The sequence below is a fragment of the Thermoactinomyces mirandus genome (assembly GCF_013868055.1).
In the GTDB taxonomy this organism is placed as follows: domain Bacteria; phylum Bacillota; class Bacilli; order Thermoactinomycetales; family Thermoactinomycetaceae; genus Thermoactinomyces; species Thermoactinomyces mirandus.
In genome coordinates this window covers 1-56,226 of the sequence record NZ_JACEOL010000034.1, presented here as the reverse complement: position 1 = coordinate 56,226, position 56,226 = coordinate 1, and the positions used below count along the sequence as shown (strand labels likewise).

Sequence of the window (56,226 nt, the reverse complement as noted above, 5' to 3'; positions counted from 1 at the left end):
GTAGTCGACATAGTTTCCGGTAATCAGGTAAGTCAAACCACCATAATTTGTGTTTTGTACAGTTGTGTCTTTGTTGCCGACAAACGCATCGTAAGTATCCGTGGTCCCTTGAATCGTTAAGGACGGGTCAATCACCACCGGGTAAGCGCGCTGTGGATCTTGGAGCCATTTCTCGTTCGCTTTCAGATCGAGGTAGGTTTCTTTTCCATCAGTGCGCAGTTCCAATTTGGCATTATGAGATATCCTGTCCTTGGCGTCTACCATCAGTGGTCGGGGGATGGTAAATAAGGTGTTCCCTTTGCTGTCAACAAACTGGATGGAACCGTCTTTTTGCGGGACCGGCTTAGCGTTCTGCACATTCATGCCCATTGTAAAGGTGGATTTACCACTGTATTTGTGGAGAATCCATTCTTTCTTTCACACCGGAGTTATCTGTTTGATAAACCAGATCGGTATCCGGATAGACGCCTTCGTAAGAGACTTTATTATTCTTTGTTTGGGCAGGTACGTTTGCACCGTCGATCTGGCGGAAATCCACTTTGGCTTTTCCCATTTGAAATCGGACCAATTTTTCCGATTTTGATTGTTTTGCGAATCCGATGCAGAACTTGTTTGCTTTGTTGATGAAAGGCAGTTCGGGGTCTAACGCTTTAGTTCCTGAAACGGCTATTACCTGGTTATCGACCTCTTTCCAGGTGCCATTTTCCTGGTAGTGGATGGGTTCCGAGTATTCTTCCTGAATATACGTTTTTCCGTCGCCTTTGATAAAGGTTTTGGAGTTTTCTGTCCGCAGCTCGACGATTTCCTGCCGACTGTTAAAGAGTTCTTTTTTCTCCTTATTGGCTGCGTATGCATCTGAGTAACCGGGTAAAAGAGTTGCACCCATTAAAGAGACAATCACAATGAAAGAGATCCAGCTCAGCCTTTTCATTCATTTGGGATTCATTAATTTCTCCTCTTTTTACAAAAAATGGAAATAAAATGAACCATTCAGAACAAAAAGGAAATCATTTGCTAACTACTAATTAGTATTTTTAGTTTTAATGATTTAGTATAATGACATTATAATTTACAAATTAAATCATTGAAATATAATTATATTAATTAATTATTACGAAAATAATCGAATTAACAATGAAAGACATTTCCGGTTTAATACGAGGATCAAAAAAAGTGATATCTATGATTAGTTTTGTTTAAAAGCTGTTATTTGTTTAGAAATCGCTTTAAAGGAGCATTCCATCCATGCCATATCACATTGGAATTGAACTTTCCCCTTCATTTTTCAAACTGGCGGAGGTAAAAAAAAGGCGTAACAAAATGTGGCTTTACCAGTATGTGGTTCATCCATTACCCAGTATCTGGTCCTGGGAATCATCGATTTGGGAACGGGAAGAATTTATTCAGTCCGTTCAGGAAGCCTTGCTGGGCCGCGATTTACATACAAAACGGGTTCATGTGGCGATTAACAGCAAATATGTGATATATAAACGCGTAATGGTTCCGGAAATGCGGAAAAGAAAATACCGCAGCTGGCTCAGGGAATATTTGTTGCCTGTGTTGGATCTTCCTTTTTCCGATCCTGTTTTTGATTATCATCTGATCAATCATGTATGGGTGGATGGAGATGAACAGGAAGTGTTACTGGCGATTACTTCGTCTTCTTATATCGATGTATTAACGAAGTGTCTTCATTATTGCGGACTTGATCCCGTTCATATTGACCTGGCTCCACTGGGTTTGTATCGCTGGCTTAACCATATTGAGGATTTGAGCTCTTCTCCATTCATCCTGCTTTATTTATCCAAAAACGAAGGGGAGATCAGTTATTTCATCGATGGGATGTTTCAGGGAGCCCATATGATCGAGCTTCCCATGACTCCCTGTCTGGTTGGGAAAGATCGCCCGTACCCTGATCCTTTAACCCCTGTCCTGAAAACAGAAGAAGAAGTAAGTTGCTATGGACAAGCTTTGATGGAGATCGTATTTGAAGGAATTCCTGACGATCTGAAAAAAATCTTTTCATGCCCGAACACCCGGTATATATTGGCAGGAGAAGGAATTGACCTGTCCCTGTTGGAAAACTGGCTCATTCAAAATCATTCAATGAAAGTAAAACTGGCTCCGCCTGCGGAGATGGTCATGACCGACAACTTGCGGGAAAGAGCTTCACGATGGATCGGCAATTCCTTATCTGTTCCGCTGGGATTAATGATGGACTGAAAGGAGGAGAGCGGGAAATGAACTTTCTTCCTCCGCGGCCGCTCTCGCAACGTTTTTTTTATGGCTGGTTGCTTCTGATTCTTCTGGTTTTCATCCTTGCAGGATGGGGTGTGTTTTGGGCGAAAGACAAGCTGGAACAAAAAATTAAGCCCCTGGAAGAACAAACAAGCATCCTGCGGGAAAAAACAGCGGAAGCCATGCAAAAAGAAAAAGAAGCAAAGAAACGGAATCAGGAACTGGCTCCTTTTTTGGAGTATAAAGAAACCGTGGCCATGCTGGAAGACAGCCAGATTTCATGGAAAACATGCATTAATTTACTTTCCGATGCCCTCCCAGACCAAGCCAAAATCTTCCGGATGGAAGGAAAAAAGAATCATATTTATTTGTGGGGGCTTTTCCCTTCCGTAGAAGTGGCGTCTGGCTATGTAAACAAAATGGTTAACGAACAGAAAAATGTATTTCAGGAAGGCTGGGTGGATTGCGTTGGTGCTTCTTGTGCCGGCTCTCCCGTCAAAGCGGTAGGGAAGCAAGTTGTGATCCAGTTTCATTTTGTTCTTGAGCAGGATTAGAGATACATAAAGGAGGGAAACGGCTATTCGTAAGCCAATCAAACGGAGATGGCTAAAAACAGGCCAAACATTATTGATCGTATGTTGTCTGGGGTTAATGGGGATTGTTGGACTTGTTTATTTTCTTTTACGACCACTTTATCTCCATTACCAGCTTCTGCAGCATGAATATTCCGCATTAGTCGGAAACAGTAAGAGATACTCCAAAACAGAGATATCCGATTCCGTTTATTACGCACTACCCGATGTGGAAAGTCCGGCGTTGGAAAAAAGAATTCCGGTTGATGGGAATCATCCTGAATTTGTGGTACAGATTGACCAGGCTGTACGAAATTCGAAGGCAACCCTTGTCAAGATGCAGTTAGCGGAAACTTACGATTCTTTTTTACCCGCAGACCAGGCAAAAGCAGGAAAGAGCCAGACGTCGGATTTGCAGACAGGAATGGAAAATGAGAAAAACCCATTTCTTCAGCCTGTATGGATCAGGTTAGAGGTTGCGGCAACCAAAGAAGAGTGGATTCGATTAATCGACGAATTGCAAAAGGGAGACCGGCTGATCTCTGTAACAGTCTGGAAGTACCAGTGGACAGACGAAAAGAAGCCGGCAACAGGAACGATCTATTTGACAGCGTATTATTACCAGGATTCAAGATTGAAAAAGGGAAAATAGAGGTTATTTACAAAAGCATATAAGTATCCTGTTTGTGCAAAATATCTTTTTGACTAGCAATGAAGTTGCCATAAATACTTAGCCATTATGACAAAAGTTTGTGAACTTTCGTTATAGAACAGGTCACAGCTTAAGTAAGAGTTAAACCGGTAGTTAAACATCGACCTTTACTTGGACCAGAAATCGGCTTTACAGTTTTTTTATATTCTGTAACCGCTAAAACAGCGGTTTTTCTTTTGGACAATAAAAATACCTGATCTCCCGTTAAACAAAAAATGCGATTATTCTGAACCGGGCAATCAGGTAGAGGCAGAATCTGTTTCTTTTCCACAGGATAAATCCCTTTTTCGGGTCCGCTGATAAACATCATGCGGATTTCGTGGCTTTTGGGCAATCCGGAAGCCGACTGCGACAAAATAAATGGTTTTTTCAGCAGGAATATAGCGATAAATCAGGCGAAGGTCCGGACGTTGTTTTTTTTTGGGACGGGCGACGGAAAAAAACTTTTTTTTGCGATATCCGGTAAGCGGGGCATATTTCAAGCGTGCAGCCTTATAGGGGTTTCGGATCACCTGGACAATGGCCCGGTCCAGTTGCAGCAAAAATTCCTGAAATCGTTTCTTGCCGAGAACACCGGCGATAAATAACAGATCATCGCGAAAATGGGGATGATACTTTTCAATCATAATGATGTCGGTCCTTTGTTTTGATCCGGAATTTGACGGAGAAACGAGAGCCGGGAAACATGTTCCGGTTTTTCAATCCATTCCGTCTCCCGGATGGTGAAGCGTTCTTTTAAGGTATCACCCCATTTCATGTCTTCATACATCTCTTCCAGTTCATCGAGCCGGTTTATCAACTGTTCATAGGCATTGATATCCAGGATTACGGCCCGCAAACGGTTGTTATGGACAAGCCCCAGTTTTTTGTTTGTGTGCAGGAGATCGTCAAACAATTTTTGCTTGTTCATTTCTTCCAGGTCATGGCTGGAGATCAATTCATTCTGGGCAAAAGTTTTTAACATATCTGGAATCACCTCGCATTTCCCATGATAATTCTATTATATCGTGTCGTTTCCGGAATCATAAGATGTTTTCTTGCAAGATGCTTTTTAAAGACAGCCATGGCAACGAAACGATTTCGTGCCACGGCTGTCGGATCAGTTGGCAAGGCGGCGTTGCGCATATTTGGCGAATACCGGATGATGAACTTTCAATTCCTCCAGCAGCGACATAAATGCCTGGCGGATGTCCCATTGCGCTTCGGGGGAAGTGCGCAAATTGATTAAATGATACAACTCCCACAGACTGGCAGTTGCCACGACCTGGCGATGATGCGCATTGGTAACGGCATAGGGAGCAATGAGCGGGTCAAACGCTGAAAGTTCCCGGTAAATGTTTTCCGCTTCCTGTAAAAACTCCCGGTAGACGGGTTCCAGTCCAGCTTCCCTGATGTGGGGAGGAATGGTATAACCGAATCGAATCGTTGGCAAACCATAAGAAAAATGGGTACGGCGGTTGTGACGAAGCAACTGGTGCCAATTCGCTTCGGAAATCATAAATTCAAACTGGTAATGGAGATGGTGAAATTCACCTCTCGGGTTATCGAAAAAGTTCAGGTTGCACAAGGCTGCTTCTGCCATTTCTTCCAGTTGTCTTGTCGAACAGGAGAGAGCCTGTTGTCTTGCTTCGGCATAAGAAAGGCAAGTTTCGCTGATTATCAGGCGAGTGGCAAGTTCCAGTAATGCTTCTTCATATGGAGGCATTTTGGTCATGCGGGCCACAGGACCTTCCACCGGCCGGGACGAAGGAGCCGGTTCCGGTGAAAGAGTATTTTCCAGCTGTTTTTTTGTTGTGAGCAGATAGTCACTCGGTTTTACATATTTTAACAACGTGGGGATGACCTGGCTGATTTCCTGTTCCATCGCTTTGGCCAGCTGCCGGCATTCGTCATACGGACTGGATAACAGCTGAATCAGCGTGTCTCTTAAGGCACGGCCGTTTCCAGTCATGCCCAGACTGGTTAGGGTAGCCAAGGTAAGCACATAGCGGGCATCTTCAAAAGCGATTTTTTCCACACGTAAACGGTAAGCGCGATCCGACTCGTTCTGCTTCCGGGGAATCGTTTCTATTAAATGATTATTCAAGTCGTGCATCAGTTGGTCATAAGTGTCAAACGCCCTTTCCTGAAGAGCGAGAAACTTCTGTTTCAGTTCCCGGTGCCGATTCAGTTCAGGAGGCAAATAAAATTCTCCCCGTTTCGGGCGTTGATAGCGTTGGCTGTATTCGGTAAAACTGTTGAATGAATTGGCCAGTTCCAGCTCGGCGGATGCCAGCCGGCTGATTTTCTCGATTCCGATATGGGCGACAGCATGTTCTGCAACGCTGCTGTGCCCATAACTGACAACCCATTTTTCATGAAAGCGGGCCGCCTTTTCGGAAGATCCCCTGGCCATTCCTGAGGCGTTCCGGGTGACTTGCAACTCCTCATCAGATAAAAGTTTTTCCAGATTTTCCCGAAAACTGGCAGAAGACCGGCTGACGTAGGCAAAAATGACGGCGATTACTTCTTCGGGCAGATTAAAAATGGTGTAGACGTTTTTGTCGAGATTGGATACATACTTTGTCAAGTCAATCCTTTGTTCCTGTTTCATCCATCCATCCCCCTATCATGCCTTTCATTCTAGCAAACTCTTTGCAAATGGGGAACGGTGAAAATATTGCCTTTCCATAAAATAAGTTAAGCCTTTCTTATTCGTAAAGAATTTATTATCATTTGAAGTAAATAAAGACAAACTAAACCAATAAATGGGGATAATTAGGAGGATAAATATGGCGGAAAGATATAAAACACTGACAATTGCAGGATCAGACAGCAGTGGGGGCGCTGGCATTCAGGCTGATTTGAAAACCTTCCAGGAACGTGGTGTCTATGGAATGTCAGCGTTGACAACGATTGTGGCCATGGACCCGGACCAACGCTGGAGTCATCGGGTATTTCCCATTTCCATAGATGTCTTGCGGGCACAATTAAAAACCATTTTGCAAGGAATCGGCGTTCATGCCATGAAAACGGGAATGCTGGGTTCTGTGGAAATTATTGAAACCGCCGCTGAGGCAATCCGGTCACAGCAGGTTCCGGCTGTCATTGACCCGGTCATGGTATGCAAAGGAACGGATGAAGTACTTCATCCGGAATTGGCGGATGCGTTGCGGGAAATTCTGGTGCCCCTGGCAACGGTCGTTACGCCCAATCTGTTTGAAGCAGGGCAATTGAGCAAAATGCATCCGCTTAAAACGGTGGAGGACATGAAAGAAGCAGCGGTGAGAATTTACGAACTGGGAGCAAAAGTGGTGATTGTCAAAGGGGGAAGCAAACTGGAACACGACAAGGCAGTGGATGTGTTGTATGATGGCCGTGATTTCAGGGTGCTGGAAGAAGAACGGATTGATACCCCATATATTCACGGGGCCGGTTGTACATTTTCCGCAGCGATTACCGCAGAACTTGCCAAAGGCAAAACGGTTCAGGAAGCAATCCGGGTGGCCAAGGAATTCATCACAGAGGCGATCCGCGGAGGATTTCCATTAAATCAATATGTCGGGTCGGTACTTCATATGGGATATCGTTTAAAAAATGGAAATGATGTGGAATAAAGACCAGGACGGGGCGAATACCAACCTGTTTCAAGACAGGAAAGCGTTTGATCTTTAAAGCTGGGCAAAAGCAATTTTGCCCGGTTTTTTTGTGGATGGGCGAGGGGTCATGATTGATGTTCTCAGGAAGAAAAAAGATTTATTATCGAAAGAGGGATTTTTTATTTTTACAGAGAATATAACAAATTAGTAATATTTTTATTATTATAAAAAACAGAAAATGGTTTGTTGATAAGTATGGCTGGCACAATCCTCTTATTGGCAGATTTGCAAGCCCGGTTTGTTTCAGGGACCTCAACTGTGCACTGTTTTTTATCAATTTTTTTGAGGTGATTCATTTGGCTCAACCCATGCTTGAGATTCAGCAATTAAAGTTGCATTTTTTCACGGATCAGGGGGTGGTTAAAGCCGTAGATGGCGTTGACCTTACCATCAATAAAGGGGAAATCGTCGGATTGGTCGGCGAGTCCGGCTGCGGTAAAAGCGTAACTTCGTTAAGCATTATGGGACTGGTTCCTCAACCTCCCGGAAAGATCGTAAATGGTTCGATCCTGTTTGAGGGAAAAGATCTGGTCAGGATACCTTCGCGCAAAATGCGTTACATTCGCGGAAAAGAGATCGCCATGATTTTTCAGGAACCGATGACTTCTCTGAATCCTCTGTTTACGATTGGCAATCAGTTAACCGAGGCGATTCGCACCCATGAGACATGTTCCAGGCGCGAAGCCGAGCAACGTTCCCTGGAGATGTTAAAAAAAGTGGGTATTTCCCGTGAGGGAATCCTGAGAGAATATCCCCATCAGCTGTCAGGCGGAATGCGGCAACGCGTCATGATTGCGATGGCCATGATTTTAAAGCCCCGCCTGTTGATTGCCGATGAACCGACCACTGCATTGGATGTGACAATTCAGGCCCAAATCCTGGATTTAATGAGACTGTTGAATAAAGAGTTTGGAACCTCCATCTTAATGATCACACACGACCTGGGGATCATCGCAGAATTATGTGACCGTGTTTTCGTTATGTATGCCGGGCAGGTAGTGGAAGAAACCGACCGCTACTCATTATATAAAAGTCCTGGTCATCCTTATACACAAGGATTGCTGAGGTCCATTCCCGGAATGGAAGAGCGGCAGAAACGGCTGTATGCCATTCCCGGCCAGGTCGTGCCGCCTCATAATATGCCAGCTGGATGCCGGTTTGCTCCAAGGTGTCAGGATGTGATGGAACGATGTAAAAAAGAAGTTCCGCCTTTAAGTCCTGTGGCTGAAGGACACTTGAGCCGCTGTTTTTTGCATCAGGGGGGGGAACAGGAACATGGTACTGCTTGACGTGAGAAATTTGCAGAAGAGCTTTCCGGTATACGGTGGAATGTTCGGCAAAAAGACCGGGGAAGTCAGGGCTGTGGACGATGTCAGTTTTACGGTGGAAGAAGGGGAAGTCCTGGGCTTTGTCGGTGAGTCCGGCTGTGGCAAATCCACAACCGGGCGTACGATGATCCGTTTGTATGAACCGACTGGCGGCGAAGTGATCTTTGACGGAAAAAACCTGTTTCAGCTGAGTGCCGGCGAAATGAGAAAAACCCGCCGCGATCTGCAAATGGTTTTCCAGGATCCGTTTGCGTCTTTGAATCCCCGCCAGAAGATTGCCAATATCCTTGAGGAACCGCTGATTGTCCATGGGATCGGGACGGCCAAAGAGCGGAAGGAACAGGTACAGGAACTGCTCCATGTCGTTGGTTTGAACCCTTTTCATGGCGAACGCTATCCGCATCAATTCAGTGGGGGTCAAAGGCAAAGGATCGGGATTGCCCGGGCCCTGTCCACCAGGCCAAAGCTGATTGTCGCCGATGAACCGGTGTCCGCCCTCGATGTTTCGATCCAGTCGCAGGTTTTGAATTTGATGATGGACCTGCAGGAACAGTTTTCGCTGACCTATATTTTTATCTCTCATGACTTGAGTGTTGTAAAACATATCAGTCACCGGGTCGGAGTGATGTATTTGGGAAGAATGATTGAGCTTTCGCCGCGGGACGAACTGTACAGCAAGCCTTTGCATCCGTATACCCGGGCATTGCTGTCTGCTGTTCCGGTGCCGGACCCGGAAGCAAAAAGGAAGCGCATGATTTTAAAAGGAGATGTGCCAAGCCCCGAGAAGCCTCCTGCCGGATGTGCCTTCCATCCCCGCTGTCCTCATGTATTTGAACGTTGCAGGGAGGAGAGGCCTGTTTTTGAAGATGCCGGCGGCGGCCATATGGTTGCCTGCCATTTGATGGAAAAAGGGGGATAAAGTCAATTGTCCGTTTGACCTGGGGATGATTTGGCAGGAGAACGGGGCAATGAAACCGTACGATTTCCATTCCTGAAAAGGAGGAGATAAAATGAGAAAACGTTTTTGGATCATCAATTTGGCTGCTGTATTTCTTTTTTCTTCCGTGTTGGTTGGCTGTGTCGAGAAAAAAACCGCAACAGGGGGCAAAACGCTGGTTTATGGCCGGGGGGCTGACTCCAAATTGCTTGATCCCATTCAGGTGACAGATGGAGAATCTTTTAAGCCGATAGACCAGATCTTTGATAAATTGGTCGAATATGACAAAGAGTCAACCGAAGTGGTTCCGGGTCTGGCTGAAAGTTGGGAAACCAGCGCGGACGGGTTGACCTGGACCTTCAAGTTGCGCAAAAACGTCCAGTTTCACGACGGCACTCCTTTTAACGCCGAGGCAGTGGTATATAACTTTGAACGCTGGATGGACCCCAATCATCCCGAACACAAGGGAGGGGAATTTCCATATTACGGATATATGTTTGGCGGATTCAAGGGCGATGATGGCCATGTGATTGAGAGTGTGACGGCACTGGATGAATATACCGTCCAGTTTAAATTGAAAAAACCCCTGGGGCCATTCTTGAGCAATCTGGCCATGTCCCCGTTTGGCATTGCTTCTCCGGCAGCTGTAAAAAAAGATCCGGTCAAATTTGCGCAAAATCCGGTTGGAACCGGTCCGTTCAAGTTTGAAAGCTGGAAGAAAAATGATTCGGTTGTGCTGGTGAAAAACGAAAACTTCTGGAAAAAGGGGCAGCCCAAACTGGACCGGATCATTTTCAAATCGATTCCCGATAATGCCGCACGTTACTCAGCGCTGAAATCGGGAGGCATTGACATGATGGATGGATTGAATCCCAATGATGCCCATTTGATCAGGCAGGACAGCCAGTTCAGACTATATGAACAGCCTGGCATGAATGTCGGTTATCTGGCTTTTCATACGGGAAAAAAACCGCTTGACAATGTAAAAGTACGGCAAGCGATTAACCATGCCGTCAACAAGGAAGCCATTATCAAAAACTTTTATGCCGGACAGGCAATTCCGGCGGTAAATCCCATTCCGCCAATGATGTGGGGTTACAATGACCAGGTTCAGGATTATCCGTTTGATCTCAATAAAGCAAAACAATTGCTGGAAGAAGCCGGATATCCGGATGGTTTTGAAATTGAATTTTATGCCATGACCGAACCGCGCCCCTATATGCCAAACGGAAAGAAGATTGCGGAATTTATACAGGCTGACCTGGCCAAAATTGGCATCAGAGCGAAAATTGTGACTTATGACTGGCAGACTTATCTGGATCTGACAGGCAAAGGCGAACATGAAATGGCACTGATGGGCTGGAACGGAGATAACGGGGATCCGGACAATTTCCTGTATGTCCTGCTGGATAAGGATAATACCCGGATGCCGGATGCAGGGAACATCGCTTTCTACAAAAGCGATCAGGTTCACGAGCTTCTCATCCGGGCACAAGGTTTGACCAGTCAGGAAGAACGAAGCAAATTGTATCTGGAAGCCCAGAAATTGATTAAAAACGATGCGCCATGGGTTCCAATCGCACATGCGACTGATACCTATGCCGCACGGAAGGATATAACCGGATTTGTTCCTCATCCGACGACTCAACTCATCATGGAGAATCTGGATGTCAAGGAATGAAAAACCGTCAGGTGGCATTTTGGCAGGGAAATTCTCCCTGTCACCATGCCACCTGACCGATTGCAGGAAACGAGGTGGTACATTTTATGCTGACATATACCTTACGCCGTATTTTGATGCTGATTCCCGTTCTGATCGGCATGTCACTCATTACTTTTTCGATTGTGCATGCTATCCCCGGTGATCCGGCAAAAACGATTGCCGGTGACAAGGCAACCCCGGAGCAATTGCAGCAAATCCGGGAAAGTCTCGGACTGGACCAGCCCTTTTATGTTCAGTATTTAAACTATGTAAAGGGGCTTTTGAAGGGGGATCTGGGGACTTCTTTAATTACACAGGTACCGATTGCCGAAGAAATAGGCCCGTTTTTGGCGGCGACTGCCGAATTGACGATTGCTGCTCTCTTGATCGCTGTTTTTTTGGGCGTGAATTTGGGCATTTTATCAGCCTGGAAGCAAAATTCATGGATGGATTACGGGGCCATGTTTATTGCTCTGATCGGGGTGTCGATTCCTGTGTTTTGGCTAGGGCTGATGGAACAATGGCTGTTTGCGCAGCAGTTGGATTGGCTTCCGTCGTATGGCCGGGTTGATCCCCGGCTGGGGTTTGAGCCGTTAACCCAGTTTTATGTCCTGGATTCATTGTTATATGGTGATTTTCATTGGTTACAGGATGTACTGATGCATTTGATCCTTCCGGCGGTTGCGCTGGGAACAATTCCGATGGCTGTCATCGCCCGCATGACGCGATCAAGCATGCTGGAAGTGATGCGCCAGGACTATATCCGCACCGCACGTGCCAAAGGACTGTCGGAATTTTGGGTAATTTACAAACATACGTTAAAAAATGCGTTTATTCCCATTTTAACCGTAATGGGATTGCAGCTGGGTCTTTTACTGGGGGGTGCCGTGTTAACAGAAACCATTTTCAGCTGGCCCGGGGTGGGAAGGTACGTTTACGACGCGATCAACCAGCGCAATTATCCGGTGATCCAGTCAGGGATTTTAGTGCTTGCAACCATTTTCGTTTTGATCAATCTGATCGTTGATCTCCTGTATGCGTGGATCGACCCGCGCATTAAATATGGGAAGGAGTGATTGTATGCAATTTTCCCGGACCAAACCGCCAGTCCCGCCAAATGAAACCGGTTCTGCTAACCGGAACTCCTCTTTAGAGGCAAAACCGCTTCGAGATTTGGTTCGTTCCTTTATCCGGCACCGCTCCGCCGTAATTGGAGCTTCCCTGGTGGTGATTTTTATTTTGTGTGCCATTTTCGCTCCTTTGCTGACTCCTTATGAATTTTACACTTCAACCAGGGAAACATTGGATGATCCATCAGCGGCCCACTGGTTTGGAACAGATGATTTGGGACGCGATATTTTTACCCGGATTATCTATGGAGCGCGGATCTCCTTGTGGGTCGGCTTTGTTGCCATTACCGGCTCCATTATTATAGGAAGTTTTCTTGGGTTAGTCGCCGGTTATTATGGAAAGTGGCAGGATTCCCTGATTTCCCGCCTCTTCGATATCTTGCTGGCCTTTCCCGGTATTTTGCTGGCCATTGCGATTGTGGCGATGCTTGGCCCGGGTTTAAACAACGCGCTGATTGCCATTGCCATCATTAATATCCCGACGTTTGGACGGCTGATGCGTTCCCGTGTGTTAAGCGTAAAGCAGGAAGACTTTGTTCTTGCCGCCAGGGCGATTGGCATGAAAAACAGCCGCATTTTATGGCGGCACATTCTTCCCAATTGCTGGACACCAATCATGGTGCAGGGAACTCTGGGATTTGCAACCGCTGTGATTGAAGCAGCAGCCCTGGGTTTTCTCGGATTGGGGGCACAGCCTCCGCAACCGGAATGGGGAACCATGCTGTCGGACTCACGCGAATTTATTCAACTGGCGCCGTGGACCATGATTTTTCCGGGACTTGCCATTATGTTGACAGTGCTTGGATTTAACCTGCTGGGCGACGGATTGCGGGATATTTTTGATCCGCGGATGAAACAGTAAAAAAACTGTGTGACCTTGCAACAGGCCACACCGTTTTTCTGTCAAATTGAAGAAGGAAAATACTGTTTCCACCGTTCGTCCACTTTTTTCCGGATTGCCGGGTCGGGTTCCAGTTCATCAGGATATCCCGGTTTTATCCGTGCATCCACAATGATGGGGAACCGGTAGTTGGGGTGATGATTGTGAAGTTTAGAGCGTGCATAAATATCATGTGCCGGATCAAAACGGGTAAATACTGTCCACAGGAAAGAGGTTTGTCCGGAGACAGCCCCGATGTCGTCAACCAGGAAAATAAACGGCCACTCCGACAGGGAGTCTCTATAATGATCCAGGAGCTGGTCAGCCAGTTCCGGATTTTGCGCAAATGGCTCGGCTTCCAGGACCAACGCGCCTTTACAGTAGACACTGATACCGGAGATTCCTTTCAGGTCGGGACCATGGTATTCCGCCGGCAGGGTCCGTTTTGGCTCGCCGGTTCCAATCAGCACCGCCTTGCTGCCGTAGTTGAGTCGGCGGCCCGTGTAATCAAGAGTATCCATCGAGGTATGGTTAAACACAAACAGATCGGTTGCCGGATTCATCCGCTCCAGGACCGTTTCAAACAATGGGCTGAAATCCTCAAGCGGAACAGACTGGTCGGTTAGAATCAGGAATTTGGTGAGTGTAAGCTGTCCTTCACCCAAAATGCGGAAGGCATTGGCCAGGATTTCCCGATTATAACTTTCCCGCACGACTGCGGAGGCAAGCGAATGGAAGCCGGTTTCGGCATATGTCCACAAATCCCTTACACCTGGCATGGCCATCGGAAAGGCGGGAGATAACAATCGCTGTAAAAACTCGCCCAGATAATAGTCTTCCTGGCGGGGTTTCCCGACAACAGTTGCCGGGTAAATGGCATCTTTGCGATGATAAATTTCCTTTACATGAAAAACAGGAAACTCGTGTGCCAGGGAATAATACCCGTAATGATCACCAAACGGGCCTTCCATGCGGCGTTCATGGGGAGGCACGATCCCTGCCAGCACAAATTCTGCTTCAGCAATATAAGGATAGCCGTTTTTGCTTTTGACAACAGGCAATTTTTCTCCGAGGATCAATGACGCCAGCAAAAGTTCCGGCAAAAATTCCGGCACTGGCGCGATTGCAGAGGCAATCAGGGCCGGAGGTCCTCCCAGGTGAACATGTACGGGCAAGGGTTGGTTCCGTTTTTCTGCTTCATAGTGATGAAAGCCCCCGCCTTTATGGATTTGCCAGTGCATGCCCGTGTTGTTTTTGTTGAAAATCTGCATGCGGTACATTCCGACATTGTGATGTTTGCTTTCGGGATGTTGTGTATAGACAAGAGGCAGTGTAATAAAAGGACCGCCGTCTTCCTGCCAGGAGGTAATCATCGGAAGCTGGGTCAGATCGATCTCTTCCTGCCTGTGCTCGAGAACGGGAGCATGACGGGAAGAAACTTGTTTTACCCCCACTTTCAGCAGTTTCTGCAACAGTTCTCTTTCTTGCCACAGTATTTTTGGTGAAGGGGGCATGATCTTTTCCGCAAGGGAAATGATTTGTTTCATCAGTTGTTCAGGCTGTGAGCCAAAAGCCATTTCTATCCGCCGCGATGTCCCGAACAAATTGGTTACTACTGGAAAGGAACTTCCTCTTACATGCGTAAACAATAAAGCAGGACCATTTTCTGCAATCACACGGCGATGAATTTCAGCCAGTTCAAGCTTGGGATCAACTTCGGTATCAATAACCACCAATTCTTTTTCAGCTTCCAGCTGGTTCATAAAGCTGCGCAGGTTTTTATGCAAAAGCCATCTCTCCTACTCTGACAAATAATCATAAATAAAGGGAAAATGATGGAGATATTCAAAGTTCATTATATCAGAAACCAACGCAATTCCTGCCTGAAAGATCTTTTCATAAACCAGGAAAGGATGGATGGAAAAATGGCCGTGATAGTCTATACAAAGCCGCATTGCCTGGAATGCAATGTATTGAAACGTTTTCTTGATGATTACAGGATTACATACAAAGAAAGGGACTGTTCCCTGAATTCTGCATACATGGATGAAATAAAAGAAATGGGCTTTTTGGATGTACCGGTAACCGTTGTTGATGATACAGCCATTCAGGGACTGCAACCGGACAGGATTCTGGCCGTTCTGGAAAGGCAGGAAAAGGACGGTGATAAAAACTCTAATTCTGATTAAAAAACCGGCACGACCTGTTATAAAGATGGTAAAAAAAGACGGCTTCTTTTGCATGGCAATATTCCCGGGACATAGGCAATTGGAACAGATTAATTGCAGTAAAATACAAAGAAAACAATTTATACATAAATAATAAATCCTGCTATTTTAAGCAGGATTTATTATTTATTTTTACAAAAATTTCATATATAATATAAGCAATATCGCATTTTTCTAAATAATTTTATTATAATTTGTTTTCCGCAAATTCTTCAAAGGAGGTTTGTCTGTGAACTTATTGCGAAAAAAGTCGATTGAAGAGTTGTTAAAAATGACCCGGCAAGGGATCACTCTGCGCAAGGAGTTATCAGCGACTGACCTGGCGATGATGGGAATTGGAGCCATTATCGGGACGGGGATCTTTGTGCTTACCGGGGTGGGTTCACTGTTTTCAGGTCCTGCCCTGCCCATTTCCTTTATTATTGCCGGAATCACCTGTCTTCTGGCCGCTTTTACGTATGCGGAATTTGCCTCGCTGGTGCCGGTGTCCGGTTCAGCCTATACTTACAGCTACGCCACGATGGGCGAATTTTTTGCCTGGATCATTGGCTGGGACCTTATTTTGGAGTACATGCTGGCTGTAAGCTCGGTTTCGGCAGGCTGGTCAGGTTATTTTCAGTCGCTTCTGGCCGGTTTCGGAATTCATTTTCCAACAGTTTTCACTGCAGCACCCGGAGCCATGCAAGGGATTATCACCTACATGAATCTGCCTGCTTTCATCATTGTATTTGTCATCACCTGGCTGCTTTCCCTCGGGGTTAAGGAATCCAAACGGGTAAACAATATTATGGTTGTCATTAAACTGGTCGTGATTGTTCTCTTTATTGCGGTTGGTGCTTTTTATGTAACCCCGGAAAACTGGACGCCGTACATGCCTTTTGGCATAAAAGGAGTGTTTGAGGGTGCCGCTCTCATCTTTTTTGCCTATCTTGGCTTTGATGCGGTAAGCACCGCGGCTGAAGAAACGAAAAACCCGGCAAAAGATCTGCCAAGAGGAATTTTATGGTCTTTGGGGATCGTTACCCTCCTTTATGTCATTGTATCTGCGCTCATGACCGGAATGGTTCATTTCACGCAGTTTGAAAACCATCAGGAAGCCCCGGTGGCGTTTGCCTTAAGTGTGACGGGACAGGACTGGCTGGTGGGAATCGTCAGCCTGGGTGCGGCGATTGGGATGATTACTGTCATGCTGGTTATGTTATACGGACAAATACGGATCATTTTTTCCATGTCCCGGGATGGGCTGATGCCGGAAATATTGTCAAAAGTTCATCCCGGGTATCGCACGCCATATGTTACGACCTGGGTTTTCGGCCTCATTGCCGCCCTCCTGGGTTCCCTTGTTCCGCTGAATGATCTGGCGCAACTGGTAAACCTGGGAACCTTGGCTGCATTTGTCATGATATCCATTGCTGTAATTATCCTCCGTTATAAACAGCCGGATTTACCAAGAAAGTTCAGAACTCCATTTGTTCCTTATACTCCGCTGCTGGCAATCGTGCTCTGTTCGTTCCTGGCCTTTCAATTGTCAGCCTTAACGTGGCTGCGTTTTCTCGTCTGGTTCCTGATTGGTCTGTTAATCTATTTTCTGTATGGATACCGGAATTCAAAGCTGCATCAATAGTTGGCGGAAATAAAATTGAAAAAGCATGGTGGCTCTGGCCATCATGCTTTTTTCGGTGTCAGTCCACCCAGCGGATTGTGTTCCGGGATTTGCTTTGCTTCTGTTTCTTCTTTTTTTGCCGCTTTTGTTTGTATGCTTCGCGCTCCCATTTTTTCAGCAGGGGATATGGGTCAAAGGAATAGGTATTCCTCCCGTTAAAGCGGTAAATCCCGTAATGCAGGTGAGGCGGGAATTTTCCCGATGTCCCTTTGGGGCCGTATCCCGAAGAGCCGACTGTTCCAATCTGGTCTCCGGGTTTGACGATATCCCCCTTTTTCAGCCCTTTGCGGAAATGGTTGAGGTGAGCAAAATAATGATAGTTATTACGGATATCACGAATACCAACCCGCCAGCCTCCATACCGGTTCCATCCAATCAGCTCAATATAGCCGTAACAGGTACTTAAAACAGGTGTTCCGTAATTGGCAAAAATGTCCGTTCCCTCATGTATGCGCAACCCGCCCCAGCCGCGCCGGTCGCCCCAGGTGTTGTGGTAAGTGTAGTTATATTCAAGGGGAATGGGAAACCTGGTCTGATCCAGATCGAGCGTATCAAATTTTTGATAAATCTTTGCGATATGGGTGATGACATCTACCGAAACCGGATGTTTGTAGTAGTCCCATAACTTTGTTCGAATCTGATCCTCACCGGTGCCGTCCATGGCTAAATAAACGGCGATGGAATAGAGTACGTCGGTGTCATTTTGCCAATCAGCCTTTTGATCTCCGTCTCCGTCCCTGCCGATTCCCTGGAAAAACTTGATAGACTCGGGATTTTTATCATCAGGATCAGGGTTGAGGATTCCCGCCCACACTTCTTTGGGGATTTGAATGGATAAATACTTGAGAGATTTTTTTTCTTTTTTCTTTTCAGGGTGGCGCAGGTTTTTTTCAAATTGGTTGATGGCTGCCAGATAATACCAGGGTACATCTGTCAGGATTTGCATGGATTTAAACAAATAGAGAAGATCATCATTTTTTGTATGACTATTCGCTGTTGCACTTAGTGGAGAAGCCATAAGAATCAGGAGTGACAAACTGATATTGAGAAATTTTTTCCACATTGAAAAATCACCGCTTGTTTCAAAATCATGGATATCAATAGTTTGCGCGGTGAGAGAAGAAATATGTGCATTAAAAAAGCCCTGATAAACAGGGCTGGAACAGTATATTCTGTTAATCCTGGTGAGAGGCGGTTATTGAGGTAAAGTGATCTTTGCAAATTGCTGCAAAGGCAGATTTATGCGCTTTTAGGGAGATATATATTCCAAAAAGGGTAACGTGCCTGGATAGACAAAGGAGAAAGAGGTTTTTGGGTCCGATCGTTTCCTTCATGAGGGAACAATCGCTATTGTCCTTGTTTTTGCTTGATGGCACTGATTTGGCTGTTTAATTGATCCAGCATCAGGAAGGCTGCTTTGGTTCCCCCTGCTGTATTCCAGATGACATCGTCTACCTTGAAGGCCATTCCACTTTTTACGGCATTCAGGTTTTTCCACAGTGGATCGCTGGTGAACTCCTTTTCCTGCGCAGAACCATTGCTGTCACCGGAGTTATAGGTAAAGTAGAAGAGAATGTCACCATCTGCCTGCGGAATCTGTTCTTTGGTAATTACGGCGGCAAAGCTGTTTTGGTTTTGGATCCCAGGACGGTCAAATCCGATATCTTTCAAGATGACGCCCGAAAAACTGTCCAATTGATAGAGGCGGGTATTACCGGCAATGAAGCGGACGATGGATACCTTTTTATCAATGAGGCCGCCGGCATTTTTACGAATTTCATCCACTTTTTGCTGATATTGGGCCAGGACTTCTCCGGCTTTGTCTTCTTTATTAACTGCCAGGGCATACAGCCTGAAGTTTTCTTTCCAGTCGCCTTGCAACTTTTCCGCGAAAACAGTGGGAGCAATGGCATTCAACTGGTTGTATACCTTTTCCTGGCGCATCTTGTTTCCAATAATCAGATCGGGTTTTAAACTGGCGATTGTTTCCAGATTTGGCTGATGTTCCGTTCCTACCACTTTGACACCGGACAGTTGGGATTCAAGATGGTCATACCAGGGTTCTCCATCAGAGGTGAATCCCTTAACAGCGCCAATCGGCTTGACATCCAGGGACAGAAGCGTTTCCAGTCCTTCATTGGTCAAAACAACCACACGTTCCGGATGTTCTGGAACTTGTGTTGTTCCCATGGCGTGTTTGATGGAGCGGGTGGTTGTTTTACTGTTTTCCGTAGAGGTGGGTGAACTGCCGCATCCAGTCATTGTCAGGGAAAAAGCCAATAAAATGGAAAATAGTAAAAACTGGTTTTTTTTCCGCAAAAGAAATATATGTATCCCCTCCCTTTTGTTGAAAATAATTATCAGTATCATTATTACTTTTACTATAGATAAGCGGGTTGAGTTTGTCAATTATTTTGAGAATGATTTTCAAATTCATTGACACGTTTTTATAGTTCTAATAGACTAAAGTTGATTTTCCAAAGAAAAGGGTTTGATTCTGATAGTTCAAGCGGAGAGAGGAAGGAAGGAAAGGTGACGGGGGCAAAAGAAATATTTTCATCAACATATATTAAATGGACCGGATTATTCCTTGGACTTTTTTTGACCGGATTATTCATGGTGCTCAGTGTCAGTGTAGGGGTAACCGATATCCCTCTTTCGGAAATAATCAAGTCATTTACCCATTTTCAAAATAACAATGATCATTTGATCGTTCAAACCACCCGTGTCCCGCGAACGGTCATTGCGGTTGCTGTCGGGGCAAGTCTGGCTGTTGCAGGTGCCATCATGCAAGTCTTGACCAGAAATCCGCTCGCTTCTCCGGCAACCCTTGGTGTCAATCAGGGAGCAAGTTTATTCATTGTCCTGTCGATAGCCGTGTTCAGCGTCACAGCAATGATGCCGCTGATGATCGCCGGTTTTGCCGGCGCCGCATTATCCATATTTCTGGTATACATTCTGGGTTCGGTTGGGCGGGACGGAATGACACCGCTGAAATTGACCCTGGCCGGTGCAGCCATCATGGCTTTGTTTTCCTCCTTGACACAAGGCCTGCTGACCATGAATGAAAAAAGCCTGGAAGAGTTGCTGTTCTGGTTGACAGGATCTGTAGAAGGACGAAGTTTGTCCTTGGCTATGCCCGTATTTCCTTTTTTGGCTGCAGGTCACCTGCTCGCGCTTGGATTGGCCAGAGTCATGAACGTACTGATGATGGGGGATGATGTGGCCAGGGGGTTGGGGATTAAAATTGGAATAGTCAAACTGCTCGGTGTTATTGTTATCGCTTTTTTGGCAGGCGGCTCCGTCGCCATTGCCGGTCCGGTAGTGTTTGTCGGGCTGGTTGTCCCGCATTTTGTCCGGACGCTGGTTGGAAACGACCATCGCTGGCTTCTCCCTTACAGTATGGTGTATGGGGCAGTTTTACTGCTGGTTGCTGATATTTGCGGACGGTTAATCATGCAGCAGCAGCCCATTCCTGCAGGTGTTATGACCACCTTGATCGGAACGCCGTTTTTCATTTACCTGGCACGGCGAAAAGGGAGGATACAGGGATGAAACGTTATTTTCCGTTACGCATCGGCCGCTTTTCTCTGATGATGGACACGAAGGCTGTTTTCGTAATCAGTTTGTTGATCATTGTTTCCTTTGCTGTTCTGGTTGGCAGTTTGACCATTGGGGAAACCCCAACCTCCTTCCTGGATGTTATCAAAGGTTTGTTTGGTATGGGGGAAAATTCTTTCGTCATCATGACGTTACGTTTTCCAAGAGTTCTAATTGCCTTGCTTTCCGGAGCAGCACTTGCAATGGCGGGAGCAATTTTGCAGGCAGTGATTCGAAATCCGCTCGCTTCTCCGGACATTATCGGTGTAACTGGCGGGGCTTCTGCCGGTGCTGTATTGGTAATTACCTTTTTTGGCGACATATCCAGTAACCTGTCCGTCAGTTTATTCTGGGTTCCTTTGGCTGCTTTTTTGGGAGCCGGATCGATTGGGCTTCTCATTTATCTGCTGTCCTGGAAAAAAGGAGTATCTCCGTTTCGGCTCGTGCTGATGGGAATTGGCTTTTACACTGCAACCCAGGCCCTGACCAATCTCATCATTCTGATGGGGCCTGTTTTCCAGGCAAGCCAGGCAAAAATGTGGATTACTGGAACGGTATACGGAAGTAACTGGGATCAGGTGGCTGTCTTGTGGCCGTGGTTGTCCATTTTGATCCCTGTCGCGCTGCTTTTTGCCCGCCATTTGAATGTTGGGCAACTGGGGGAAGATGTGATCAAAGGGCTTGGCGGAAACAGCTCCAGACAGCGTATTTTCTTTTTGCTGTTAAGTACCGGTCTGGCCGGCTCGGCGTTTGCCTTTGCCGGAGGAATCAGTTTTGTCGGGTTGATCGCGCCTCATGCGGCCAGACGTTTGGTTGGCGCCTCTTATGAAGCCCTGTTGCCGGTTTCGGGACTGTTGGGAGCCATTTTTGTCATGGTTGCCGACCTGCTCGGGCGAACGCTGATGGCTCCGCTGGAGATTCCGGCAGGTGTGTTTACGGCTGTCATTGGCGCACCCTATTTTATCTATTTGTTGATCCGAAATCGCAATTAACATTTTTCTGTAAAAAATAAGGGTTATTTATTGAAAAAACCAGCTTTGTCCATGAATATTTTATGGACAAAGCTGGTTTTTGCTTATCATTTTTTGGTCCAGGAAAGAGGTAAGGTAGTTTTTTTGCCTTTGTGTTAATATAGGGGTAATGAAAACCGGGAACGATTAGTACGGAACTCTTTTTTGAATGAGAAGTCTGTATAAAATGATCAGATGGAAAGCGATACCAGCTTTTGATTGATGATGGGGGGATCTTTGTGGCAAGTAAAAATAAATCAACAGCGCAGCAACGAAAACCGGATTGGCTGAAAGTTCGTTTAACCGCCAGTGAAAATTTTTCGGAGATCAGGAAAATGATACGCGGGAAAACCTTGCATACGGTTTGCGAAGAAGCGCGTTGTCCCAATATATATGAATGCTGGGCCAATCGGACGGCCACTTTTATGATTTTAGGCGATATATGCACCAGGGCATGCCGCTTCTGTGCAGTAAAAACCGGAATGCCGACGGAACCGGATCTGGCGGAACCGGAACGGGTGGCTGAAGCTGCCCGGCAGATGGAACTGAAACATGCCGTGGTCACATCAGTAGCGCGGGACGACTTGAAAGACGGGGGTGCCTCAGTATTTGCCGTCACCATCAAAGCGATCCGCAAACGGAACCCAATGACCAGTGTTGAAGTGCTGATCCCTGATTTTCAGGGAGACTGGGATGCTCTGAAGGTTGTCATGGATGCAAGGCCGGACATCTTAAATCACAATATTGAAACTGTTCGCCGCCGGTCTGACCGGGTCCGTTCCAAGGCAAAATACGACCGTTCCCTGCAATTGTTGCAAAAGGCCAAGGAAATGCAACCGGATATTCCCACAAAGTCCAGTATCATGGTCGGAGTGGGAGAAACATTTGATGAAGTGGTGGAAGCGATGCAGGATCTGTATGATCATCAGGTAAATATTGTAACGATTGGACAATATTTGCAACCCACAAAAAAACACTTGAAACTGGAATGTTATTATACGCCGGAAGAGTTTGCCAAATGGAAAGAAATCGGATTGAACATGGGCTTCTCCCATGTAGAATCAGGCCCGTTGGTTCGAAGCTCCTATCATGCGCTTGAACAGGTGCAATCTGCCCAAAGCAAGTCGGAAAAAAAGGCACAATAAACAGTGTCTCCTGAAGGAGACTGTTCAAAACCAGAAATGCAAAAGCAGATACATCCAGTTATTCTGTTGTTGAAGCAGTGTCCTTTTGCCGGGATCCTGCTTCAGCACTTTTTCAGACTCTTTTTGCCGGGGCCCCCATCCTGCAAAGGTGAGCTTTCAGAAGATGCTAAATATGAAATCATGGCCATGCTGGCGGATTATTTTGGGTATAACCTGGACGAAGTCTGGGAAGAAGATTCCGATAAAATATAGTGCCTGCCGGTCCATGTCAGAGGTGGGCTCATCCCGTCCGCTGTCTGACCCTTGGCAGCCTTTTTCATATCGTTTCTATAAGATGGATATGTGGGTGGAAGCGCTGACAGATTGAAAAGCAGTGTCCTGCGAAAATCGGACACTGCTGTATTATTTTTCCTGGGGATTGATTTCCCGCCGCGTGTTGGGTTCAATTTGCCCGTTGACGTCCGGTGGCGTGTCATCACCCATTTTTCGCAATAAATCTTCCAGATCTCCCCGGACTCCTTCGATATCCTTGTTGGTCGTCATACGCATTCCAACGCTTTTGATCTCGTCATTCAGTTTTTTGTCGCTTGTCACGTAAACCTTGAAATAACGGGGGGTCAGGCTTTCCGCTGTCCGTTTGGCTTCCCTGGCGGTCTTCCTGTCAATTTTGCCATTTTTGGTCGTGATTCCGATAAATACGTGGTCATCGGTTACAAGTGCCGTGCCATCTTTCACATTGGGCAAAACAGTAACCATTTGCGCGATTTGCCTTGCCAGCAAAGACCGGTCAATAAAAACATTGTTTCCCGGATTGGCTCCGTTTTTGTTGGTATAGTTTTCAGGAATGTATTTAAAATACCCGATTTCATTCTGGCCGCCGCCTCTGGCTGCTTCATCGCCGTTGATCATATCATTTTGTACCGTTCCAAATCGCGTGTCATTATTTTGTTCACGGTAGAGGGGTTCCTGATTTCCCTGATTTTCCATTCCCTGCGCCCCGTCATCATTATGATTCGGGGCGCATCCGGAAACCGAGAAAATGAGAAAGCTGGAAAGCAGCAGTATGAACCAGTTCTTTACCATTATTGTACATGGCACCTCCTTGCTTATAACCTGCCCCATATGTCATTTCTTTACAGGGGTAAAATTTTCCCGGAAAAGGATGGAGGAACAAAAGGGGTTGGTTATGGTAACATATAGATGTAGACTTGTTTTAGAAAAGGTAGGTCGTTTATGGAGCGAATTTATATACATGGTCAGGAATATGAACTGATAACCGATTATCGAAATGGCTGGAACCCTGAGGCGTGTAAACGCCGGTTTAGTGAAATTCTGGAGAAATATGATTATATTGTGGGTGATTGGGGATATGGCCAGCTGAGACTAAAGGGCTTTTTCGCCGATTATCGCGCCCGCGCCAAGAGGGAGACAAAAATCAGTTATCTGCAGGAATATCTAAACGAATTTTGCAATTTTGGATGCGCTTACTTTATTTTAAAACGGGTAAACTCAAAAACAACCCATCGTAATTAAACATGATGGGTTGTGTCAGCTTTTTCAAGCCGGAGATAGTGATTTCCGACGCAAGGGATGTTTTCCTTTCCAAAAGAAGTCTAGGATTTCGTTTCATCACCGGGTTCGTCGTGAGTCGGATGGCTTCCCGGAAATTGCCGTTTCATTCCCTCATGAAATCCACGCATTTCGTATGTAAAACGGGGGGAAGCATGCTGGGTCGCCAGGGCGATGATTTTCCCGGTTTTTGGCTGGTGGATGCACCGTAGGACCCGTCCGGAAATTCTTCCGGAATCATTTCATTTCTGTATGATTCCACTGTTTTCAGATCCCGGTATTTCTTGTTCATGTTGGCTTCCTCCCTCTGGTTTTAACTTAACGTGTGAAAATCGGCGAAAAGTTATGCGTCGGCGAAACAGATCAGCCAATGAATCTGAATTTTCCCGGTTTTAATAATTGACGGGATCGGTGGCAGAAAGCCAAACCCGCAAATGTCAGAAAAGACTGTCTAAAGCAGGCCGAAAAACCGGGCTTTTTTCTGTCGCCTTGGAAGCAGGCTTTGTTCATTGGTGGCAGCGGTAAGGCGTTGCGTAAAAGTTACATTCCTCAGTTCCATGCGCAACTGGTCCTGTTTTTTGCGAATTTCATCAAACATTTGATGCACTTCATTGGAAGAAGCCGATTCATACCTGACTGACAGTAATTTATGCTGAAGCTCATCCATTGTATTGAACAAGCCCATTATATGTTTTTCGACATGATCCACCCGTGTCGCCATTTCCTCCAATAAGTCGGTCATTCCATCCATCATATTTATCATTTCCTGCAAGTTTTTTTCAGTTTCCTCAATAAATTCCCGGGAAGGTGTCCAAGGAGCATTTCTGATTTTTCCTTCTTTAATCAAATTTTCCCTGACCTGTTTCATGGAGCTGTGCGGTTCCTGAAGCCTTCTTTTAATATTGGCCAGGCGGCGAAAACTTTCTTCTGACAGGATATAATGTCCCCGTTCATTTATATCAGGCTGAATATATTCTTCAAATGTATCAATCCATTTGCGAATGGTGCGGGCATGCACCTGCAATTGTTCGGCTGCTTCTTTGGTCGTCATTTGAACGGCTTCTGTCATAAAACATAATCCTCCCTTATTTAGTAAATATTGGTTAACATTTTCGAGGCTTACAAATAAATTCCTTCTCCATGACAAAGGAAGTCATTAGCTGACAAAATTTCTGGTTAACGGACAGAAAAAACCTCTTTCGCTCCCGACAGCGAAAGAGGTATTGGGTCAGGAGTAAGGGAACTGGGTACGATAGTTGCTGAATTGCTGCGATTTCTGGCTGATTTTGTTTTGATCTGCAGCTTCCAGCTTGTACCATCCCTTTTGGTTCATGAGCAGGAACAGTTCGCGGCTTGCCTGATGGACCTCATTCAGGCATTGCAACTGCAATTGGTACAATTCGTCAGTGCTGGCTTCATAAGTTGCGACGTTGTAACCGTTTGACAAGTACTTTTGTGTTGCCAGAATATCGTTAATCCGGTCACGATCGTTTAAGTGCGGTCCTTTTACCTGCGGCAGGCTTGTTGCTTGCTGAGGCCCCATTTGATTGGAAGACTGTTGCATTTCTTCTTCTCCTCCTTATTGTTGTATCGATTGATTTCCGGTGACGTTCATGCCGGGAGTGGGGGCAGATCCTGTTGCTGGCTGCAGATGATTGAGCAACATTTCATAATGTCTCTGGTGCATTTGCCCAATCCGGTTAATCAGTTGGCTGACAGACGGATCTTGACACTCATTGGCGAAATGGTAACATTTTTTCATTGCAAGCAATTCCCATGACATCTCATCGGTCAGGTAGGAAAGATCTTTACTGGAGATTTGCATATGCTTCCGCCTCCTTGTAACAAATTCATTTATGATTAATCTTTGTTGGATGAATTTGATTTATTCTTGAGAAACATTTTCTTTCCTGATTTTCTCGCTTATAATTTTTTATTGTAAGGATGCATGCCGAAAATTTGCTTTGGAAAAGTATAGACACAGGAAGGGAAGAAAATCATGGTTTATGATGTTGATGTCAAACGTATTCAGAAACAGCTGCATCATTTGGAACAATGTGCCGAAGTCCTGAAAAAGCTGGAGGGGAAATCATCTGGCCTGGAAGTACGCTTTTCCCTGGAAAGAGCACTGCATCTTGCGGTGGAATGCATGATCGATGTCGGCACTGTCATGATTGACGGCTTTATCATGAGGGATCCGGGAGGATATCTCGATATTGTCGATATTCTGATGGATGAACGCGTAATCGATGAAAGTACAGGGGAACGTCTGAAAAAGCATGTCCGTTTGCGGGAACGGTTAATTCGATATTATACCGAAGTGGATTGGGAGGAAATCTGTTCTTATTTGACTGACCGGGATCTTTATGAAAGGTTTCAGAGCCAGGTGCGGGACTATCTGAAAAAAGAACTGGGAGAGAAGATTCTGTAGAAAAAGGGTATAAATAAGGTAATGGATTTGATTGCAAAGCAGGAGGGACGGTGGAAGGACAGGATGAAAGATACGGGCTCAACGCGAAAGCAGATCATGATGATGTTAAAGACGGAAGGTGCGCTGACAGTTAGTGAAATAGCTGAGCGTTTGGGCGTTACGGAAATGGCTGTCCGCAGGCATATCAATACACTGGAACGGGACAGGCTCATCGAATCCAGACTGTTGCGGCAATCTATGGGAAGACCGACAAACCAGTATTTTCTCACCGAAAAATCGGAGCAATTTTTTCCAAAACAGTATGCCGATTTTACGATGGAAATTTTATCCGATCTGGAAAAGAATCATGGTCCGGAAATCATTGAGGAAGTGTTCAGAAACCGGGCGCAACGGATATTAAACAGGCATCTGCCCAAATTCAAGGGCAAAAATCTGGAAGAAAAAATCAGGCTGCTTGCCGATTTGCAGGATAAGAGGGGATATATGGTAAAATGGGAAAAGCAGGCAGACGGCACTTTTCAATTCATTGAATACAATTGTCCCATTTCCATGGTTGCAGGCGAATACAGGCAGGCATGCAAATGTGAAGTGAACTGGTTTGGCGAGTTGCTGGGTGCTGAGGTGGAGCGGATTGAATGCAAGACGGATAACGGGCAGAATTGTGTTTATATCATCCGTGAAAAAGAAAACGGTTGACAAATATGACAACGGGGCGACACGATGGTCGTGTCGTTTTCTTGTTGAAAGGAATACGTACCATCATTTGATATGGTACAATTGAAAAGTGTATGTTTGTTTTATCAGCAGGAGGGAAAAACATGCCGCAATGGTATGAAGAAAGTTTCGGAAAAGATTACTTACTAGTATACAAGCACCGGAGTCAGCAGGATGCCTCCAGGGAGGTGGAACAGGTTGCCAGATGGCTGGCACTGAAGGATAATGATTTGATTTTGGATTTATGCTGCGGAATGGGGCGCCATACCATTTCGCTGGTCAGACGGGGATATCGGGTGGTTGGTCTTGACTTGTCCAAAGTGTTACTGGAAAAAGCTCTTGAAAAGTCAAACGGTTTAGCGATCCCATATATTCAGGCAGACATGCGCAATCTTCCTTTAATGGATGGTTCTTTTGATGTTGTGTTAAATTTGTTTACCTCTTTTGGATATTTCCGGGATGATCGTGACAATGAGCGGGTTCTTTCTGAAATAGCCCGTGTCTTAAAACCGGATGGGCGTTTTTTAATCGATTTTCTGAATCGAAATTCAGTCATCAAAAAACTTGTCCCGGAAAGCGAACGGGAAGTGGATGGCAGTCAGATCAAGGAAAAACGCCGGATTGAGGGAGATTTTGTTTGCAAAACAATCGAGATCGAGGATGAACAGGGCAAGCGGATTTATCAGGAACGTGTCAAAATGTACGATTTGAATCACTTGATCCGCATGTTGGAAACATATTCTCTCCAAGCAAAAGAGATATATGCAAATTTTGCCGGGGAACCATACCATCCGGATGGAGAACGAGTAATCATTATGGGTTGTGTGAAGAAATGAAGCGATATAAAGGATACTTTATAGATCTGGACGGAACCTTGTTTCGCGGAGATGAAGTCATTCCTGGAGCACCGGAGTTTGTGGCGTGGTTAAATAAGATTCAGATTCCATATCTTTATTTGACCAACAATTCGACGCGTTCTCCGGAGTGGGTGGCTGCCAAGTTGCAGCGAATGGGTTATCCGGCCAGAACGGATCAGGTATTTACCACAGCACTGGCTACTGCATGCTATCTGCAGGAAAAGGAAGCACCGATGTCTGTTTATGTAGTGGGAGAGGAAGGCCTGTTCCAGGCGATTTCAGATGCCGGCATTGCAATAACCGATCAGAACCCGGATGCAGTCGTAGTCGGACTAGACCGTTCCTTTACATATGAAAAGATGAAAAAGGCATGCCTGGCCATACGGGCTGGTGCAAAACTGATTGGAACCAACGCAGATCTTGCTTTGCCGACAGAAGAAGGTTTATGGCCGGGCAGCGGGTCGCTGTCTGTTGCGATTGCTGCTGCTGCCGGAACAGAACCTTTTTTCATCGGGAAACCCGAACCCGTTATGATGCACTACGCATTGAAAAAGATCGGGTTGACGCCAGATGAGGTGCTTGTCGTCGGAGATAATCTGCAAACAGACATTTTGGCGGGAATCCGGGGAGGGATGGATACCCTACTTGTTTACACAGGGGTTACAACACCACAGATGGCAAAAAGTTCAGACATCAAATCCACGCATGCCGTTTACAATCTGTCAAGCTGGATTAAATAAAAAGGGGTGGGGACATCATGAAGCAGTGGAAAGACATCATTACGGTCCCGTTGCCGTTGCCATTTGCTTTAAAAATCATTAATGCTTATCTGATCAAGGGAGAGACCGGATATACCATTATTGATACTGGCCTTCATTGCGAAGCTGATCTGACTGTCTGGGAACAGGCACAGGAAGAATTTGAATGGTCTTGGCAAGACGTTGAAAAGATTGTACTTACCCATTATCACCCGGATCATTATGGTCTTGCCGGCCTGCTGCAGGAAAAAACCGGCGCACCCGTTTTCATGTCAAGGACAGACTATGAACAGGCACAAATGTTTTTCGCGAGGGAAAGCGACATGCCTGAAACGATGGCGAACTATTTTTCCAGACATGGCCTCCCCGCCGAATGGGCGGTACAGATTCCCGAGCATTTGCGAAGTTTCCACAATTGGGTTGAACCCCATCCAACGCCCGCTTTTTTGGAAGGGGGGCAAAAAATTCGCTTTGGGAATTATGAATACGATATTTATCACACGCCGGGTCATGCTGACGGGCATCTGTGTTTCCATGAACCGAAGCGAAAGATTCTGATCAGCGGAGATTTCCTGTTGCCAAAGATTACGCCCAATATCAGCCTGTGGCCAAATTGTAACCAAAATCCTCTTTCTGTTTATCTGGAAACTCTGAACAAAATGAAAAATATGACAGTTGAGTGCGTTTTCCCGTCGCACGGTCCCATGTTCACTTGTTATCAGGAAAGGATTGAACAATTGTTTAAACATCATCATGAAAGATTGGGAAAAATCAAAAATTTCATTCAGGAAAAACGGCGGGTTACGGCATATGATGTTTGCATGGAATTGTTTGGAAAGGGTTTGACAATTCATAATTTACGGTTTGCTATGTCTGAAACAATGGCTCATCTCGAATTTTTACGGCAGAATGAAGAAGCAGGCTGCCAATTTGCGAATGGGCAATATTGGTATGAACTGATCTAGATTCGATCAAACTTGACAAGGCATGGAGTTCATGAGTCCGTTTTTATGCATCCAAGACGCTCCCTCTCCATGCCTTCTTTCATTCCCTGGCTTTATTATTTCTGTGGGCAAGCCGGGCGGATGCTGAAGCGGCGATGGCACCGATGATGTCATCAAGAAAAGTATGGATCTGGCCGTTTTGGTGATTGTTCAGCCGGCCAAGCACTCCTGGTTTTATGCGGTCAATATACCCATAATTGGTAAGGCCAATACTTCCGTATACGTTCAGAATGGCAGTTGCCAGAACTTCATCAATGCCGTACAGGCCTTCATCCCGCTTGAGCATGCTTAATAACGGTTCTTCAATCTGTTTTTTTTCCGCAAGCAGATCCAACTGAATACCGGTCATGGCAGCATTTTGGACTTCACGTTTGGTCAGAACATGCTTTACACTGTCAAGGCAATCCTGCAACGCAATTCCGGTCAAATAATCTTTTTGCAGGAAATAGGTCAGTTCTGCAACTTCTTCAAGGCGTACACCCCGTTTTTGAATCCAGTCAATGGTTGTTTGATAACATTCCTGATCAGAAGGAGATGAAAACGAGTGATCCATCAGATCCCTCCTTTTGGGGATTTTGAGTAGTTAAAATTATTTTTTGCCATATTAAATGGGATTATGAGTGAACGTTCTTGACATACTCTTTTTCAGCAAAGAAGGGAGATCGGAATGAGTAGTGGGAAAGTTGCATTGATTACCGGAGGGTCAGGGGGGCTGGGCAAAATGGCAGCTATCTTTCTTGGCAGAGAAAAGTGGCGCCTGATGGTCAATTGCAGGAACTATCCCGGAAAACTGGATGAGTGGATGGCTGAAGTGACTGGTGAAAATGTGGAAATGGGGATCAGTATTGGGGATATAAGCAGGCGCAATGTGGCAAAACGGGTTGTTCAGGAAACATTGGAACGCTACGGGAGAATTGATGCCCTGATTCATGCGGTCGGCCCGTTTATTCGGGAGCGCAAATGGTTTATTGAACATTCGGCAAATGAGATCGAAGAGTTGGTTCACGGGAACTTGTTAAGTGCCATGTGGATGGCCCATTCCGTACTACCGGTTATGCGTCGCCATAATTGGGGGAGAATTCTTTTCTTCGGGTTTGGCAGAGCAGTGGAAGCCCCGGCATGGCCGGATCGGTCCGTTTATGCAGCGGCCAAAACCGGGCTGGTATCCTTTACAAAAACCCTGGCTGTAGAAGAAGCGCCTTATGGAATTACAGTGAATATGATCTGTCCGGGTGATATTGTCAAAGAAAGGAAAGAAATGTGTATTAATGATGTAAAGAATATCAGGGATGATGAGACCCCCTGCGGGCGCCCCGGCTCCGGCGAAGATGTAGCACGGCTCATTTTATTCCTGCTCAGGTCCAAATCGGACTTTGTCACCGGAAATATCATGCAGGTAACGGGCGGGCTGGATGTGATCCATCCGGTGTCAAAACGGGAACGGTAAACCGGAAACGGGAACCTTCCCTCGCCTCTGCACATAACATGAGATGAGAGGTGAGGGAGCATGCCTGCATTTAAAAGGACAGAGGACTGGGCTTATTTAACCGGGGAAGAAAGGCTTGGCGATTGGCTCAGTCTCCATTACGGACTTGTCCTGCAGTCAATTGAACCGGTTGGTGGCGTAGTCAGACTGGACACAGATCAAGGGGTGTATGTGTTAAAACGGGTCAGATTCGGAGAAAAAGACCGATGGCAGGGAATCAGGGAATTGGCCGATTTTTTGTCCGGTAAGAAAGACCGGAAAGTGATCATTCCCCCACCCATTCTTACGCAAGGAAGAAAAACTTTTTTTGAAGGGTATCGGTATCCCTATGTACTCCTGCCCTGGATCGAAGGAGTTACCCCTACTTTGACAGAAGCGGAAGTCTGGCGGAATTTGTCAAGGGATATGGCATATTTCCATTTGTCTACAAAAGAATTTGCTCCGGTCAAAATTATGGAAAAATGGAACCGTCTGGGGAATTGGCACCCCTGGTGGTCCAAGGTATACGAACAGATGGAAATTTTTCACCTGGCTGCCAACTGGACTTCCATTCCCACCGAGACAGACGAGACATGGCTGAATATATCCAGTTATTCCATGGGCATCATGGAAAATTTGCTGAAATATTACGAGCAGATTGACGGGGAAAAATTGTGCCAGGAGTCGGCGGCTTACGGCAAAGTTTGTCACGGGCGCTGGCACAGGAATAATCTGTTAATCGATCCGGATGGGGTTACCGTTTTATTGGACTGGAATGAAGCCGTTTTGGATGTACGGACCGCAGATATTGCCGACTGGCTGCTGTATGCCTACGGCCGGACGAGTAGCCGGGAAGTCATGAAAATCATCTTGAGCGGATATCAGGAGGTATCTCCCCTGACGGAAGGGGATTATGCCCTGATCTATGCGCGGCTGCTTTTCCCGGGCAGGTTGATCCGCCATCTGCAAAACGTTTACCTGAATCAGAGCAAACCGCGGGATTCGACAATCAGACATATTCGAAAAGCAATTGAGATTGAAGAGAAAAAAATCAGGGTCTTATCTGTTTATGCTCAACTGGTGCGGAATCATTTTCAACAGACATTTCCTGAAATCGATTGGATTCATGAAAAAGGAAAACATGTTTGAACGGAGAAACTGCCGGTTACAGGCAAAGAAGCGGATTTTTGGAAACAAGTGGTGCCCAGGCCGCTTTGAGGTTTGGCCGTTTTCCCGGATCTGACAACTGCTGGCTATTGCCCCGTCCCAATCATGCCTGATTGCTTATTTTGGATGTTTTCCGCCAAAAAATCAACGAGATGCATCACTTCCATGCTGCCCGCCAATCCGGCCCGATTCACTCCCAGTTTCATTTGCAACAGACATCCGGGATTGCTTGTGATCAGGACATCAGCCCGGGTGTTTTTTACATGCCCCATTTTTTCCTTCAGTAAACGGTTCGCCATTTCCGGCTGCAAAATATTGTATATTCCGGCCGATCCGCAACAACGGTTTGCTTCTGTCAATTCCACGAAGGTTGTGTTTTCCACTTTTTTCAGGAGCCGGCGCGGTGTGGTCACTTTCATACCATTTATCAGATGGCAGGAATCCTGATAGGTAACGCGCTGATGAACCGGAGTGCGGAATGACAGTCGTTCGATCTGGTCATACAGCAACTCGCTGATATCCCTGATCTTTTTCTCAAAAGACAAGGCTTTTTGGTGCCATTCAGGTTCGTCTTTTAACAGCTCCGCGTATTCCACCAGCATGGCTCCGCATCCGCCCGCATTTGAACAGACAACATCGATGCCGGCAAAGGCCTCGATATTCTGTTTGGCCAGCCGGACTGACTGGTTCCGGTCCCCGGTGTGGGCGTGAAGCGCTCCGCAACAGGTCTGGTCATCCGGAATGATCACTTCATAACCGGCAGCATTCAATAGTTGAATGGTATGCTGGTTGGTTCTGGCAAACAGGACATCCATAATGCAGCCCCGAAACAAACCGACGCGCCCGACCGGTTTGGCGGGAGGAACAGTTTGGAGATCAGAAACGGGTTCCACGACAGGGAGGATCGATTCCAGATCCCGGATCTGTTTGGGCAGGATATGATTCAAACGGGTACAATCCACCAGTATTTTCAGGACGGAACGTTGATAAAATCCCAGCAGGGAGCCAGCCTTTTTTAACCGGTTCTGATGAAGGAAAAATTGCCGCAACAATATCTGTTGGAAAGACTTGCCTATCCTGTTGGCCGGTTTGTGCTGATAGATGGCAGAACGGGACTGTTCCAGCAGACGGCCATACGATACACCGGCGGGACAAGCCGGTTCGCAGCCCCGGCATCCGAGACAGAGATTGATTTGATTGATAAAGTCCTTCCCCGGATTGATCTCGCCGTCATAAACGGCTTTCATCAGGGCGATTCTTCCCCGGGGCGATGCATCTTCAAAACCGGTTTCCCGATAGGTTGGACAGGCAGGAAGGCAAAAACCGCAACGCATGCATTGTGTCAGTTGATCTTCATCCAATGTGTTTTGCAGTGCTTCTGCAAGAGACAGGTTCCGTTCAGATACCTGGTTCAGGGGTGGGCAGGTCGATTTTGGCATGTTTTTTCCTCCTCTGATTGATAAAAGATTTTTCCGGGATTAAGGAGGTGATGGGGATCAAAGGCTTCCTTGATTCGATTGAGCAAATGGATACCGGCAATTCCCCATTGCTGTTTCATATAAGGTGCTTTTGCCAGGCCGACACCGTGTTCGCCGGTTATGGTTCCGCCAAGTTCCAGGGCAGCATTGAAAATTTCCGCAAATGCTTTTTCCACGCGGGCGAGTTCATCCTGATTCCGCGAGTCTGTCATGCATGTGGGGTGAAGATTGCCGTCTCCGGCATGTCCGAAAGTACAAATGCGGACATTGTATCGTTCGGAGATTTCAGTGATTTTACGAATCATGGCCGGAATGGATGCACGCGGCACGGTCGCATCTTCCAGAATGGTGGTGGCGGTTGCCCTCGCCAGGGCGGATAAAGTGGTGCGGCGTGCTTCAAGAATTTTGATGCGATCTTTACCGGTTTTGGCAATCTCGATTTTTGTCGCATTCAGGTTTTGGCAAATCTGTTCCATTTGAGCCAGATCTTTTTCCACAAGTTCCTTCGGCCCATCCTGTTCCAGGATTAACATCGCTTTCTGGTCAACAGGGAGACCGATTCCGGCATACTCTTCCACAACTTTCATCGTTCCCTGATCCATGAATTCCAGCGTACAGGGAATAATGCGGGCGGAAATGATGGCCGAGACCGCTTCAGCAGCCGCATCCAGACCGGAAAAGTAGACGGCCATCGTTTGCTGGAAAGCAGGCTTCGGAAGCAGTTTCAAGGTTGCCTCGGTAATGATTGCCAATGTTCCCTCCGATCCGACCAGGAACCGGGTCACATCATAACCGGAGACGTTTTTTGTCAGTTTGCCGCCGGTTCGGATGATATCTCCATTGGCAAGCACGGCTTCAAGTCCCAGAACATAATCGGTGGTTGTTCCATATTTCAAACCTCTCAGTCCGCCCGCCCCCTGAGCGATATTTCCGCCGATGGTGGAGATGGCCATACTGCCGAGATCGGGAGGATAAAACAGAGAATGCGCTTCCACCGCATCGTGCAATTGTCTGGTAATGACTCCCGGCTGAACAGTGACAGTCAAATTTTTCTCGTCAATTTCCAGGATTTTGTTCATGCGTGTGAAAACCATGACAATGCCGCCTTGAACCGGAACGGCCGAAGCGCCCAGATTGGTGCCGGAGCCGCGGCTGATTACGGGAATTTTTTCCCTGTGCGCAACTTTCATCAACGCCTGGACCTGTTCAGTGGTTTGCGGATAGACAACGACATGAGGCCATGCCTGAAAGAGGGGAGTTGCATCATATGAATGGGTAAGTCTGGCCTCCTGGTCTGTCCGGCAGTATTTTTTTCCAACAATTTGTTCCAGTTCATGAATAATTTTTGAAGCTGACATGATTCAATCACTTCCTGTTTTTAGGAATTGAAAGATAAAAATTGATGAAAAAGGGGTTTATTTCCATAGTATCATAACAGAAATAGATTAACATGAATTTTCACAATTATACGATAATTATTTTTTTATTATATATACAAAATTAAATATATTTAACAAAATAATAATTGAATATCTTTTGTTTTGTAAATTCTTTTATTTACATTTACTACTTTTAAGTTACTATCGATCATATAAATCTAAATAAATAATTGAAACAATTCAATATATCGATGTATCGTGTTAAAATATATAGTGTTAGCATGTTAACATTTATATTTGTCAAAACAATTTTACAATAAGGTGGTGCACATATGTCAAAAAACAAGCAAAACTTTGTTCCTTACGTCCCGGCAGCCAAGTCTCTCCCTGAACTGACCGTTCTTTCAATCGTATTGGGTATTATTCTGGCGATTGTTTTCGGAGCTGCCAATGCGTACTTGGGCCTCCGGATTGGGTTGACAGTTTCAGCCTCTATTCCGGCTGCTGTGATTTCGATGGCGGTTTTAAGAGGCTTTTTTCGCAGAAAATCCATTTTGGAAAACAATATTGTCCAGACCATGACAACCGCAGGGGAAGCGGTCGCCGCTGGAACTATTTTTACATTGCCAGCTCTTTACTTGTGGAATTTAACCCCAAGTCAGGGAGTGATTGCTTTTATTGTATTGACTGGTGGCTTTTTAGGCGTCCTGATGATGATTCCCTTGCGCCGTTTATTAATTGTTAATGAACATGGAGTTCTTCCATATCCTGAAGGAACCGCTTGTGCCGAAGTATTAAAATCAGGGGAAACAGGAGGGAAGAATGCACAGCTTATTTTATCCGGTTTTCTTGTTGGCGGTTTGTTCAAAGCATTGGGAGATGGCTTGAGATTTTTCAAGACCTCTGTAGCAGCACAAATACCTGGTTACAAAAATGCTGTGATTGGCATGGATACGATGCCGGCTCTGCTTGGAGTAGGATATATCATTGGGCCGCGGATCGCCGGACAAATGATTGCAGGGGGACTTCTGGCTTCTATAGTGTTTATTCCGATGATTTCGTTTTTTGCCCAGGGAAGTCCGATGGTTTTCTTTCCGCTGGAAGATCCGGTTGGCCAATTGGATGCAGCAGCGATTTACGATGGATATATCCGTTATATCGGAGCGGGGGCTGTGGCGATGGGCGGATTGATTACGCTTGTTAAAACGCTGCCCATGCTCTTTGCATCGATTCGTGATACCATAAAAGGGTTTTTTAAACATCAAAATACAGTCATAAGTATTGAAAGAACAAACAAGGATATTTCCGTCCCCTATATTTTGGGCGGTTCCATTTTGCTGATTTTGGTTATTGCCTTTTCCCCGGTCACCGAAGTGGGGATCATCGGGGCAATCGCCATCGCCGTGTTCGGTTTCCTGTTTGTAGCTGTGGCATCCAGGATTGTTGGAATTGTCGGAAGTTCTTCCATGCCCGTTTCCGGAATGACGATTGCCACTTTGCTGATAACCACTATCCTGTTCAAGGCGGCGGGTATGTCCGGAGAAACAGGAATGGTTGCCTCGCTGACAACCGCAGCCATTGTTTGTGTTGCTCTCGCAGTTGCCGGGGATATTTCACAGGACCTGAAAACCGGTTATCTGGTCGGAGCCACACCATGGAAACAACAGATAGCCATGCTAATAGGGGTAATTGCAAGTGGTTTGTTAATTGGTTATGTATTGGTCCTGTTTGATAAAGCCTATGAAATCGGGAGTATGACCCTGCCGGCTCCAAAAGCGGTCTTAATGAAAATCATCGTAGAAGGTTTAATGCAGGGTAACCTGCCATGGGAATTGATTATTATTGGAGTAGCCATGGCTGTTTGCATTGAATTTTTGGGCATCAACTCCTTAACCTTTGCCGTAGGATTTTATTTGCCCGCTTCGATCAGTGCTCCGATTATGATAGGGGGTATTGTTCGCTGGGTGGTGGAACGATTTGCGAAAGATCAGAAAGTTAAACAAAGTCGGGAAGAAACTGGCACACTGTTTGCTTCCGGATTGATTGCAGGAGAAGCATTGATCAGTGTTATTATCGCCCTTCTGATTGTGCCCGGCATCATTGATCCGGCCGCTCCGCTGCTGGTGGAAGGCCAATTGCTGCCATTAATTCTTTTCCTCGGGATGACAATCCTTTTGTGGTTTATTACGGTAAAATTTGCGAATAAAAATGGAAAAAATTCTTCTTCAGTCCAGTGATGCTAAACAAGAAGCGCACTGTTAATTTACTGGAGTTGCTTCCTTCTTTAAAACCTTGCCTTACGGTAGAACAGGTTGAGGGAGAGAAGAAAGCAGTATATATTGTCATCCCGCGCACCAGCTGGATTGAGCGGTTTTCCGTCCGTTTCCTGAAGCAGCCGCCGGTCAATAAAGTAAGGCTGGATCAGATTGGCAGTTTTGTCATCCAATTGTGTGATGGCAAACATACAGTAGGTGAAATCATGCGAAAAGTGGAGCTGGAATTTGGCGAGAAGGCAGAACCGACTTTGCCGAGACTGGCTAAATTTTTGGAAATTATCGAGGCAAATGGCTGGATAGAGTGGAAAGAATAACAGATTAGTCCGGCTGTTGGCAATTGCCTGTCAACAGCCGGTTTTTCACTTTGCGGGCAGTCACATGAAGAGCAGCGAAGCAACAGAAATGAAGGAAAGAATCAAACCGGTGCTTAAAAACGTGACTTGGACGAGATGATAGAAGTGATCACGCTCTTCTTTCAGAACGGGATCCGGTTCTTCATCCGGATGAGACCCGGGAAGTCTGTTGATTTTTTTGAAGGACTTGATAAACATGGAAAAAACCCCCGATTTGATCACGTGGGTGATGGCACCGATGATCAGGAAAAGCAGGCCGGTCAAAAAAGAATGGTTAATAAATGAAGCAAGCTGGTCGTTTGAGGTAAACCCGGTCAACAGGAGACTGAAGATCAAAAGTGTTATGATTGGATAAGCATATCTGGACATGTTTTCCTCCGTTCTAACAGTTAGATATGTGAATAAAATATGGTTTCTTTTGGATTGCCCTGTTATAACCTTTTCTAAAACAGTTATTTACTTTATAATGTTACGAGTCAGGTTCACGGTTTCATGATTTGATCCAATTATCAGAAAAGATTGGATCCGGAATCAGGTTTTAAAGGGGGGGAATTGTGTTGAAGTCCTGGCAAACTATGTTGGGAATTGTTGTCACCTTTAGTTTAGTACTTAGCGGTTGCAGTTTTCAACCACGGGATTCGCAGAATTCCGGCTTAAGCGACAATCAGGTGCTGAGAATTGCTGAAGAAGGTGGAATCACAACCCTTGATACGGTAAAAGCGAGTGATGCGATTACCTTTAATGTTCTCAACAACGTGAACGAGGGATTAATGAGAATGGGACCGGAAAAGGAACCTGAAAATGGAATAGCCTATGAGTACGAAATCAGTCCGGACAAGACAAAGTATACATTCAAACTTCGTGAAGAAGCAGAGTGGAGCGATGGCAAACCGGTAACGGCGCATGATTTTGAATATGCATGGAAACGGGTGCTTGACCCGAAAACCGATTCCGAATATGCATATGTGTTTTTTCCAATCAAAAATGCGCAGGAATATAATAACGGGAAAGTTGACGAATCTGCTGTCGGCGTAAAAGCCGTTGATGATCATACGCTGGTGGTTGAACTGGAAAAGCCGACGCTGAACTTTATACAGCGTACAACGATGATCGCGTTTATGCCGCAACGCAAGGATTTTGTCGAAAAATACGGCGGTCAGTATGGGTCGTCTGCTGACAAATCCCTGTATAATGGTCCGTTCAAGGTGGTAAGCAGGACACCGGAAAAAGTACTTCTGGCAAAAAATGATCATTACTGGGATAAAAACGGAGTAACTTTGGAAACGGTAGAGATCCGTGTTGTAAAGGATCTGACAACAGGGATCAATCTGTACAATTCCGGAAATATCGATGTGGCCACCCTGAACCAGGCGTTTGTGGATGCCTTTAAAAATACGGAAGAGTATGTAGAAGTAGAGCGCGCTCGAAACTATTATATTCTTTTCAATCACCAAAATTCTTTTTTTAAAAATGAAAAAATAAGAAAAGCCATTACGCTGGCCATTGATCGAAATACAATAGCCAATGATATTATGAAGGGCGGCTCAAAGCCGGCTGGGGCCCTTATTCCGCCGTCGATTAGCGGAGTTGCCGGGAAGAGTTTTCGGGAGCTTGCCGGGAATTACGTTGAGACGGATGTAACCCGTGCCCGCCAGCTGTTTAACGAAGGACTGAAGGAACTGGGTTTAAGCGCCCCGCCCAGTGACATTGTGATGGTAAGCTATGATTCCACCCCGCTTCGCGATGTGGCCATCAATGTGAAAGAACAGTTACGGAAAAACCTGAATCTCAAGATCAAACTGGATTCTCCGACCTGGAAACTGCATGTCAATAAAGTGAAAAACGGGGACTTCGACATGGCGATGCTTGGCTGGGTAGCGGACTATAACGACCCGCTGAACTTCTTTGAGATCTGGCATTCCCGCAATGAAATGAATTTCTCCCATTTCTCAAATGCGAACTATGACAAATTGATTGTGCAGGCAGGTGATACCTCTGATCCGAAGATGCAATTCCAGGATCTGAAACAGGCGGAGTCGCTGCTGGTCGGTGTGGACGGAAAGGGACAGGCAGCGTTTGTTCCGTTGATTTATCACTCCAAGGTGTTTGTGCAGAAATCTTATGTAAAAGACTTGTACCGCCACCCGTTTGGCCCAGAATACACTTTGAAATGGGCATATATTACAAAAGAAAAAGATAAGTGATGCCGGGTTGAATTGGGCCTCAGAAACAGAGGCTCAATTTTTTTAAGTAGAATTTCCTACAATTTTCTAAAGGGTAACCCCTTTACAAATTGGCAAATAATGAGTTAAATATAATTATACCCTTAAAATTTGATGAAATTAGAATAAAAAATAGTTGGAAATTTTGCTTGATTTGCTCTAATTGCATTTCCACCGATTTGAAGTGCGGTTTTTGTATATATTGTTACTAACTCGGGTTTATGACCAATCCATTGGTCTGAACTATATATCTTCAAAATCTTGAAAAAAGGGGGCAGACAAGTTTGGCGAGAAGATTCAGAATATCAACTTTGGTTTCTTTGCTTTTGATTGCAGTAATGGTTTTATCGGCTTGCAGTTTTGGCGGCGGCGATACAGAAACCAAAAACAGCCAGGTCTTGAATCTGGCGGAAATTCAGGAACCGCCAAAATTAGACAGTGCCAAAACAACTGACGTTGTATCATCCATGATTCTTGGCAATGTCATGGAAGGGCTCTACCGTTTGGACAAAGACAGCAAACCTGTTTTGGGGATGGCTGCCAAAGAACCGGAAGTGAGTGCTGACCAGTTAACCTGGACCTTTACGGTTCGCGATGCGAAGTGGAGCGATGGAAAGCCCGTTACCGCCCATGATTTTGAGTTTGCATGGAAGCGGGCATTAAATCCTGAAACAGCGTCTGAGTATGCATACATTCTTTATCCGATTAAAGGCGCAGAATCTTACAACACCGGAAAAGGGTCAGTGGATGACGTAGGTGTCAGGGCATTGGACGACAAAACATTGCAAGTTGTACTGGAGCGTCCGATTCCGTACTTTAAGGATCTATTGTGCTTTTCAACATACTTGCCGCAACGGCAGGATATTGTTGAAAAATATGGAGACAAGTATTCATTGGAAGTAGACACCATGGTCTACAATGGACCGTTTATTTTTACAGACTGGAAACACAACCAAAGCTTCCAGGTGAAAAAGAACCCGAGTTACTGGGACAAGGATACTGTCAAGCTGGAAGAGGTTAACTGGCAAATTGTCAAGGACAATACCACTCTGGTCAATCTGTACAATACGGGTAAACTGGATTTTACCAAATTGACTTCTGAATTTATTGATGCTTTCAAGGATGATCCCAACACTTTTGCCATTTATGACGGGTCCAGCTGGTACCTTGAAATGAATCAAACCAAGGATTTCTTTAAAAACCGGAAAATCCGGCAAGCGATCCAACTTGCTATTGACAGGGATACATTTGTCAAGGGAATCCTGAAAAACGGATCAATTCCGGCAGGCGGTCTTGTTCCGCCATTTATCAAAGCAAGCGGCGTTGATGAAAATAAAAAATATCGAGACCTGGTCAAACTGGAGCCCGAATTCGATCCCGCCAAAGCAAAACAATTGTGGCAGGAAGGATTGAAGGAGTTGGGCCTGACCAAGGCGCCGACGATTGAATTGCTTGGCGACGATACGACCGGGGCAAAAGCCAACCTGCAATTTATCAAGGAACAATTGCGGGTTAACCTGGGAGCCGATGTCCAGATCACTTCCGTTCCATTCAAGGAACGCCTGGAGAGAGGAAAAACGCAACGCTTTGATCTGTTGGTATCCGGTTGGAGCCCGGACTACAACGACGCGATGACGTTCCTGGATCTGTTTACGACGGATAATGCTTTCAACCGCGGCAAATACAGCAATCCGGAGTATGACCAGCTCATCCGGAAGTCAAAAGAAAATGCAGATTTCAAAGAACGTTTCCAAGATCTGAAAAAGGCAGAAGAAGTTTTAATTGATGATGCTGCGATCGTACCGCTGTACTTCCGTACGGAGATGGCTGTGAAAAAACCGTTTATCAAAGATTGGTACTGGAGTGCTATCGGACCGGAATATACCTTGAAATGGACGTATGTTGAAACCGGAAAATAACAGGGAGAGATTTTTCCTGCAGTGAAGGTATATGTCACGGATGGTGGCATATACCTTCTCCTTACTTGATTATGTCAGGAAAGGATGTGAATGGATATGATTAAGTATACACTTACCCGATTGGGTTACATGATCGTTACCTTGTGGATCATCGTGACCGCAACCTTTTTTCTGATGCATTCCTTGCCGGGAACCCCGCTTCAGAATGAAGAGAAGCTTCCTCCATTGATTCGGGATCAGATTATGGAAACTTACGGGCTCAATGATCCGCTTCCTGTGCAGTACATGAATTTTTTGGGACGTCTGGTTCAGGGAGACCTGGGAAAATCATTGACTTATGACGGCCGGTCTGTCACAGAAATGCTGCTGGAAGGATTTCAGGCATCTTCCTTTATCGGAATGCAGGCACTGGTCTTTGGTGTTGTGGTCGGATTGTTTCTCGGAGTTGCTGCCGCTCTTCGCCACGGAGGGTTGCTGGATAACATTGCAACGATTGTTGCCGTGGCAGGTGTATCGATTCCCAGTTTTGTCATGGCGGGTCTGTTAAGTTACTGGGTTGGCGTCAAGTGGCAACTGTTGCCGACCGCTTTGTGGGGAACCTACGAGCATACCATTTTGCCATCTTTGTCGCTATCCTTCTTTGTTATTGCCCAAATGTCGCGTTATATCCGGACAGAGATGGTGGAAGTGCTTGACCAGGACTACATGAAAACGGCGAAAGCGAAGGGACTTGGAAGACAGGCGATTATTTTCCGTCATGCGCTGAGAAATGCATTAATTCCGGCTGTAACGGTTCTAGGTCCGCTGGCAGTCAATATTATTACCGGATCGCTGGTTGTTGAGACGATCTTTGCCATCCCCGGAATTGGCGAATTTTTCGTACAGTCCATCCAGGTCAATGATTATACGTTGATTATGGGTGTAACCATTTTTTATGCGGTTTTGATTCTGGTCACCATTTTTGTTGTTGACATTTTGTATGGAATTATTGATCCCCGGATTCGACTTGCTGGTGCAAGGGAGTGACAGAGATATGAGCGAAAAAAACATGAAAAGTTTGACACCAGAGATGTTTGAGTTTGTTGGGATGAATGAGTCAGCCGGGGAGGAGATGGCGCGGGAGCGGGTCGGTTTCTGGAAGGATGCGGTACGCCGGTTCCGAACCAACTGGGGTGCGATGATCGGACTTTTTATCATTTTGATCATTGGTTTTTTTGCTTTTGCGGGACCATTGATGAATGGGTATGATTACGAGTCGCAAAACATCGCAATTCAAAATATGGAGCCGTTTGAGGATCACTATTTCGGAACAGACAGTTTTGGACGCGACCTCTGGCAGCGTACATGGAACGGGGCGCAGGTGTCGCTGCAAATCGCCTTTCTGGCAGCGTTGTTTGATCTTTTGATCGGTGTGACTGTCGGAAGCGTTTCAGGATATTTCGGCGGCCGTGTCGATATGGTCTTGCAAAGAATTGTGGAAATTTTATACTCGATTCCCAATTTGATCATTATCATCCTGATGCTGTTGATTTTTGAACCGGGGATTATTCCGATTGCCCTGGCGTTGTCGATTACGGGCTGGGTGCCGATGGCGCGGGTTGTTCGTGCCCAGATTCTGAAACTGAAGTCACAGGAGTATGTCCTGGCCGCCCGTACCTTGGGAGCCGGTCACCGGCACATTCTGACCAGACATTTGATTCCTAACGTAATGGGACCGATTATTATTGCAGTCACGTTTGCGATTCCATCCGCCATTTTCTTTGAAGCCTTCCTTAGTTTTATTGGTCTTGGGATTCGCCCGCCTCTGGCAAGCCTGGGGTCACTCGTTTTCGACGGGTCCAAGTTTTTGCAGATTTATCCGTATCAACTGTTTTATCCAGCAACGGTCCTTTGTCTGATTATGCTGGCTTTCAACTTGCTGGGAGACGGCTTGAGAGACGCACTTGATCCAAGGATGCGCAAGTAAGGAGGGGGGATGAGGATGAGCAAATTACTGGATGTCAGAGATTTGCATGTTTCTTTTACGACTTATAATGGTGAAGTAAAAGCAGTACGCGGAGTCAACTTTTATGTCAACAAAGGGGAAACAGTCGCGATCGTAGGCGAGTCCGGCTGTGGGAAAAGTGTAACCTCCCAGACGATAATGCGTCTGATTCCCCAGCCGCCCGGTATCATCAGGCATGGGGAAATCCACTTTGCAGACAGGGATTTGGTAAAAGTTTCCGATAAACAGATGGAAAAGATTCGGGGTTCCGAGCTTGCAATGATTTTCCAGGATCCGATGACCTCGCTGAATCCAACCATGACTGTGGGGCGTCAGATCACAGAAAGCCTGATAAAACATCAAAAATTGGGATCGTCGAAAGCCAGACAAAAGGCAATTGAACTGTTGCGTATGGTTGGGATTCCCAGTCCTGAGTCGCGGGCAAAACAGTATCCGCATCAATTTTCCGGCGGCATGCGGCAACGGGCGATGATTGCGATTGCGCTCTCCTGCCGGCCGAAGCTGCTGATCGCAGATGAACCTACCACCGCGCTGGATGTAACCATTCAGGCGCAAATTATTGATTTGATGAAAAGACTGCAAGAAAAGTTTGGCACTTCTATTATCCTGATTACCCATGATTTGGGGGTTGTTGCGGATATCGCCGACCGTGTCGTCGTGATGTATGCCGGAATCGTTGTTGAAACCGGAACACTGCACGAAGTCTTTTTCAATCCCCATCATCCGTATACATGGGGATTGATGGCGTCCATGCCGCGGCTTGATTTGCACCATGAACAGGAATTGCTTCCCATTTCGGGATCGCCTCCTGATTTGATATCTCCTCCAAAAGGATGCCCGTTTGCAGCACGCTGCCGTCATGCCATGAAGGTATGTACCGAGTATATGCCGGAGATGACAGATCTTTCTTCCACCCATCAGGTAGCCTGCTGGCTGGAACATCCTATGGCTCCCAAAGCGAATAAACATACGGGACGGAATGGAGGAGAGGCTGATGAGTAAACAGGAAAGGGCAAACCAGGTGACAAAAGCACCAGCAAAGAATAACCGGGAAGTCATTTTGTCTGTAAAAGGATTAAAAAAGCATTTTCATTTGGGCAGCGGCCAGGTGGTGAAAGCGGTCGACGGTGTCTCGTTTGATGTATACCGCGGCGAAACGTTCGGGTTGGTGGGAGAGTCAGGCTGCGGCAAGTCAACCATCGGCCGTACACTGATCCGGCTATATAATGCTACGGAAGGATCGGTTACTTTTAAAGGGGATGATATCTATCAACTGAAAGGGAAAAAACTGAAAGAGTTCAATCAGAAAATGCAAATGATTTTCCAGGACCCATATGCTTCACTGAACCCGCGCATGACCGTCCTGAATATTGTTGCGGAGGGACTTGACATTCATGGCCTCGCCAGAGGGGAAGAGCGGCGGAAACGGGTAATTGATCTCTTGAAAGTGGTCGGACTGAATGCGGAGCATGCCAATCGCTTTCCCCATGAATTTAGCGGGGGTCAGCGGCAACGGATCGGAATTGCCCGTGCCCTAGCCGTAAAACCGGAATTTATCATTGCCGATGAACCGATTTCCGCCCTGGATGTATCGATTCAGGCGCAAGTGGTCAATCTGTTGCGAAAGCTTCAGAAAGAGCATGGCTTGACCTATTTGTTTATTGCCCATGATCTTTCGATGGTGAAATATATTTCTGACCGTGTTGGGGTCATGTATCTGGGGAATATGGTGGAGCTGGCAAACAGCGAAGAGTTGTATGGCCATCCGCTCCATCCGTATACGGAAGCATTATTGTCCGCTGTACCGATCCCGGACCCTGATGCTTCCAAAAAACGGGAACGCATTATCCTGGAAGGAGATGTGCCCAGCCCGATCAATCCACCCAGCGGCTGCCGTTTCCGGACACGATGTCCGAAAGTGATGGAACTTTGCGCCATAGCCGCCCCCGAATGGAAAGAAGTCGTCCCCAACCATTGGGTGGCTTGCCATTTGTATGATAAAGAGCAAAAGTAAACCCGGCCGTGTGGTATGATCCCCTCAGGGTTGACTGTGAAAAAAGCCTATTTGGCAAAAATGAGCTAACAGACAACCGGAGGGGATTTTTTTCCTGGATAAATTTGCTCTGTTGGGAAAAAAGCTGAAATACGAGCACCCGGGAATGACAAAAAATTCAAAAAATTACGAGATTGCTCGCATGCCTTTATAAATAAAAGTCTGATTCTCCTCTGTATTTATTGAGAAATACAGTCTAAATGATCCAATAAAGCAGGTGGTATTGGCACTGGACAGTTTAGGCGTTAATGGTTACCTGGTTTCGTTTCAACTTGATGAAATGGACTGCTTCTTTCAGTGCCGTATCGTTTTTGTAAGGAATTTCGATAGCTTCTATATCGGGTGCCCACAGATAAAGAGGATTGTTTACTGCTTTTGGATGCTTATATGTCTCCCACATCCAGTTAATTTCACTTTCAATAAAATCAAGGTATGTAGCAAAATAAAAACCAGCCCATTCAACGCCTACAACCTGCTTTTTCTCAATTCCCGGATATTCCCCCATCGTCCTCCAAAGCCCGCATTTCGGCATACTTTTTTACTGACATTTTGGGAAAGCCAAGCATTTCCCCTAAAACAATGTGTTTTTCATAGCTGTTTTTTACTTTGCTCATCCGTTCCACATACTCATTTTTTAGCTTGTCGTTTTGGAAGAATATATAACCTTTTTTCTCAAATGGATAAATGCGTGGATACTTGACAAGCTGTTGGTAGTAAATCTCATTGAACAGTTTACCATTCCAACCTAATACCGCAGGTTTGTACCTGTCAAGAAATGCTTGTTCATACCGTTTACCCAAAAGAAAACACCTTCCTCCCGGAAACTGTAAAGCCAGTATAACCTGGAGGGAAAAGTGTTTTCCACTAAATATTTTGTCAAATCGCGGCTTAATTTGGCTCAACTACTGCAAAACAGTGTCCGCATTTCCATTCCCCATTACTCCACGATAATTGGTCATCTTTTTCATATGTGACAATAAGCAGGTTTAGGAGATTTAAAACGGATTAGAATGAATTTTTTACGCATTTGCGTCCCCCTTCTTTACTGGTCAGAAATATGGTAATGCAAATAAAATTCATTAGTTTCTGTATATTTATTTTATAAAATATATTTATCCATTTATCTAAATTTTATATAAAATCTTAAATATTGTATTCATTAAAGAACTGATTTTTTGTTAACTTTTCTGTGGACTATAGACAAAAAAAATCTCGACCGGAAATGTTGGAATTAATCAAAAATCAACAAGGAGAAAATATGATGGAGAACTGAAGCAAAATGGGGTTCAAACATGGCGGCCCCAACCCTGCTACACCTTCATGCAGCATTGGTTTGTATTGCAGACATCCTGTCGTCGACCGTGAGTAGAGGAGGAACCCTGGGGGATCGACGACATCGAATATTCTGATAAAATCTTCCAAAAACCGCATGTTAACCGGATTCTTTATTTTTTTCTCCTGGCCGCCAATCTAAATCAATAAATTTCCCTCCCTATGTTTTAAGCACTTTTCTGGAAATAAATATATGGCTTATCGTGTTTGAATAGTTGCATTGTGCATTGTATATTTTAGAAAATAGTAGCAGCGTCAGAGGAAAGGACTGAACGAACAAATACCACAACTCCTTCTGATTTCCGTTTTGGATATAGTCATTCACATATAACTTTGTCAAATGAAAAAAAATGTCAGCCATATATAAAATGATGAGGCTGACATTTATTATTTCTTAATAGGTATCAGATCTATAAAAAATTCATCCAGGACACCATGATTTTTAAATACCCCACTTCTTGAAATCCTGTCTCCTTAGGATATCGTTGAAGCGCAATTTCTTTTTAAAGGTTATTAATTTTCTTCAAGTATTTTAATAATATCCTTCGGCTTCAAAACCTTTCCATAAGAAACAACCTTTTCATCAATGACCAGTGCAGGTGTAGACATAACCCCATAAGTCATAATCTCTTTTATATCTGTTACTTTAATAATTTCGGCTTCCTTGCCCATTTCTTTTAATGCTTGTTTAGTATTTTTTTCTAAGTTTACACAGTTTCTACATCCAGAACCTAAAATCTTGATAATCATAGTTAGTCACTCCCAATATATTTTTTAAAAATCTAACTGACTCTGGGTGTTTCAACAGAACAGGTTCTTTCAAATCAATCTTATACAAAAATGTAACCAAATGCATTGAAGGTATACCCAATAATAAGAATACCAATAGTAACAACAACTACAAATATGGTTAAAAGCTTGGGCTTAACAACCGTTTTCAACATGATGATAGATGGGAGCGAAAGTGCAGTTACCGCCATCATAAAGGCAAGAACCGTTCCAATCCCTACTCCTTTTCCAACCAAGGCTTCAGCAACAGGTAGGGTTCCAAAGATATCTGCATACATCGGAATCCCGACAAACGTTGCTAATGAACAGAATACCATTTATCCTGACCGAGAAATGCATGAATAATGGATTCTGGAATCCAGTTATGAATGGCAGCACCTATTCCAACACCAATCAGAATGTATAGCCATACTTTTTTAATGATATCTGATACTTGATCTCTCGAATATTTGATTCGATCATGGGTAGTCAGTTCTTCTTGTTCAACATCCATCATTTTATTATTATAAACAAACGGTTCTATATACTCTTCTAGTTTCAACTGACTTATAATCGTTCCACCGACGACAGCCAAAATAAGACCTACGATGACATAGGCAATCGCCACCTTCCAATTAAAAATACTAGCCAGTAAAATGACAGAGGCTAAATCGACAAGAGGGGATGAGATTAAGAACGAAAAGGTAACTCCAATAGGTAATCCCGCACTTGTAAATCCAATAAACAAAGGAATCGATGAGCAAGAACAAAATGGTGTCACTGTGCCAAGTAAAGCACTCAAAATATTTGCTGTAATCCCCTTAAATTCGCCCAAAATTTTCTTTGTTCTTTCTGGTGGAAAAAAGCTTTGAATATAGGAGATAAAAAATATAAGAACAGAAAGTAAAATAAATATTTTTATGACATCATACAAAAAGAAGTGAATACTTCCTCCGATTTTTTCATTTATATCTAACCCAAATACATTTTTAACTAGTAAAGTAACTAAATCACTTAGCCATTCCATTTTGAGTAATTGGTTATTTAACCATTCAAAAATACTCATACAGATTCACCTCTAAACATTTCTGTAAAGACTCATTTCATGTCATAACTATCGAGGAATTTCATCACTTCCTTTATTTAAATAGGCAATGATCGGTGCTAATTTATCTTTATTTACACGATAAATTGTAAATCTTCCCTCACGCCTTGATTTAATAATTCCTCCTTTTTCCATGATTTTCAAGTGATGACTAATCGTTGAAGATGCTCCATTCAAAGCTGCAACAATTTCGCACATACACAAATCTTCCATCCAAAGTAAAAAAATAATTTTTAAACGGGTTTCATCTCCCAACCCTTTAAAAAAGGCCGAGATATTTATTAATTCACTGTTCGTTATCATTGGAAATTGCTTCTTTGTCTGTTGACGAATTTTCTCCATTTCTTCATCTGACTTTGGAATCCAATCTGTTTTCATAATGTTTACCCTCCCTCTGTCTTATATTATATACCTATATTTTTAGTTTTCTAGTTTTCTAGTTTTATTTATAGTAATTGCATATAATCTGGAATGAAAATTACTCAAGAAGGGGAAATAGAGAAACCACATCTGCTTAAATCAGGAGTGGCCTTCTATCTTTTGAGTTTCTCTATTTCCTTGACACTCATAAACTGCCTGTACCCGATTTAATATCTACTCTAGATCAGAAGTTGATTCTGGAACTGGAGTAGCCCTTATTACATCTTCGCTTTCTATTAAATAACGCTCTTGAATGGTCTTTTGATAAGCTTGTAGTGTATCTGTATTAATGGAGTAGAAGTTCCATTTTCCTTGTTTCATTTCATGAAGCAAGGATGCCTGTTTGAGTTCTCTTATGTGATAAGACACTTTTGATTGTGCCATATTCATTTGCTTCTGAATAACACAAACACAAACTCCATCAGGACAACAAGCAACAGGCGTAGTCCCCAGTTGATCGTACCTGGCTTTAACAAGTTCAAGAATTTTGATACGAGTCGGATCGCTCAGGGCCTTAGCAATTTGAGCAAATTTTTCAGTAGATAAGGTCATCGCACTCACCTCATTTTATTTTACTGAACCACAATCAGTTTCTTTTTGTTTTGGGGTTGTCCAGCGTGTATTAACAAAGTTGTGCATTGGACTTTCCTTTGGCATTTGCTTAAAACTGTAAACACGCCTATTCTGGCTGATGCCCCTAATTATTTTAGCGATCTGCACGCCTATTTTTAGGGTTTAATTGCCTTTATTACTGCTGAAACAATATAATCTTCAATGTTCGTGCCAGGTATCCAGTCTCTGATAAATTCCCTTGACTCATCTTTCGGTTCAATACAGATCTGTGTAAATCCACTTTGTTTTAGCATCAATTCTGTTTCCTTAATAGACGATGCCCCTGAAACACAACCCGTATAAGCATTCAGATTTTTTTTGATTTTCTCCGGAAGTTCTGTTGTTGTCACAATGTCCATAATAGCCAGCCGTCCGCCAGATTTCAACACCCGGCAGGCTTCCCTGAATACCTGGGGTTTATCAGGAGAAAGGTTGATTACACAATTGGAGATGATGACATCTACCGAATTGTCCGCAACGGGTAAATGTTCAATTTCTCCCAGTCGAAATTCTGCGTTGGTAACACCAACTTTGGATGCATTACTGCGGGATTTGCTTATCATTTCGGGTGTCATATCCACACCGATTACGCGGCCACTTTCAGTAACCTGACGTGCAGCCAATAAGCAATCGAACCCACCTCCACTTCCCAAATCCAACACCACTTCACCAGGATTTAACTCCGCAATAGATTGTGGGTTGCCACAACCAAGTCCCAGATTGGCTCCTTCCGGTACTGCGGACAACTCATCATCAGAGTATCCCAGTTTGGTTGATATTTCTTTATAATCATTTGGAGTGCCACAGCACCCGGATGTTGGTGAACAGCAATTCTCTGAATCTAAACCACGTATAGCAATTTTCTTGTAACGGCTCCGGACAGATTGTCGGATTTCATCCTTTTTATAATCATTCATATTATAATTCCTCCGTCTTTAGATTTAAGTTTCCCACTTAATCACTTGCTTCCTGTATTCTTCCCTTGTGTTTTCCCAAATGATATCCTTTTAAATTCAAAAGTTAGCTTTTTAATTTGCCTTGACAAAGATTACCTGTTTCGGCTAGGAATCCAGCCTATGTTTACGCTTGGGATCATGGGATTGTTCCAGCCCTTCGTGGGGGAGTTTTGTCTATTGTCCAGCAAGGTTGCACCTGCTGTCACCACACATCAATTTTTCCTGATTTGAGTATACATCAAATTATTTTGATGAATCAATGTATACATCAAAAAAAGTTGATGCATTATTTAACGTCTATATTATCTTACGACAAATAAAGATAAAGTTAACAATGTATTATCCAGCACCTGAAGAAGATAGAATAGGTTACTTGGATTTCAACAATTTTATCCGTATGAGTATCAATATGGACAAAAATTTATCCAAAAACATCCGGAAAGGAAAGAAGAAGTGACCCGATTGTTAAAGGAAATCAAGGAGAGTTGGGGAATATAAAAAAATTCAAGGCAACATTCCATAATTGTATTGAATTATATTAAACCTTTTAACTGAAAACCAAAGGAATAAATGGACTTGAAAAAAGGAGAGAAGAAAAATATATGGCACTGAATCAATGGCCATCAATTGTCGTCGACCTCCAGTAGAGGAGTAAACCCGGGAGATCGACGACACGGAATATTCTGATAAAACCTCCTGAAAACTGCATGTTAACTGGATTCTTTATTTTTTTGCCCAAAAGTGAGTCAGTTAAGAGGAAAAAATGGTTGTTTGTAGAATGGCTTAATAGCAACACTTTTTGGGGTTTGGATCGTACCTATAAGGAATTGAAACATAACGGTTTTCTGCTTTTCCGGCTCTTTGAGTCTAAACAAGTTTGGATCGTACCTATAAGGAATTGAAACGACCCTGGTTGTAACGGGATAATTTTCAATCCTAAGTTTGGATCGTACCTATAAGGAATTGAAACCCTGTTTCAAATCCTGCTGATCCATTTGAAAAAACGTTTGGATCGTACCTATAAGGAATTGAAACTGATACAATGTAATCGCTCCTTTGAGTGTTTTTAGCCGTTTGGATCGTACCTATAAGGAATTGAAACTAACTGGAAAAAGCGCGAAGAGTTTGCGGACAAGCAGTGTTTGGATCGTACCTATAAGGAATTGAAACAAGGGGGATTCGGATGAAGGGACACATTCGTAAGCGGTTTGGATCGTACCTATAAGGAATTGAAACTACAATTCATTTTCGAAAATGAATTTCTCGATATACGTTTGGATCGTACCTATAAGGAATTGAAACTCCCCCTCCTCCGCGAAAATTTTCGAAAGCGGGAAATAGTTTGGATCGTACCTATAAGGAATTGAAACTTTGTCAGGTGAAGGGGATGAAGCAGAGGAACAAAAAAGTTTGGATCGTACCTATAAGGAATTGAAACACGAAAAGAGTTGATAATAATTTGTCGTCGACCTCCGTTTGGATCGTACCTATAAGGAATTGAAAGCGATTTTGAATCAGCCAGGGCCATTAAAGGCGCCTGGTTTACTTTTTTTGAGGAAGGGTGAGGTTTGAGTCTGTGCAATACATTGCACAAACCTCCCCGGGCGGGTACAATCCAGCAATCCGGATTCTGGAAACTGACAAACTCTTTGCACAATGGACGATCCGCATTTCACTCTGATTCACAACTGCCAATAAGTAGCCTTTTCCAGCAATGCTGAAAAAGGGAAGATAAATAAAGGTGCTTGCTGATTCGAAGGAATATAAAATAGTTTGTTTATTTCTTTTGCATATTTTGATGTCTGATCATAAAAAATTCTCCCTGGTTTCAGACCATTGGGAGAATAAGTAAAAAATCATTGCAAATAGCAAAACTTCGCAACTTTTTACCAGGTTTTCTGTTTAGCCGTGAGGAGGATCACCCGTGGCATGGTGCCTGATAGGTTGTGTATTATAATCCGGTGAGCAATAATGCGATCTGCATAAACTCGGCTGATGCTGTCCAAGTGCAGGATTTTTATGTTGCATTTTCATCTTAATTTTCCAAGATGCGATCATAAAAATGGACAGAGGTGGACTCTTTGCCATCTCTGCCCAATCATCATATACCAATATTTTTTTAGATCCCCCAACTTTCCTTGATTTCCTTTAATAACCGGGTTACTTCTTCTTTCCTTTCAGGATGTTTTTGGATAAATCTTTGTCCGTATTGATACACATACGGATAAAATTGCTGAAAATCCAGATAACCTATTCGATCTTTTTCAGCAGCTGGATAATCTAATAAGGCAACTTCATTTTCTTTACACCGGAACTCGTCCCATATTTCGAAATCTTGATAAAAGAGAATCCCAAATGACTCTATTCCAAAGCCACTTTGATCTTTAAATTCATTTAAGCACTTGATAAAATAATAATCCCCAACAATCATCGTAAAATAAATATCTATAACTTTTTCTTTTTCCTCAATTGTTTCCATGATTTTAAAGTCTTCTTCCTCAGGATTATTCATTTCTTTTCTCTCTCCTTAGAATGCAGGATAAAAGTTTTTTATTTTTTCTTGGTCATCTAAATACCCGACAAACTTCATACCATTGGAACTAAATCCTTCCACCAATCTATCTTTAACTCTATTTGCATTGATTCCTTTTTGCATGGCTTCTTTTCCCCATTGAATTGCAATTTGCGACAGAAGCAGGATTAAGCCGAATTCCTCAAGCAAGTAGGGAAACAGATCGGAAAGTCGCTGCATGACATTATTCAAAAGTTTGCTAAAATCACAAATCAAAGATCTTTATTGCCAGGAGAAGGGAAGGCCGGGAGCTACAAGGATTTACTAAAAAGAAGGATATCCAGGAGATAATATTGCTCCCCATCATATGCCAGAAGACAAGTACATGAAAAATAAAAACGCGCCGGGTTATACAAGAAACGATGGAGTTTCTATGAATATGGAGCCAACCTAATCCTGGTAGTGGAGGACGACATAGAAAAACTGCTACTTATGGACGTAAACCTGGAAACTGGTTCTATTGGGATCTGGATCCATGGATGCACTGGCTCATGATATATGGGATGCGAGAAAAAATATATGGAAGAAGGTTTATATACAAAAGAGATTAGACAAGGCCTGAAAGAAGTCATAAGATTACATAAAGAAAAATACGGGGACTTTTTTAGTAAGAAACAGGGTGGGTGAAAAATGTTAAAGAACGATCTGGATGTTTTATATAAAAATCGGTTTATAAGAACTGATGAAGAATACGAAGCTTTTGAAAAAGCACTGGAGAGTCTGGGCAGGCAAAAATTCGACAGAAAGACGATTAAAGAGCTTTATTGCGTTTTTGAAGATGATACGGAAGAGCATGAAGTGATGACAGGCTTGATGCTGTCCACCACCGGGTTCAGCTCAACCAGAACATTATTAAAATGCCCTGGTTGAGCCCATAACGGAGAAAAGCGGTTTACTATTTATTGATTCTTTTGAAACGGTCCGACAGTAATGGATTCATCTCCAAAAGGTATTACCCAAACTTCCCGGCCTCCAGTAATGGTAAAGCGATCCTTGCTGACAATATCGAGGATCTCCTGGCCGGAAAGTTGGTTGTCTGTTTTAATAATGGCACTCAGACTGGTTTTGTAAGATTCCCCTGGAGGAAGGTTCTGTGGAAACAACAATTGTTTTTCATTTTTAACTTGTAATTTTTTAGTTGATTCCGAAAACTGAGGTTGAACACGGTGGTGAACACTGTAGGCCAGCCAAGAGGAAGTGTTTTTGATTTCAAATATATATATAACATATTCATAATTATCGATATTGTTCCAGATTTCGTCTTTTTCAGCATCACTTAGTCCATAAGAATTAAGGCTATCTTTACTACTAACCCTTTCCTTCAATGGAGCAATTTTGATATCTTTTAATTGGGCTTCCATGATATCATTTAGTACAAGCTGATAGAAGGCGATAAAGGCACCGATTAATAAAACAATGGAAAGAATGATAACGGTTATTACCTTCATGTTCAAAAAACGCATAATTAACCTCCTGTGTCTCTTAGGAAATTTATTTGATTTCAATCTGATCTTTCATTTTCACAATACGTAATTTTGGTTCGATACCATAATCTTCGTAGTATTGAATGAGTGTGTCTACTATAGGTTTATTATAAGTGTCATTTGTATGACCAGAATACTTTAATTGACCGCTATTAACATTTGTAATTATCGTAGCATGGTTCATCTTCCCATCATCCTCATAATCCCAATAAAGAAGGTCGCCCGGTTTAATTTCCCCCATTTCTTCCAATTCTCTTAAATCATCAATTGAAGCCACTTGAAATGTCTTTTCAGAATAACCATTATTTTTATCAGAAAAGTAGCAGTACTGTTCATCAGCAACGGCCCACTTGGGGGAGAAATATTTGATGAGCCTGTTGAGAATGGGGATATGGCGGATAAATGTGCCTTTTTCATAATACCAGTCGTCATTCATTTTAAGTCCGCCGGCATGGAGCAATTGGGAAACAAAGTTGGCACAGTCTCCTCCGCGGTTGGTGCCAAAACTATCCATTCTTTCAAATTCCGGGTGGAATTTTCCCTG

At 44.5% G+C, this 56,226-nt stretch carries 61 protein-coding genes, 2 pseudogenes and 1 CRISPR repeat array (1 of these 64 only partly in view); of the genes and pseudogenes, 33 read left to right on the top strand and 30 right to left on the bottom strand.

From position 1 onward, the window contains the following. A pseudogene (locus tag H2C83_RS18580) lies at window positions 1-264 on the bottom strand (DNRLRE domain-containing protein); its annotated part reaches 195 nt to the left of the window's first position; the annotation flags it as partial. A 118-nt stretch (window positions 265-382) separates the two neighbouring features. Beyond that, entirely contained in the window at window positions 383-931 is a 549-nt protein-coding gene (locus H2C83_RS11050; protein WP_181740689.1) for a hypothetical protein, read from the bottom strand. A gap of 314 nt (window positions 932-1,245) precedes the next feature. Between H2C83_RS11050 and pilM the strand changes: the two genes are divergently transcribed. The 3 genes from pilM to H2C83_RS11035 all read left to right on the top strand — a co-directional run bounded on the left by pilM (window position 1,246) and on the right by H2C83_RS11035 (window position 3,462). Then, a complete protein-coding gene (gene pilM / locus H2C83_RS11045) occupies window positions 1,246-2,223 on the top strand; it encodes a type IV pilus biogenesis protein PilM (protein ID WP_181740687.1) in 978 nt (325 codons plus the stop codon). Between the two features lie 17 nt (window positions 2,224-2,240). Next, a complete protein-coding gene (locus H2C83_RS11040; RefSeq protein WP_181740685.1) occupies window positions 2,241-2,792 on the top strand; it encodes a hypothetical protein in 552 nt (183 codons plus the stop codon). A 73-nt stretch (window positions 2,793-2,865) separates the two neighbouring features. Next, window positions 2,866-3,462: a hypothetical protein gene (locus H2C83_RS11035; protein WP_181740683.1), complete on the top strand. Its 597-nt coding sequence runs from the start codon at window positions 2,866-2,868 to the stop codon at window positions 3,460-3,462. Window positions 3,463-3,761: 299 nt separating this feature from the next. Here H2C83_RS11035 and H2C83_RS11030 read toward each other — a convergent pair whose 3' ends face one another. The 3 genes from H2C83_RS11030 to H2C83_RS11020 form a co-directional block, all read right to left on the bottom strand. Beyond that, window positions 3,762-4,148, bottom strand: coding sequence for a hypothetical protein (locus tag H2C83_RS11030; protein WP_181740681.1), 387 nt, complete (start codon window positions 4,146-4,148; stop codon window positions 3,762-3,764). Continuing rightward, window positions 4,145-4,486 (bottom strand): hypothetical protein, encoded by a 342-nt coding sequence (locus H2C83_RS11025; protein ID WP_181740679.1) that lies wholly within the window; start codon window positions 4,484-4,486, stop codon window positions 4,145-4,147. The genes H2C83_RS11030 and H2C83_RS11025 overlap by 4 nt, the downstream gene beginning before the upstream one ends. A gap of 135 nt (window positions 4,487-4,621) precedes the next feature. Continuing rightward, entirely contained in the window at window positions 4,622-6,115 is a 1,494-nt protein-coding gene (locus tag H2C83_RS11020) for an FAD-dependent thymidylate synthase (protein WP_181740677.1), read from the bottom strand. 178 nt (window positions 6,116-6,293) lie between these two features. Here H2C83_RS11020 and H2C83_RS11015 point away from each other — a divergent pair, with 178 nt between their 5' ends. From H2C83_RS11015 to nikC, 6 genes are all read left to right on the top strand, one after another. Further along, complete coding sequence (locus H2C83_RS11015) at window positions 6,294-7,118, top strand: bifunctional hydroxymethylpyrimidine kinase/phosphomethylpyrimidine kinase (RefSeq protein ID WP_181740676.1); 825 nt, start codon at window positions 6,294-6,296, stop codon at window positions 7,116-7,118. A gap of 338 nt (window positions 7,119-7,456) precedes the next feature. Next, window positions 7,457-8,449: an ABC transporter ATP-binding protein gene (locus H2C83_RS11010; protein WP_181740674.1), complete on the top strand. Its 993-nt coding sequence runs from the start codon at window positions 7,457-7,459 to the stop codon at window positions 8,447-8,449. After that, the gene (locus H2C83_RS11005; RefSeq protein ID WP_181740672.1) at window positions 8,436-9,407 is read left to right on the top strand and encodes an ABC transporter ATP-binding protein; all 972 of its coding nucleotides are present in this window, start codon (window positions 8,436-8,438) and stop codon (window positions 9,405-9,407) included. Before H2C83_RS11010 ends, H2C83_RS11005 begins: the two co-directional genes overlap by 14 nt. 91 nt (window positions 9,408-9,498) lie before the next feature. Beyond that, the gene (locus H2C83_RS11000; protein WP_181740670.1) at window positions 9,499-11,106 is read left to right on the top strand and encodes an ABC transporter substrate-binding protein; all 1,608 of its coding nucleotides are present in this window, start codon (window positions 9,499-9,501) and stop codon (window positions 11,104-11,106) included. Between the two features lie 86 nt (window positions 11,107-11,192). Further along, window positions 11,193-12,203 (top strand): ABC transporter permease, encoded by a 1,011-nt coding sequence (locus tag H2C83_RS10995; protein ID WP_181740668.1) that lies wholly within the window; start codon window positions 11,193-11,195, stop codon window positions 12,201-12,203. Between the two features lie 4 nt (window positions 12,204-12,207). After that, a complete protein-coding gene (nikC, locus tag H2C83_RS10990) occupies window positions 12,208-13,119 on the top strand; it encodes a nickel transporter permease (RefSeq protein ID WP_181740666.1) in 912 nt (303 codons plus the stop codon). A gap of 41 nt (window positions 13,120-13,160) precedes the next feature. On the opposite strand, the gene H2C83_RS10985 is transcribed toward nikC, so the two are convergent. Continuing rightward, window positions 13,161-14,900: a menaquinone biosynthesis decarboxylase gene (locus tag H2C83_RS10985; protein WP_181740699.1), complete on the bottom strand. Its 1,740-nt coding sequence runs from the start codon at window positions 14,898-14,900 to the stop codon at window positions 13,161-13,163. Between the two features lie 162 nt (window positions 14,901-15,062). Between H2C83_RS10985 and H2C83_RS10980 the strand changes: the two genes are divergently transcribed. Next, window positions 15,063-15,326, top strand: coding sequence for a glutaredoxin domain-containing protein (locus tag H2C83_RS10980; protein WP_181740664.1), 264 nt, complete (start codon window positions 15,063-15,065; stop codon window positions 15,324-15,326). A 262-nt stretch (window positions 15,327-15,588) separates the two neighbouring features. Then, the gene (bcaP, locus tag H2C83_RS10975; protein ID WP_181740662.1) at window positions 15,589-16,989 is read left to right on the top strand and encodes a branched-chain amino acid transporter BcaP; all 1,401 of its coding nucleotides are present in this window, start codon (window positions 15,589-15,591) and stop codon (window positions 16,987-16,989) included. A 58-nt stretch (window positions 16,990-17,047) separates the two neighbouring features. Here the strand turns inward: bcaP and H2C83_RS10970 are convergent, their stop codons facing one another. The 3 genes from H2C83_RS10970 to H2C83_RS17785 all read right to left on the bottom strand — a co-directional run bounded on the left by H2C83_RS10970 (window position 17,048) and on the right by H2C83_RS17785 (window position 19,471). Continuing rightward, the gene (locus H2C83_RS10970; RefSeq protein ID WP_181740660.1) at window positions 17,048-18,091 is read right to left on the bottom strand and encodes a M23 family metallopeptidase; all 1,044 of its coding nucleotides are present in this window, start codon (window positions 18,089-18,091) and stop codon (window positions 17,048-17,050) included. A gap of 284 nt (window positions 18,092-18,375) precedes the next feature. Continuing rightward, on the bottom strand, window positions 18,376-19,290 hold the full coding sequence (locus tag H2C83_RS10965) for an ABC transporter substrate-binding protein (protein WP_246333864.1): 915 nt from the start codon (window positions 19,288-19,290) through the stop codon (window positions 18,376-18,378). Beyond that, a complete protein-coding gene (locus H2C83_RS17785; RefSeq protein ID WP_246333866.1) occupies window positions 19,247-19,471 on the bottom strand; it encodes a hypothetical protein in 225 nt (74 codons plus the stop codon). Before H2C83_RS17785 ends, H2C83_RS10965 begins: the two co-directional genes overlap by 44 nt. A gap of 89 nt (window positions 19,472-19,560) precedes the next feature. Here H2C83_RS17785 and H2C83_RS10960 point away from each other — a divergent pair, with 89 nt between their 5' ends. From H2C83_RS10960 to H2C83_RS10945, 4 genes are all read left to right on the top strand, one after another. Further along, window positions 19,561-20,583, top strand: a complete 1,023-nt coding sequence (locus H2C83_RS10960; protein WP_312853907.1) for a FecCD family ABC transporter permease — start codon at window positions 19,561-19,563, stop codon at window positions 20,581-20,583. Further along, entirely contained in the window at window positions 20,580-21,620 is a 1,041-nt protein-coding gene (locus H2C83_RS10955; RefSeq protein ID WP_181740656.1) for a FecCD family ABC transporter permease, read from the top strand. Before H2C83_RS10960 ends, H2C83_RS10955 begins: the two co-directional genes overlap by 4 nt. Before the next feature lie 257 nt (window positions 21,621-21,877). After that, the gene (gene lipA, locus H2C83_RS10950) at window positions 21,878-22,783 is read left to right on the top strand and encodes a lipoyl synthase (protein WP_181740654.1); all 906 of its coding nucleotides are present in this window, start codon (window positions 21,878-21,880) and stop codon (window positions 22,781-22,783) included. Between the two features lie 36 nt (window positions 22,784-22,819). Further along, window positions 22,820-23,035 (top strand): hypothetical protein, encoded by a 216-nt coding sequence (locus tag H2C83_RS10945; RefSeq protein ID WP_181740652.1) that lies wholly within the window; start codon window positions 22,820-22,822, stop codon window positions 23,033-23,035. Window positions 23,036-23,185: 150 nt separating this feature from the next. On the opposite strand, the gene H2C83_RS10940 is transcribed toward H2C83_RS10945, so the two are convergent. Further along, a complete protein-coding gene (locus tag H2C83_RS10940) occupies window positions 23,186-23,866 on the bottom strand; it encodes a YhcN/YlaJ family sporulation lipoprotein (protein ID WP_181740650.1) in 681 nt (226 codons plus the stop codon). 150 nt (window positions 23,867-24,016) lie between these two features. Between H2C83_RS10940 and H2C83_RS10935 the strand changes: the two genes are divergently transcribed. Next, window positions 24,017-24,316, top strand: coding sequence for a YutD family protein (locus H2C83_RS10935; RefSeq protein ID WP_181740648.1), 300 nt, complete (start codon window positions 24,017-24,019; stop codon window positions 24,314-24,316). Between the two features lie 142 nt (window positions 24,317-24,458). Here H2C83_RS10935 and H2C83_RS10930 read toward each other — a convergent pair whose 3' ends face one another. The 4 genes from H2C83_RS10930 to H2C83_RS10915 form a co-directional block, all read right to left on the bottom strand. After that, window positions 24,459-24,644 (bottom strand): hypothetical protein, encoded by a 186-nt coding sequence (locus H2C83_RS10930; protein ID WP_312853906.1) that lies wholly within the window; start codon window positions 24,642-24,644, stop codon window positions 24,459-24,461. A gap of 159 nt (window positions 24,645-24,803) precedes the next feature. Further along, window positions 24,804-25,421: a MerR family transcriptional regulator gene (locus tag H2C83_RS10925; RefSeq protein ID WP_181740646.1), complete on the bottom strand. Its 618-nt coding sequence runs from the start codon at window positions 25,419-25,421 to the stop codon at window positions 24,804-24,806. Window positions 25,422-25,580: 159 nt separating this feature from the next. Beyond that, complete coding sequence (locus H2C83_RS10920; RefSeq protein ID WP_181740644.1) at window positions 25,581-25,916, bottom strand: spore coat protein; 336 nt, start codon at window positions 25,914-25,916, stop codon at window positions 25,581-25,583. Between the two features lie 15 nt (window positions 25,917-25,931). Beyond that, a complete protein-coding gene (locus H2C83_RS10915) occupies window positions 25,932-26,177 on the bottom strand; it encodes a ferritin family protein (protein ID WP_181740642.1) in 246 nt (81 codons plus the stop codon). Window positions 26,178-26,351: 174 nt separating this feature from the next. Between H2C83_RS10915 and H2C83_RS10910 the strand changes: the two genes are divergently transcribed. The 5 genes from H2C83_RS10910 to H2C83_RS10890 all read left to right on the top strand — a co-directional run bounded on the left by H2C83_RS10910 (window position 26,352) and on the right by H2C83_RS10890 (window position 30,077). Beyond that, window positions 26,352-26,783, top strand: a complete 432-nt coding sequence (locus H2C83_RS10910; protein WP_181740640.1) for a DUF86 domain-containing protein — start codon at window positions 26,352-26,354, stop codon at window positions 26,781-26,783. A 63-nt stretch (window positions 26,784-26,846) separates the two neighbouring features. Then, window positions 26,847-27,479 (top strand): helix-turn-helix transcriptional regulator, encoded by a 633-nt coding sequence (locus tag H2C83_RS10905; protein WP_246333861.1) that lies wholly within the window; start codon window positions 26,847-26,849, stop codon window positions 27,477-27,479. A 122-nt stretch (window positions 27,480-27,601) separates the two neighbouring features. Beyond that, entirely contained in the window at window positions 27,602-28,333 is a 732-nt protein-coding gene (locus H2C83_RS10900; RefSeq protein ID WP_181740637.1) for a class I SAM-dependent methyltransferase, read from the top strand. After that, on the top strand, window positions 28,330-29,094 hold the full coding sequence (nucF, locus tag H2C83_RS10895) for a 5' nucleotidase NucF (protein ID WP_181740635.1): 765 nt from the start codon (window positions 28,330-28,332) through the stop codon (window positions 29,092-29,094). Before H2C83_RS10900 ends, nucF begins: the two co-directional genes overlap by 4 nt. 17 nt (window positions 29,095-29,111) lie before the next feature. Next, the gene (locus tag H2C83_RS10890) at window positions 29,112-30,077 is read left to right on the top strand and encodes an MBL fold metallo-hydrolase (RefSeq protein ID WP_181740633.1); all 966 of its coding nucleotides are present in this window, start codon (window positions 29,112-29,114) and stop codon (window positions 30,075-30,077) included. Between the two features lie 79 nt (window positions 30,078-30,156). On the opposite strand, the gene H2C83_RS10885 is transcribed toward H2C83_RS10890, so the two are convergent. After that, window positions 30,157-30,669, bottom strand: a complete 513-nt coding sequence (locus tag H2C83_RS10885) for a phosphatidylglycerophosphatase A family protein (protein ID WP_181740631.1) — start codon at window positions 30,667-30,669, stop codon at window positions 30,157-30,159. A 114-nt stretch (window positions 30,670-30,783) separates the two neighbouring features. Between H2C83_RS10885 and H2C83_RS10880 the strand changes: the two genes are divergently transcribed. Continuing rightward, window positions 30,784-31,563: an SDR family oxidoreductase gene (locus H2C83_RS10880; protein WP_181740629.1), complete on the top strand. Its 780-nt coding sequence runs from the start codon at window positions 30,784-30,786 to the stop codon at window positions 31,561-31,563. A gap of 60 nt (window positions 31,564-31,623) precedes the next feature. Continuing rightward, a complete protein-coding gene (locus H2C83_RS10875; protein WP_181740627.1) occupies window positions 31,624-32,730 on the top strand; it encodes a YutH/CotS family kinase-like spore coat protein in 1,107 nt (368 codons plus the stop codon). Window positions 32,731-32,834: 104 nt separating this feature from the next. On the opposite strand, the gene H2C83_RS10870 is transcribed toward H2C83_RS10875, so the two are convergent. Then, complete coding sequence (locus H2C83_RS10870; protein ID WP_181740625.1) at window positions 32,835-34,187, bottom strand: (Fe-S)-binding protein; 1,353 nt, start codon at window positions 34,185-34,187, stop codon at window positions 32,835-32,837. Then, the gene (locus H2C83_RS10865) at window positions 34,160-35,584 is read right to left on the bottom strand and encodes an FAD-binding oxidoreductase (protein WP_181740622.1); all 1,425 of its coding nucleotides are present in this window, start codon (window positions 35,582-35,584) and stop codon (window positions 34,160-34,162) included. The genes H2C83_RS10870 and H2C83_RS10865 overlap by 28 nt, the downstream gene beginning before the upstream one ends. A 353-nt stretch (window positions 35,585-35,937) precedes the next feature. Here H2C83_RS10865 and H2C83_RS10860 point away from each other — a divergent pair, with 353 nt between their 5' ends. Both H2C83_RS10860 and H2C83_RS10855 read left to right on the top strand, forming a co-directional pair. Continuing rightward, entirely contained in the window at window positions 35,938-37,842 is a 1,905-nt protein-coding gene (locus H2C83_RS10860; RefSeq protein ID WP_181740620.1) for an OPT family oligopeptide transporter, read from the top strand. After that, window positions 37,842-38,195 carry a PqqD family protein gene (locus H2C83_RS10855; protein WP_181740618.1) on the top strand — a complete coding sequence of 118 codons (354 nt, stop codon included), beginning with the start codon at window positions 37,842-37,844 and terminating at the stop codon, window positions 38,193-38,195. Before H2C83_RS10860 ends, H2C83_RS10855 begins: the two co-directional genes overlap by 1 nt. A 60-nt stretch (window positions 38,196-38,255) precedes the next feature. Here H2C83_RS10855 and H2C83_RS10850 read toward each other — a convergent pair whose 3' ends face one another. Then, complete coding sequence (locus H2C83_RS10850) at window positions 38,256-38,603, bottom strand: DUF3899 domain-containing protein (RefSeq protein ID WP_181740616.1); 348 nt, start codon at window positions 38,601-38,603, stop codon at window positions 38,256-38,258. Window positions 38,604-38,791: 188 nt separating this feature from the next. On the opposite strand from H2C83_RS10850, the gene H2C83_RS10845 reads away from it, so the two are divergent. The 6 genes from H2C83_RS10845 (at window position 38,792) to H2C83_RS10820 (ending at window position 46,394) form a co-directional block, all read left to right on the top strand. Beyond that, a complete protein-coding gene (locus H2C83_RS10845) occupies window positions 38,792-40,438 on the top strand; it encodes a peptide ABC transporter substrate-binding protein (protein ID WP_181740614.1) in 1,647 nt (548 codons plus the stop codon). A 302-nt stretch (window positions 40,439-40,740) separates the two neighbouring features. Next, entirely contained in the window at window positions 40,741-42,375 is a 1,635-nt protein-coding gene (locus tag H2C83_RS10840; protein ID WP_181740613.1) for a peptide ABC transporter substrate-binding protein, read from the top strand. Between the two features lie 96 nt (window positions 42,376-42,471). Further along, on the top strand, window positions 42,472-43,401 hold the full coding sequence (locus H2C83_RS10835; RefSeq protein WP_181740611.1) for an ABC transporter permease: 930 nt from the start codon (window positions 42,472-42,474) through the stop codon (window positions 43,399-43,401). A 7-nt stretch (window positions 43,402-43,408) separates the two neighbouring features. Further along, window positions 43,409-44,341, top strand: a complete 933-nt coding sequence (locus H2C83_RS10830; RefSeq protein WP_181740610.1) for an ABC transporter permease — start codon at window positions 43,409-43,411, stop codon at window positions 44,339-44,341. 15 nt (window positions 44,342-44,356) lie between these two features. Then, a complete protein-coding gene (locus tag H2C83_RS10825; protein ID WP_181740608.1) occupies window positions 44,357-45,382 on the top strand; it encodes an ABC transporter ATP-binding protein in 1,026 nt (341 codons plus the stop codon). Next, window positions 45,375-46,394 carry an ABC transporter ATP-binding protein gene (locus H2C83_RS10820; protein ID WP_181740606.1) on the top strand — a complete coding sequence of 340 codons (1,020 nt, stop codon included), beginning with the start codon at window positions 45,375-45,377 and terminating at the stop codon, window positions 46,392-46,394. Before H2C83_RS10825 ends, H2C83_RS10820 begins: the two co-directional genes overlap by 8 nt. 277 nt (window positions 46,395-46,671) lie before the next feature. Here the strand turns inward: H2C83_RS10820 and H2C83_RS10815 are convergent, their stop codons facing one another. The 8 genes from H2C83_RS10815 to H2C83_RS10785 form a co-directional block, all read right to left on the bottom strand. Then, window positions 46,672-46,938 carry a hypothetical protein gene (locus H2C83_RS10815; RefSeq protein WP_181740604.1) on the bottom strand — a complete coding sequence of 89 codons (267 nt, stop codon included), beginning with the start codon at window positions 46,936-46,938 and terminating at the stop codon, window positions 46,672-46,674. Continuing rightward, window positions 46,916-47,233: a hypothetical protein gene (locus H2C83_RS10810; RefSeq protein WP_181740602.1), complete on the bottom strand. Its 318-nt coding sequence runs from the start codon at window positions 47,231-47,233 to the stop codon at window positions 46,916-46,918. Before H2C83_RS10810 ends, H2C83_RS10815 begins: the two co-directional genes overlap by 23 nt. A gap of 1,045 nt (window positions 47,234-48,278) precedes the next feature. Further along, window positions 48,279-48,515, bottom strand: coding sequence for a thioredoxin family protein (locus tag H2C83_RS10805; RefSeq protein WP_181740600.1), 237 nt, complete (start codon window positions 48,513-48,515; stop codon window positions 48,279-48,281). A gap of 80 nt (window positions 48,516-48,595) precedes the next feature. Then, window positions 48,596-48,832 (bottom strand): permease, encoded by a 237-nt coding sequence (locus tag H2C83_RS18695; RefSeq protein ID WP_312853905.1) that lies wholly within the window; start codon window positions 48,830-48,832, stop codon window positions 48,596-48,598. Window positions 48,833-48,852: 20 nt separating this feature from the next. After that, window positions 48,853-49,599 (bottom strand): permease, encoded by a 747-nt coding sequence (locus tag H2C83_RS10800; protein WP_312853904.1) that lies wholly within the window; start codon window positions 49,597-49,599, stop codon window positions 48,853-48,855. Between the two features lie 48 nt (window positions 49,600-49,647). Beyond that, window positions 49,648-50,016, bottom strand: coding sequence for an ArsR/SmtB family transcription factor (locus H2C83_RS10795; protein ID WP_181740598.1), 369 nt, complete (start codon window positions 50,014-50,016; stop codon window positions 49,648-49,650). A 216-nt stretch (window positions 50,017-50,232) separates the two neighbouring features. Beyond that, window positions 50,233-50,610, bottom strand: coding sequence for an ArsR/SmtB family transcription factor (locus H2C83_RS10790; protein ID WP_246333862.1), 378 nt, complete (start codon window positions 50,608-50,610; stop codon window positions 50,233-50,235). Window positions 50,611-50,786: 176 nt separating this feature from the next. Further along, on the bottom strand, window positions 50,787-51,587 hold the full coding sequence (locus tag H2C83_RS10785) for an arsenite methyltransferase (RefSeq protein WP_181740594.1): 801 nt from the start codon (window positions 51,585-51,587) through the stop codon (window positions 50,787-50,789). A gap of 423 nt (window positions 51,588-52,010) precedes the next feature. On the opposite strand from H2C83_RS10785, the pseudogene H2C83_RS18730 reads away from it, so the two are divergent. After that, window positions 52,011-52,124: pseudogene (locus H2C83_RS18730) on the top strand (hypothetical protein); the annotation flags it as partial. A gap of 306 nt (window positions 52,125-52,430) precedes the next feature. After that, window positions 52,431-53,130: direct repeats of the CRISPR family, unit length 30 nt; unit sequence GTTTGGATCGTACCTATAAGGAATTGAAAC. Window positions 53,131-53,745: 615 nt separating this feature from the next. Here H2C83_RS18730 and cdiI read toward each other — a convergent pair. Then, entirely contained in the window at window positions 53,746-54,138 is a 393-nt protein-coding gene (cdiI, locus tag H2C83_RS10780) for a ribonuclease toxin immunity protein CdiI (RefSeq protein ID WP_181740592.1), read from the bottom strand. Between the two features lie 15 nt (window positions 54,139-54,153). Further along, the gene (locus H2C83_RS10775; protein WP_246333860.1) at window positions 54,154-54,390 is read right to left on the bottom strand and encodes a CdiA family toxin C-terminal domain-containing protein; all 237 of its coding nucleotides are present in this window, start codon (window positions 54,388-54,390) and stop codon (window positions 54,154-54,156) included. Between the two features lie 438 nt (window positions 54,391-54,828). Between H2C83_RS10775 and H2C83_RS10770 the strand changes: the two genes are divergently transcribed. Next, window positions 54,829-55,068, top strand: a complete 240-nt coding sequence (locus tag H2C83_RS10770; protein WP_181740590.1) for an Imm30 family immunity protein — start codon at window positions 54,829-54,831, stop codon at window positions 55,066-55,068. A gap of 29 nt (window positions 55,069-55,097) precedes the next feature. Here H2C83_RS10770 and H2C83_RS10765 read toward each other — a convergent pair whose 3' ends face one another. Together H2C83_RS10765 and H2C83_RS10760 are read right to left on the bottom strand one after the other, a co-directional pair. After that, window positions 55,098-55,661 (bottom strand): hypothetical protein, encoded by a 564-nt coding sequence (locus H2C83_RS10765; RefSeq protein ID WP_181740588.1) that lies wholly within the window; start codon window positions 55,659-55,661, stop codon window positions 55,098-55,100. Window positions 55,662-55,689: 28 nt separating this feature from the next. Continuing rightward, window positions 55,690-56,226, bottom strand: a 537-nt coding sequence (locus H2C83_RS10760) for an amidase domain-containing protein (protein ID WP_181740586.1), incomplete at its 5' end; no start/stop codon positions are given.

Coding starts and splice junctions, on each gene's coding strand:
- H2C83_RS10800 (WP_312853904.1), bottom strand. CDS start 49,599: ATGAGTATTTTTGAATGGTTAAATAACCAATTACTCAAAATGGAATGG.
- H2C83_RS10995 (WP_181740668.1), top strand. CDS start 11,193: ATGCTGACATATACCTTACGCCGTATTTTGATGCTGATTCCCGTTCTG.
- H2C83_RS10880 (WP_181740629.1), top strand. CDS start 30,784: ATGAGTAGTGGGAAAGTTGCATTGATTACCGGAGGGTCAGGGGGGCTG.
- H2C83_RS10795 (WP_181740598.1), bottom strand. CDS start 50,016: ATGAAAACAGATTGGATTCCAAAGTCAGATGAAGAAATGGAGAAAATT.
- H2C83_RS10830 (WP_181740610.1), top strand. CDS start 43,409: ATGAGCGAAAAAAACATGAAAAGTTTGACACCAGAGATGTTTGAGTTT.
- H2C83_RS10955 (WP_181740656.1), top strand. CDS start 20,580: ATGAAACGTTATTTTCCGTTACGCATCGGCCGCTTTTCTCTGATGATG.
- H2C83_RS10980 (WP_181740664.1), top strand. CDS start 15,063: ATGGCCGTGATAGTCTATACAAAGCCGCATTGCCTGGAATGCAATGTA.
- H2C83_RS10925 (WP_181740646.1), bottom strand. CDS start 25,421: ATGACAGAAGCCGTTCAAATGACGACCAAAGAAGCAGCCGAACAATTG.
- H2C83_RS10765 (WP_181740588.1), bottom strand. CDS start 55,661: ATGCGTTTTTTGAACATGAAGGTAATAACCGTTATCATTCTTTCCATT.
- H2C83_RS10910 (WP_181740640.1), top strand. CDS start 26,352: ATGGTTTATGATGTTGATGTCAAACGTATTCAGAAACAGCTGCATCAT.
- H2C83_RS10945 (WP_181740652.1), top strand. CDS start 22,820: ATGCAAAAGCAGATACATCCAGTTATTCTGTTGTTGAAGCAGTGTCCT.
- H2C83_RS10970 (WP_181740660.1), bottom strand. CDS start 18,091: ATGTGGAAAAAATTTCTCAATATCAGTTTGTCACTCCTGATTCTTATG.
- H2C83_RS10915 (WP_181740642.1), bottom strand. CDS start 26,177: ATGCAAATCTCCAGTAAAGATCTTTCCTACCTGACCGATGAGATGTCA.
- H2C83_RS18695 (WP_312853905.1), bottom strand. CDS start 48,832: ATGTATGCAGATATCTTTGGAACCCTACCTGTTGCTGAAGCCTTGGTT.
- H2C83_RS11005 (WP_181740672.1), top strand. CDS start 8,436: ATGGTACTGCTTGACGTGAGAAATTTGCAGAAGAGCTTTCCGGTATAC.
- H2C83_RS10770 (WP_181740590.1), top strand. CDS start 54,829: ATGTTAAAGAACGATCTGGATGTTTTATATAAAAATCGGTTTATAAGA.
- H2C83_RS10850 (WP_181740616.1), bottom strand. CDS start 38,603: ATGTCCAGATATGCTTATCCAATCATAACACTTTTGATCTTCAGTCTC.
- H2C83_RS10820 (WP_181740606.1), top strand. CDS start 45,375: ATGAGTAAACAGGAAAGGGCAAACCAGGTGACAAAAGCACCAGCAAAG.
- H2C83_RS10805 (WP_181740600.1), bottom strand. CDS start 48,515: ATGATTATCAAGATTTTAGGTTCTGGATGTAGAAACTGTGTAAACTTA.
- H2C83_RS10875 (WP_181740627.1), top strand. CDS start 31,624: ATGCCTGCATTTAAAAGGACAGAGGACTGGGCTTATTTAACCGGGGAA.
- H2C83_RS10790 (WP_246333862.1), bottom strand. CDS start 50,610: ATGACCTTATCTACTGAAAAATTTGCTCAAATTGCTAAGGCCCTGAGC.
- H2C83_RS10870 (WP_181740625.1), bottom strand. CDS start 34,187: ATGCCAAAATCGACCTGCCCACCCCTGAACCAGGTATCTGAACGGAAC.
- H2C83_RS11050 (WP_181740689.1), bottom strand. CDS start 931: ATGAAAAGGCTGAGCTGGATCTCTTTCATTGTGATTGTCTCTTTAATG.
- H2C83_RS10935 (WP_181740648.1), top strand. CDS start 24,017: ATGGAGCGAATTTATATACATGGTCAGGAATATGAACTGATAACCGAT.
- H2C83_RS10940 (WP_181740650.1), bottom strand. CDS start 23,866: ATGGTAAAGAACTGGTTCATACTGCTGCTTTCCAGCTTTCTCATTTTC.
- H2C83_RS10865 (WP_181740622.1), bottom strand. CDS start 35,584: ATGTCAGCTTCAAAAATTATTCATGAACTGGAACAAATTGTTGGAAAA.
- H2C83_RS10815 (WP_181740604.1), bottom strand. CDS start 46,938: ATGGGGGAATATCCGGGAATTGAGAAAAAGCAGGTTGTAGGCGTTGAA.
- H2C83_RS10900 (WP_181740637.1), top strand. CDS start 27,602: ATGCCGCAATGGTATGAAGAAAGTTTCGGAAAAGATTACTTACTAGTA.
- pilM (WP_181740687.1), top strand. CDS start 1,246: ATGCCATATCACATTGGAATTGAACTTTCCCCTTCATTTTTCAAACTG.
- H2C83_RS11030 (WP_181740681.1), bottom strand. CDS start 4,148: ATGATTGAAAAGTATCATCCCCATTTTCGCGATGATCTGTTATTTATC.
- H2C83_RS10905 (WP_246333861.1), top strand. CDS start 26,847: ATGAAAGATACGGGCTCAACGCGAAAGCAGATCATGATGATGTTAAAG.
- H2C83_RS10965 (WP_246333864.1), bottom strand. CDS start 19,290: ATGACTGGATGCGGCAGTTCACCCACCTCTACGGAAAACAGTAAAACA.
- H2C83_RS10825 (WP_181740608.1), top strand. CDS start 44,357: ATGAGCAAATTACTGGATGTCAGAGATTTGCATGTTTCTTTTACGACT.
- H2C83_RS10985 (WP_181740699.1), bottom strand. CDS start 14,900: ATGAACCAGCTGGAAGCTGAAAAAGAATTGGTGGTTATTGATACCGAA.
- H2C83_RS10885 (WP_181740631.1), bottom strand. CDS start 30,669: ATGGATCACTCGTTTTCATCTCCTTCTGATCAGGAATGTTATCAAACA.
- H2C83_RS11040 (WP_181740685.1), top strand. CDS start 2,241: ATGAACTTTCTTCCTCCGCGGCCGCTCTCGCAACGTTTTTTTTATGGC.
- H2C83_RS10920 (WP_181740644.1), bottom strand. CDS start 25,916: ATGCAACAGTCTTCCAATCAAATGGGGCCTCAGCAAGCAACAAGCCTG.
- H2C83_RS10890 (WP_181740633.1), top strand. CDS start 29,112: ATGAAGCAGTGGAAAGACATCATTACGGTCCCGTTGCCGTTGCCATTT.
- H2C83_RS10835 (WP_181740611.1), top strand. CDS start 42,472: ATGATTAAGTATACACTTACCCGATTGGGTTACATGATCGTTACCTTG.
- nikC (WP_181740666.1), top strand. CDS start 12,208: ATGCAATTTTCCCGGACCAAACCGCCAGTCCCGCCAAATGAAACCGGT.
- cdiI (WP_181740592.1), bottom strand. CDS start 54,138: ATGAATAATCCTGAGGAAGAAGACTTTAAAATCATGGAAACAATTGAG.
- H2C83_RS10785 (WP_181740594.1), bottom strand. CDS start 51,587: ATGAATGATTATAAAAAGGATGAAATCCGACAATCTGTCCGGAGCCGT.
- H2C83_RS10855 (WP_181740618.1), top strand. CDS start 37,842: ATGCTAAACAAGAAGCGCACTGTTAATTTACTGGAGTTGCTTCCTTCT.
- H2C83_RS11015 (WP_181740676.1), top strand. CDS start 6,294: ATGGCGGAAAGATATAAAACACTGACAATTGCAGGATCAGACAGCAGT.
- H2C83_RS10860 (WP_181740620.1), top strand. CDS start 35,938: ATGTCAAAAAACAAGCAAAACTTTGTTCCTTACGTCCCGGCAGCCAAG.
- H2C83_RS10930 (WP_312853906.1), bottom strand. CDS start 24,644: ATGAACAAGAAATACCGGGATCTGAAAACAGTGGAATCATACAGAAAT.
- H2C83_RS11000 (WP_181740670.1), top strand. CDS start 9,499: ATGAGAAAACGTTTTTGGATCATCAATTTGGCTGCTGTATTTCTTTTT.
- H2C83_RS11020 (WP_181740677.1), bottom strand. CDS start 6,115: ATGAAACAGGAACAAAGGATTGACTTGACAAAGTATGTATCCAATCTC.
- H2C83_RS11025 (WP_181740679.1), bottom strand. CDS start 4,486: ATGTTAAAAACTTTTGCCCAGAATGAATTGATCTCCAGCCATGACCTG.
- nucF (WP_181740635.1), top strand. CDS start 28,330: ATGAAGCGATATAAAGGATACTTTATAGATCTGGACGGAACCTTGTTT.